This is a genomic window from Kordiimonas lacus (genome assembly GCF_001550055.1).
Lineage (GTDB): Bacteria > Pseudomonadota > Alphaproteobacteria > Sphingomonadales > Kordiimonadaceae > Kordiimonas > Kordiimonas lacus.
In genome coordinates this window covers 57,672-115,342 of the sequence record NZ_LRUA01000004.1, presented here as the reverse complement: position 1 = coordinate 115,342, position 57,671 = coordinate 57,672, and the positions used below count along the sequence as shown (strand labels likewise).

Below are 57,671 nucleotides of genomic sequence, written 5' to 3'. Positions count from 1 at the left end.
CGGCCTATGACGATTTCAGCTTCGGCAGCCGCACAATCCTGACTTGGAACAGCTTTGGGGTTGAAGCCTGGCTGATGGCCCAGAAGGACTAGATTTTCGCCCCAAACTCCTCGGGCAAAGCCTCGCGGATGCGGCGCACGCTATCCAGCAAGCACACTTCGGTTTTCGCGAGAGGCCCCTTGCTGAAGCTTGAGGACGCCATACCGTCCTGCACCCGGTTGATGATCACTGTATCTTCGGCATTCACTTCCCGGTTGATGCGCCAGTTCAGGTACCGCGCGGCCTGCGTCTCGCGCCTCTCATCCGGCAGCACATAGGCCACCTCGCGGATTAGCGTTTCTGTGGCCGAGACCGGAATGAATTGCATGAAATCGATCTGGTCGGGGTACACGTCGAAGGCCACATTGGGCCACAGCCGATAATAGCACCAGTGGCGCTGCAGGTGCTCTGGCAGGTGATCCACTTTGGGCAGCAGCGATTTATAGTGCCGTGTCGACCAACTGTCCTTGCGGGTCTCCATCACATCGCCCCACATCTTGTGGATATCGCCCTGCACTTCCATGCCGTAAGTGTTGCCCACAAGACCCGAAAGGCCGGGGTGCGCGACGGGGATATGCAGTGCATCGGCGTAATTATCCGCAATCTGCTTCCAGTTCACCGCACGGGGCCTGAGTGTCAATCGCCCAAGCGGCTGCATCTCCTCGACCCTGTAGCGGCTCAGCTCGTCCAGGTATGGCGCAAACTGGTCTTCGATGCTGGGCCCACCAGGCACAAGGCGTGCCCAGATAAACCCGAGAAACTCACAGCTTTCCGCCTCCGGCAGGAAATGGTCTGCGCGGTTAAAACTTTCGAAATCCCGCTCATACGGCACGTTCACCAGCGTGCCTTCAAAGTCCCACGTCCAGGCATGGTAAGGGCAGCGGATGCGCCCGGGACATGATCCATCATTGCCTTCCAGGAGGCGCGAGCCCCGATGTCGGCAAACATTATGGAACACGCGGGCCTTGCCGTCCTTGCCGCGCACGGCCACAAGGCGTTCATTGAGGATATCCAGCGTGACATAGTCACCCGCATTCGGCACGTCATTCTGGTGGCACACCAGCTGCCACGCCGGGCGGACCACCGCCTCCATCTCGCGCGCGAAATAGGCTTCGTCATAATAGGCCCAGGACGGCAGGCTTTCAAACGCCGCCGTCATGTCAGGTGCCCCGCACCAGCGGGCGCGTCAGGCAGGTTGGCCCGCCTTCGCCCTTGCGGCTGATTTCGTCACCTGTGTAGGTATCCACCTCGCAACCCGCGGCCTCCAGCCGCGCCTTGGTCTCAGGCAGACGGTCCAGCATCAGGATGTTGCGGGGGCCAAGTGCCAGCACATTGCAGCCCATGGGAATGAATTCTTCCTCAGGCACTTCGACAAAGCCAATGCCGCGCGCCTCCAGCCAGTTGACAAAACTATCCGGCATCAGCGGGCGGTAGATCAGTGCCAGGTCGCGGTCGAGCGGGCTGATCATGGACATCAGGTGAAACACGTCTTCGGGATGGCTCGGGGGCGGTAGCGGCACTGTATGCACTTCTACATCCGGCCCCAGAAGGTCCTGGAGCTGCTTGATGCCTTCCGCGTTGGTGCGCGGGCCCTCACCCACCGCCAACGCGTGATCATCCAGCCAGATGATATCGCCACCTTCAATGGTGCCCGGCGCCTCAATGGTTCCAAGTACCGGATAACCGGCAGCTTCAAAGGCGCTCGCATTCACCGCTGGTTCGCCCCGGCGCCCCTTGCGGCCCATGTGGCATAAAATGAGACCTTTTGGGCTCACGAGCAGCGCGTCGCGGGCATAGATGGAATCTAGGGTCAGCGCGTCATCGCCGCCAAGCATGATCACTTCGGCGCCAGAGGCGCGCAGCTTGTCAGTGAACATCTTGTGTTCATCGATCGCAGGCCCAAGCTTGGGCGCGGAATAGAAGCGCAGGCGCTCCCATTCATCCGCAACCTTTTCGTCACTGACATAGGCATGCTCGGGCGGCCTTACTGCCACAACCTTGAGCGCCCCATATTCGTTCAAACCGGATAGTGTCTTCATTCTGCCCCTTCTCGTCTTTGTCTTGTAACCCAAACATAAATCGGCAGGCCCGCGAGCAGAAGCAGGAAGGCCCAATAAACACTGTCGCGCCCCGATCCGGCGATGATCCATACCGCATAGCCAAACCCGATGGCCGCCACAATGGTGTCCCGCAGATGCACGCCGCGTGACGCATGCGGATCACGGACTGCATACAGCCAAGCCGACGCAGCAGACATGGCCACAGGCAGGATCGCCGTCACGGTGGACAGCAAAATCAGAAATTCAAAAGCCACCACCAGGCCGTTGACGAAATTCAGCGCAAGCGCCACCGAAGACAGGATACCTCCGATAATGAACGACCAAGCCGGCGTGCCGAACTTGGTTTTCATGCCAAAAAGGCTCGGGAACAGGCCGTCAAGAGCCGCAGCCATGGGCATCTGCCCCGCGGCGAACAGGTTGGCGTTCACGCCGCTGCTGGTCGCGACCAATGCAATGATCGCAATGACCGTGGCACCCGCTGGCCCCACAAGCGCAGAGGCAGCATCCGCAAGCGGTGCCGTAGAATTCATCAGCTCATCAGCCGGCAACAGGCCGAAAGCGGCAACAGTGACAGCAAAATACAGGACCGTAACCGCAAGCACACCCATCATGGTGGCGCGCGGGATGGTGCGGGCCGGGTCCTGCACTTCGCCGGCCGGCACCGTCGCAACCTCAAAGCCAATGAAGGCCCACATCGCCAGCGCACTGGCGGCGATAGTCGCATCAAGCCCATCCGCAGGTTCCTTCATGGCGGCGAAGTTTGTGCTTTCGACACTCACCAGCCCTACAAGGGCGAGAAACAGAAGCGGCAGGAATTTGGCCAGCGTTGTAATGAGCTGAAGCGCGCTTGAGCCGCGCACGCTGCGACAATTGACAAACACCAGCACCCAGATCAACGACAGGCCGGCGACAAGCGACAGGGTGGGCGATGTTTTAAGTACCGGAAAAAATTCCGACAGGTACCCGACAAAAGCCACGGTGACAGCCGCAACAGCAATCCAAAGCGAAATCCAGTAGCCCCACGCCATCTGAAAGCCGACGAAATCACCAAACCCCGCCCGACTGTAGGCATAAGGCCCGCCGGTTGCGGTTATCCGTTTGGCCATATAGCAAAGCGAATAGGCAAGCGCGATCGTGCCCAGCCCCGTCACCAGCCAACCTGCAAGCGCGTATGCCCCGAAAGGTGCCAGGACAGTTGGCAGCATGAAAACGCCCGAGCCCACCATCATACCGACAGAAAGCCCCCAAGTGCGCCAGAACCCCATCACACGACGGGTTTGGTAGTCCCCCATAAAATCTTCCTCCCTGATCCCCGAAAAAAGCCTAAAGGAAAGAAGCGTTTGCACCTAGTGCTTTTCTACGTCGTCTGACTGAGGAGCATCAAAGCCTGCCCCCGCACGATTCTGGTTCAAATTGGCACATACCGACATGTCTCAAATTGAAACAGCATTGTCCCAAGGCGGTACAAAACGATCTATCCTGCAGCCCGTGTTCGGCCAAGCCCTTGAAATCCCTGGTACTCATTTCTGGCACATAGATTGCGAATATGGAGGCGAACCTGGTGCTCCGGCTGCCACCAGATACCGGGTTCCTGAGTTTCGGGTCTTCGCAGCTGCCAATTTGTTGAAGACCCAGCCATTGGAGTCGGCCGCGCCTCTTGCCCCACCTCAATCCGCTTTGGTGCGGTCGGCTCCGAACCACTCTCCCCCATTTAATCTGACTTCCGTCATTTTGCTTTTCAGCGATAGCGACACAGGTTACCCATTGGGACACCCTTTGGAGAGCTTATGAGCGCTGAATTCATCCATGACCTGCACGCCCCTTACGGTGAAGCCGAACCCGTTTCGCCATTGATCACCCGTGTCCTGTGCGAAAACCCCAGTCCTTTCACATATACAGGCACTGGCACTTATGTTGTGGGCACGGGCCCAAATGTGGCCGTTATCGACCCCGGCCCAATGATGGAAGCGCACGGCAAAGCCATCCTTGAGTCCACCAAAGGCAAAACCATCAGCCATATATTGGTGACCCACAGCCATATCGACCATTCGCCCCTGAGCGCGTGGCTCAGTGAAAGAACGGGTGCCCCTATATATGCTTTTGGCCCCCACGGGGCGGGCCGGAAAGGCGGCCTGGAAGGCGAAGAGGTGGAAGCGGGTGCGGATCATGCATTCCAGCCCCATCATCAGCTGAAAGACGGCGACCGGGTGACGGGCGACGGTTGGACCCTGCGCGCCATCCACACCCCTGGCCACACAGCCAACCACCTGTGCTTTATGCTGGAAGAGGAACAGGCCCTGTTCTGCGGTGACCATATCATGGGCTGGGCCACTACGGTGATTTCCCCGCCTGACGGCGATATGCGCGCCTACCTTAAAAGCCTGAGGCGCACGATCGATGAAAAGCCCGCACGCCTGCTGCCGACCCACGGCCCGGCAGTTGAGGACCCTGAACCTTTCGTCCGCGGCATCATCACCCACCGCCGCATGCGCGAAGGCCAGATTTTGAAGCATCTTGAAGATGGCCCGCTCAGTATCGATATAATGGTCAGCCGCATGTATAAGGATGTGAACAAGGCGTTGCATCCTGCGGCCGCGAGGTCTGTGCTGGGGCACCTGATCGCCCTTGTCGACGAGGGCCGCGTTGAGGCAGATGGGCCAGCGACGCTCGTAAGCGAATATCGCCTTCCCCCAAAGCCTTGCCAATAGGGCTTTTGGCGGCTATCTATGCCGCACCAATGTGTTTTTAGTGATGCGTGCAGGAGACTGACATGAATATGCAAACAAGCACCGCTGTTGATCCGACCCTCGACCTCGTGGCCGAGATCCAGCGTCTGCGCAAGGAAAAGAATGCGGTTATCCTCGCACACTATTACCAAGCCGGTGAAATTCAGGACATCGCAGATTTCGTGGGCGACAGCCTCGATCTTTCGCGCAAGGCCGCGGAAACTGACGCCGAGATGATCGTCTTCTGCGGTGTGCGTTTCATGGCTGAAGTGGCCAAGATCCTGAGCCCACAGAAAAAGGTGGTTTTGCCGGATATGGCGGCAGGCTGCAGCCTGGAAGACAGCTGCCCGCCAGACGAATTCGAGAAGTTCGTCAAGGCGCACCCGGATCATATGGTCCTGAGCTACATCAACTGCTCAGCCGCTGTGAAAGCCCATACCGATATCATCGTGACCAGTTCGAACGCTGAGCATATCGTCAGCTCGATCCCCCAGGACCAGAAAATTATCTTTGCGCCGGACCGCCACCTGGGCGGTTTCCTGTCGCGCAAGCTGGGCCGTGACATGCTTTTGTGGCAAGGCACCTGCATTGTGCACGAAATGTTCAGCGAAAAAGAGCTGATCAAGCTGAAGGCCAAGCACCCGGACGCGCCCGTGGCCGCGCACCCTGAGTGCCCGGACAATATCGTGCAGCATGCGGATCACGTGGGCTCCACCAGCTCTATCCTCAAGTTCGCGACCGAGCATCCAGCCGACACGATCATCGTGGCGACCGAACCCGGCATCATCCACCAGATGGAAAAGGCCGCGCCGAACAAGACATTTATCGGTGCACCGGGGGCCGACGGCAACTGCAGCTGCAACACCTGCCCGTTCATGGCGCTCAACACCATGGAAAAGCTGTATCTTTGCCTGCGTGACGAAGGCCCTGAGATCGAATTGGATGAACACACCCGGGTTGAGGCCGAAAAGCCACTGCGCAAGATGCTGGACCTCAGCGCAGCCATCAACACCGGCAAAGACCTGTCCGCCATCGGCGCATAAGCCACTACGCCAGGGAGTAAGGCACATGACCGATTTTCCACTTTCACAGGCGGAAATCGATGCCTTCATCGATGTCGCCTTCGCGGAAGACATCGCCACGGGCGATGTAACATGCGAGACGGTAATCCCGGCGGACGCGCGCCTGACCGCCACCATGAATGCCCGTGAGGTTATGGTGCTGGCTGGCTTGCCGCTCACCGCGCCCATCTTCCGGCGCCTTGACCCAGAATGCACCATCGAATTCTTCGCCCAGGACGGCGACAAAATTGATCCCGGCACTGTTATCATGAAGGTGGAAGGCAAGGCGCGCGCGATGCTGTCGGCCGAGCGCACGGCACTGAATATCGTTCAGCACCTGTCAGGCATCGCCACACTGACGCGTCAATATGTCGACCAGATCAAAGGAACGGGCGCCACCCTTCTGGACACCCGAAAAACCATTCCTGGCCTCAGGAAACTTGGTAAATATGCTACCGCCATGGGCGGGGCGAAAAACCACCGTATGGGCCTGTTTGACGCCGTGATGATCAAAGACAATCACATTGCAGTTGCGGGTTCGGTTGAGAAAGCGGTCGCGGGCGCAAAAGCCGCAGGCCGGAATGACATCCAGGTTGAGTGCGACACCCTTGAGCAAGTGCGCGAAGCGGTATCGGCAGGCGCCAACAGCCTGCTGCTGGATAACATGCCGCCAGCCATGCTGCGGCAGGCGCGTGCCATCGTGGATGGTGCCATTCCGTGCGAAGCCTCAGGCGGCGTCAACCTGCACACTATCCGCTCAATCGCGGAAACCGGTGTGGATTATATCTCTGTCGGGCGCCTGACCCAAAGCGCGCCCGCCGTCGATATCGGTCTCGATTTCGCATAGCGTTAAGCCGCGGGTAAGGTTTTCCCTTTAGCGTGTGTCTACACGCTTTGGGGGGCGATATGCGCGCGAGATACATGCTAAAAGCCCGGACACGACACACTGAAACACCACTGGATTCCAGCCGACAGCTGACGCGACGTTATGTTGTGGCACTACTGCTTGTCGCAACTGCGGCTACCACTGGCTTCCTGACCCTCTATTTTTCTATCAAGCGGGAAGAAACTGCGGCCACCGTCATTAATGTAGCCGGCCGGCAACGGATGCTGTCCCAAAGAATTGCGCTGTTCATCAATCAACTGCAAGCACAGCCAAACGATGCCACCTTGCAGCAAAAGACCAGCAAAACAATCGATTTGTTCGAGACCTCTCACCGGGGTCTTATTTTGGGGGACGCGGATCTCGACTTGCCAAGCCTCACGCACGTACCTACACGAGACATCTACTTTGGCGACATTGCACTGGACGAACGCACCCGAACCTTTATCAGCCTGGCCCGGACAGCTTTGTCCCAAGCAATTGCTTCCGGCATCATCGACGCTGATGTGCTCGAGGATATCAATACGGATGCCGCTGGTCCGCTTTTGAATGCACTGGATAGTGCAGTCGCCAGTTTCGCGAGAGAAAGCCGCAGCGCCATCCAGAACCTCGAAACCATTGAAGCCACTGTTTTTATATTTACGCTGCTACTGCTGTTGGCCGAGGCCTTTGTTATCTTTCGGCCCGCCGTGAAACGGGTCCAGTTGGCTATGTACCGTGTGCTTAAGGCAGAAGAAGCCTCACATAAATCCGCACGCGACCGACAGCTGGTGCTTGATGCGGTTAGCCACGAACTGCGAACCCCTCTAGGCGAAATCATGCATGCCGTCGCGTCCATCCCACCTGAAAAGGTCGGCCCGGAAGTCATGGAGCAGCTAAGCAGAATCAATCGCGGCTGTGATGATATTGCTAATTCTGTTACCGCGGTCCTGAACTATGTATCGCTTGAAACCAGCATGAATGCCCCGCGCCCTGAACCCATCAACTTATACGTATTTCTGGATGGCCTGGTTGAGCGGCTGGCGCCACAGGCTCGAGCGAAAAATCTGGTGCTTTATCACCAAAGCGACGATGCAGCCGCACCCAACGATTGGTTTATCAAGGTCGATAAAGGCATCCTGTCGGCCATTGTGACCAAACTCCTGCATAACGCTATTCAATATACCACCGAGGGACGTGTGATTGTCAGATCGCAACTGACAGAGAAAGATGCCGACTGGCTCAGCTTGAAGATCGATGTTGCCGATACAGGCCAAGGCATTCCCCAAGGCGAGCTCGATACCATCTTTGACGCGTTTGAGGCCGCGGCCAGAACCGGCCAGACGGCGCGCGGTCTGGGACTGGGCCTTTCGTATGCGAGAGCGGCAACCAAACAGCTGGGTGGAACACTTACCGCTGTCAGCACACGGGGTCTGGGCAGCACCTTCTCCGTAACGATTCCCGTTGAAAAAGCCAAAAAGCCTGACACGACCCCAGTAAACCTTGATGAAACTGCTCAAGATAAATCGGCAGGGCTGAAATGCTTGGTGGCTGAAGACAATCCAGTGAATCAGATAATCCTGAGCAGGCTACTTGAGCGCGAAGGTCACCACGTGGTGAGCGTCGATAACGGCAAGTCAGCTGTTTCCGAAGCAGCACGTATGCGGTTTGATGTGATCCTTCTGGATATCAACATGCCGGAGATGCGGGGCGATGAGGCATGCCGGGCGATCCTTGAGCAAGCTGGCGACCACACACCACCGCGAATGGTAGCCGTAACGGCTAACACATTGCCCGAACAGATAGCAGGCTATCATGCAGCCGGGTTTCAGGCAGTCGTCGGCAAACCGATCGACAATGAAAAACTGTATGATGCCTTGGTGGGCCTGCGCCCGGTTGGGCAAGAAGTAACCAACATAGACCTTTAGAGCGCCTGCACCCTGCCGTGCGATGCCCGGATCTCTGGCAAGGCGCCGTCGAGTGTACCCCAGGCCTGTTCGCTGACCGCATTGCGCCAAACGCATGAGAGGGCCACACAGAAATTGGCATTTTCGCGCGCCGCCTCAATCAACCTGCCAAGCATTTCGCCACCATGGAAATTGATCAGGTCTTCAAGGGGCCCTGTGCCCAGAAAAGCCAGCGCCTTCATATTGTCTGCTTCAACCAGATTTACCGCTTCCCAGATCACCTTGAAACCGAGCGCGGCATCGTCACGGCATAGTCGCCACAAGGTTTCCACCGCCCGGAACTGCGCCTGTTGGGCATCTGCACCACGGGTGAAATAGCCCATGTAGTCCTGAGCCAGCTGGTGGATGTCTTCTTCCGTCATAATGCCCTGCCTGTTGGGCGCCACTACGCGCGTTCTGCACTCCCTGTCCCAAAATGTGACAAAAGATTACCAAACAGACAAGTCAACGAATTGTTTTTATTAAACTTTTATCATTTTTGATAGTGTGAAAGATACTCTGGCATGCGTTCTTCGAGGCGGGCGATACGCTTGTCGTCCGATGGGTGCGTGGACAGGAAGGTTGGCTGTTGGCCACCGCCTTCCTTCAGGGTTTTCATGCGCTGCCACAAGCGAACAGAAGCACGTGGGTCATAGCCCGCCTTTGCCATATAGATTGCGCCAATGTGATCCGCCTCCAGCTCCATCTTGCGGCTGTGGGGCAACTGGACGAAGCCAGCCGTGGCTAGTGACGCCAGCCCAACAGCCATCTGGGCGGTTTCCTGGTCCTCGGTAGAGGCTCCCACAGCAACACCTGCCCCCACAATCAACAGATTCTGCATCTGTGCCCGGCTCATTTGCTCCGCACCATGACGCAGTACTGCGTGAGCGATCTCATGCCCGATCACGGCTGCGAGTTCTTCGTCTGACGTGAAGCTGTCCACCATTTTCCTGTAGATGGCGATCTTGCCCCCGGGCAGCGCCCAGGCATTCAAAACCGGCTCGTCAATCACAACGAATTCCCAGTCAAGGTCAGGCTTATCGGAGATGGCAGCGATACGGTTGCCAATCCGCTGCACTCGTGCGGCCAACAGGCCACTGGTTTGGACCGAGGCCGACTTCTTGACCTCCTTCATCGCCTCAAGCCCCAGGGCTGCGTCCTGGCTGGGTGGAATGATGATAAATTGGGACCTGCCGGTGACCTGGTTGGTGGTCATACAGGCTGCAACGGTCAAAGCCGCGAGGCCGACAAGTGCGCTCTTCATGATTGGTTTCAGCATCATATCCCCCCGTCCTTGATTCTACTTTGCCATCATACAGAGACACTTGGGCAGGGAAAAGGCATATCAAAAGGCAAAGAAAAACCGGCCGCTCAGATACTGAGGGGCCGGTTATTTTCTTCAGGAGGAAGCTAAGGCTTAGAAGTCGCCTTTAGGCTCCAGAATCTGCTTACCACGGTACATACCCGTTTTCAGGTCGATGTGGTGACGCAGCTTGTACTCGCCAGTGTGCGAGTCTTCCTGGTAGTTAACCGCCTTCAGGGCATCATGCGAACGACGCATACCACGGCGAGACGGGGTAACTTTTCTCTTTGGAACTGCCATTTTTCTAACCTTTTCACTCGCCGGGGCCATCAACTGGCGCTGCCGGGCTGTTCGTTCGGGCCCACGAAATCCGTGAACACCTTGATTCGAGGCGCGCAACATAAGGTGAGCGCCTACAAAATGCAAGGAAAACACGCAACTTTTCGAAAGCGGCCTTGCTTGGGCGCACAAATAGTTGATTCCCCAAAGCTTTTCAAGCGGACTTTTCAATATTATGACCTAGATGAGGATAAGGGAATGAAGGGGACTAATCATGCGCGCACTTCTGGCAGCGATTATTGTGGCTTCAGGGCTGGCCCAGCCAGTGGCGGCTGAAGACTATCTGGTCACACAATACCGCGCAGCGCCGGGCAACTTCGCTGCGCTCCTGGACCTGTTCGCCAAGACCGACCTGACATTCTATAACGGCAGCCAGCCAATCCTGATGCGTCACAGTCAGGGCAATCATTGGGACCTGATGGTGCTGACCAAGTTGAACCCTGCTTGCGAGAAGCAGGTACCCTGCCAAACCATGCAGGAAAGCCTGCACCATGCGGCCGCAGCGCTGGTGGACTTCGAACACCGCTTCACTGCGCGTTCAGGCACCAACTGGGAAATGATCCTGGAGCAGAACAAGGGCGCTGGCCTTTACCACATCGAAATGTTCAACGCTGCCGCAGGCAAGCATGAGGCCTTGCTGCGCCAACGCCAAATCGAAAATGACTATCTTGCCAAAACGGGGCAAGTGACCAATGTCATCTTCACGGTGACCATGGGGTCAGATGTTGACGCCTTCACCATCGGCTTTCATGAAAGCCTGAAGACATTCGCTGAACCCCCAAACCTGCCTCCGGAGGCGTTTGAAAAAGCCGCCATTGACGCAGGGTTCAAGAACCGGGCGGATATCAGCTTCCACCTGAGGGAGCTGATTGTGGGCCACCACGACACGCTGGCGACCAAAGCGAACTAGGAGCACGCAAGACCAATGACACGCATTTTGTTTTATCTGGACGACTACCCTCACGATATCTGGCGCCAGTGCATCCATGCCATTGATCCCACGGTCGAATTTATGGGCAACCCGGATTGGGGCAGCCCCGATGATGGCGATGCCTATGCTTTCGTGTGGGAGCCCGAACCCGGCCTGATCGCCCGCTACCCCAACATCAAAGCTGTCTTTTCCCTGGGGGCTGGGGTTGACCATCTGACGCGGGACCCCGACCTACCGAAGGGCATGCCCATCATCCGCATGGGCGATGAAGGCCTCAAGGAAGGCATGGCCGAATATGTGCTGATGAATGTGCTGATGCATCACCGGCAAACGCCGCAGCTGTTGGCGGCCCAGCGGCAGCGTCACTGGAAGCGGGTCTTTTCGCTTGCGGCAAAAGACGTGCGCGTGGGCATCCTGGGCTACGGTGCACTTGGCCAACGGGCGGCCCAAGCCCTTAAGCCGCTCGGCTATAATATCGCCGCCTGGTCCCGCAGCCCGAAAGACGATGAGCTGGTCACCCACTTCACTGGCATGGACCAGCTCAATGACTTTCTGGCAAGGACGGATATCCTTGTAGGCCTGCTGCCGTCAACCAAGGAAACCGAGGGCCTCCTGGACTTTGACCGCCTGTCACGCCTGCCTGAAGGCGCAAGCGTCATCAACGCGGGGCGCGGTAGCCTGATCGTGCTGGATGACCTGATGGCGCTGCTGGACAGTGGCTATATTTCAGGTGCGTCGCTGGATGTATTCCCTGAAGAGCCCTTGCCGGCCGATCACCCCTTGTGGGGCTATGACACTGTCCTCATCACGCCTCACAGCGCAGCCATCACCCGCCCCGATACGGCAGCGGATTATGTGCTCAGGAACATCAAACGGATAGAGAATGGGGAAGAGCCGGAGAATTTGCTGGATACAAATCTCGGTTACTGACTTTCTTTTGGGGAAATGAATCCCTATATAAGCCGAAACGGCGTGTTTGGGGCCGGGTAATAAAGGATTCGATCACCGTATGGCTTACATTCAAGTTGTTGCCGGACTGGTATTGTTGGTAGTTGCCGGCGACTATCTCGTGCGTGGCTCCGTATCGCTTGCGCGCCGTGCTGGCGTTTCCAAGCTGATTATCGGATTGACGATCGTCGCCTTCGGCACCTCTGCGCCTGAGCTGGTGGTTGGCGTGGATGCGGTACTGAATGACGCGCCAACCCTCGCGCTCGGTAACGTCGTCGGCTCCAATATCGCCAACGTGCTGTTGGTGGTTGGCCTGCCTGCCCTGATCGCGCCAATGGTCTGTTCTGCGCCGCGCCTTGGCCGCAACCTTGTCTTCATGCTTTTCTCCACCGTGATTTTCATGGCCATGGCCTTTGGCGGTGTATTTGATTGGACCCAAGGGCTTATCCTTCTAGCCTTCCTCGCCCTTTTTATCGGTTACTCGATTGCCCGGCGGAAAGCCTGCCCCATTGAAGCCGCCAAAGAGCTTGAGGAAATGGAAGAGCTTCAGCAAAAGCCTGACAGCTACCGCCTGGCGACCACCTTCGTTGTCCTTGGCCTTGTCGGCTTGATTTTTGGCGCAGACTTGCTGGTGGCAGGTGCGGTTGAAGTCGCACGCGACTTCGGCGTATCAGAAGCCGTCATCGGCCTGACACTGGTTGCCTTGGGCACCAGCCTGCCGGAGCTCATCACGGCCCTTGTCGCCGCCGTGCGCGGCCACTGCGATGTTGCTGTGGGGAACGTGATCGGCTCCAACATCTTCAACCTCTTGTCCATCATTGGTGTCGCCTCATTGGTGGGCCCCATTCCGGTCCCCGACAGCTTCCTGCAGGTAGACCTTTGGGTGATGCTTGGCGCATCGCTGTTGCTGGTGCCATTTACCCGCGCCCGGTCCCATGTGGGCAAAAAGGCCGGCGCCGTGATGGTGCTGCTATATGTTTCCTACGTGGTTTATCTTGCGCAATCGGCTGAGAGTGCCAGCGCAATGGGCATGACCCTCTGATGCGCGCGCCAAGGACAGCCCTTGTTACCGGTGCCAGCCGCCGCATTGGGCGTGCCATAGCCATGGACTTGGCCGCTTATGGTTTTGATGTGGCCGTGCACTACCACGGATCAGAGGAGGAAGCCGAAGACGTTGTCGCCAATATCGAGGCCTATGACGGAACAGCTGTCGCCGTGAAGGCTGACCTATCGGATGCGTCCGAAACAGCGGGGCTGGTGGCTGCGGCTGAAGAGGCACTTGGGAAACCACTGACGCTCCTGGTCAATAACGCGTCCCTTTTTGAGAAAGACGAGGCCCAAACCTTCAGCGCTGAAGCATGGGATGCCCATCAGGCCGTTAACTTGCGCGCACCCGCCATGCTGGCGCAGGCCTTCGCAGAGCGGCTTCCTGAAGGAGCCAAGGGCACGATTATCAACATGATTGACCAGCGCGTGTTGAAGCTGAACCCTCAGTATTTTTCATACACGGCATCCAAATCTGGCCTCTGGAGCCTGACACGAACCATGGCGCAGGCCTTTGCGCCAAACATCCGGGTCAACGCCATAGGCCCTGGCCCGACACTCAAGAATACCCGCCAAACCGCTGAAATCTTTGAAAAAGAAGCGACAAGCACCCCTCTGGGGCGTGGTCCGGACCTGGAAGAAATTTGCGCCGCCGTGCGTTTTCTGCTTGAGAGTCCGTCGATTACAGGGCAAATGCTGGCTTTGGACGGCGGCCAGCACCTGGCTTGGCGTACGCCGGATATCCTGGAGGACTGAGTAATGTCGCACGATGACGCGCTGGTACGATCCAACATACTGCACCTGCCCTTTGCGGATGCAGCCCGCTCTGTTCGTCATGTCTTTGTCCGCGACTATGTCACCCAGGCCGAGATCGGCGTCTGGGAACATGAAAAGGATACCCGCCAGGCTGTCCGCATCAATGTAGACCTTTCGGTTGCCGAAACAGCCGAGCATCACGACGACCAACTGGCCAATGTTGTTTGCTATAACGACATCGTGAACAAGATCCAGGCCATCATCAAAACCGGCCATATCAACCTTGTTGAAACTCTGGCTGAGAAAATTGCCGAAATGGCACTTGGCGACGACCAGGTCATCGCTGCCCGAGTGAAGGTTGAAAAGCTTGAAGCGGTCGAAGGTGCGGCGAGCGTCGGCGTTGAAATCGAACGCCACAAACATCCTTAACCAATTAGTAACAATTGGACTTTTTCGCCTCATGCGTGCCCATCGCACGGGTGAGTTTTGCACATCGAATCAACAGCTGCCATAATGGCTGCCACCAAACAACAAGACAAAATTGTTATGGTGAAAATTAAGTGGTTGACTGGTCCACATTCATTATAAATCAATGACTTAGCGTTTTTGCCCAAAAATTAGGCAAAAAGGAGAAACCCTAGTGTTACAGCGATGTTGCACTTGCATCTACGGTTTTTCCCACAAACTTATCCACAGGTTCGGTGGAAATCTTTTAGACGAATCAAAATGACAAAATCATGTCATTGATTCTCCTGTCTCATTCCGGCACAAGTCCATAAGGTGAACATTAGGGAATATAGTTTTCGTGGTTGAAACAACGCTGCAAATTGGCATCGACACCATCAAGGAACACCTGAAGACGGCACCCACCGCTCCGGGCGTTTACCGCATGCTGAATTCGCATGGTGATGTCCTTTATGTCGGCAAAGCGAAAAACATCAAAAAGCGTGTTACCAGCTACACGCAGGAAAACCGCCTGACGGTTCGCCTGATGCGCATGGTTTCTGCCACCACGGCTATGGTTTTCGTCACTACGCGCACGGAGGCCGAAGCGCTCCTGCTTGAGGCATCGCTGATCAAGCGTTTCAAGCCCCCGTTCAACGTGCTCCTGAAGGATGACAAATCCTTCCCCTATATTCTACTGCGTCAGGACCATGAATGGCCGCAGATCACCAAGCACCGCGGCGCCCGCAAGCACAAAGGCCTCTATTTCGGGCCCTTCGCCAGCGTCTCGGCAGTGAACCGTACCCTGAACACGCTACAGAAGGTGTTCCAGCTTCGCTCCTGCTCTGACGTCACACTTGAAAGCCGCACGCGTGTTTGCCTGCTGTATCAGATCAAGCGCTGCTCTGGCCCCTGTGTCGGCAAGGTTGGCCGCGAGGAATATGACGATATGGTCGGGGAAACCCGGGCTTTCCTCGAAGGCCGCACGTCCGGCATCCAGAAGAAATTTGCTAACGCCATGCAGGAAGCCAGCGACGCGCTGGACTTTGAAGTAGCCGCGGTGTTCCGTGACCGGCTGAACGCCCTCACCCACATCCAGAGCCACCAGGCCATGGTGAACGCGATGGTGGATGAAGCCGACGTGATCGCGGCAGAGGAAGTCGCCGGAACCGTGGGCATTCAAGTATTCTTTTTCCGTGCGGGGCAGAACTGGGGCCACCGGGCCTATTTCCCCAAGCATGACAAAAGCGAAACTGTTGAAGATGTGCTGGCTGCTTTCCTTGCCCAGTTTTACGACAACAAGCCTGCACCCCGCCTGATCCTGCTGTCACATGAGGTTCCGGACCAGGAACTGCTCTCAGACGCCCTGACAGCGCGCATGGAGCGCAAGGTTGCCATTTCGGTACCCGCCAGAGGCAAGAAAGCAGAGGTTATTGGTGAGGCCCGCCGTAACGCCCGCGAGGCACTTGAACGCCGCCTGGCTGAAACCGCCAGCCAGACCAAGCTGCTACAGGGTGTGGCGGACCTGTTTGGACTGGACGCCCCGCCTGAGCGGATCGAAGTTTACGACAACAGCCATATACAGGGAACCAACGCCCTCGGCGGTATGATTGTTGCCGGGCCTGACGGCTTCATGAAAAACAGCTACCGCAAATTCAACATCAAGTCCGACGAGACAGCCCCTGGCGATGATTTTGCCATGATGCGCGAGGTCATGCGCCGGCGTTTCAGCCGCCTTCTCAAGGAAGATGCAGACAAAGGCCGTGGCCATTGGCCTGACGTGCTGCTGATTGACGGCGGCAAAGGGCAACTTTCAAGCGTGATGGAAGTACTGGAAGACCTCGGCGTGTCGGAGGATGTGTGTGTGGTCGCCATCTCGAAAGGGCCTGACCGAAACGCGGGACGGGAGCAGTTCCACATGCCCGGCCGTGACACCTTCATGCTGCCGGAAAATGATGCTGTGCTCTATTACCTGCAGCGGCTGCGTGATGAAGCCCACCGGTTCGCCATCGGCAGCCACCGGGCGCGCCGGTCAGGTGACATCAAAAAATCCCCGCTGGATGGTGTGCCGGGCATTGGCCCCAAACGAAAGAAAGCCTTGTTGCACCATTTCGGCTCAGCCAAGGCCGTGGCGGGCGCAGATGTACGTGACCTTGAGGGCGTAGACGGTATTTCCCGCGCCATGGCCCAACAGATTTACGACCATTTCAGGGATTGATTAAACTACACGCGCAATCATTGACGCCACCGCGGTTTGCGCTATTGTGGCGGCATCACCGCAAGCACAGGACAGCCCATGTGGACTTTGCCTAACATTCTTACAATGTCGCGGATTTTCGTGATACCGGTTCTCGTGGCATCCTTCTTTATGGACCAGCCGCTGGGCAGCCATGTGGCTTTTGCCACCTTTACCCTTGCGGGCATAACGGATTTCTTTGACGGCTATCTGGCACGCGCAACCGGCAGCGTCTCCAAGATCGGTGTCTTTCTGGACCCAATCGCTGACAAGCTGATGGTTGCAGCTGTAATTGTGATGGTGGTCTTTGCCGGCTGGGTATCAGGCCTTCATGTTATTGCCGCCGTCATCATCATGTGCCGCGAACTTCTGGTTTCCGGCCTGCGGGAATTCCTGGCGGGTGCCCAGGTCAGCGTACCGGTGACCATGCTGGCCAAATGGAAAACCACTGTTCAGATGTTTGCGCTCGGCGCGCTCGTGTGGTCCGAAGGGGCGCCAGAATTTGGCCTTCCTGCCCATGAACTCGGCATTGGCCTCCTGTGGATGGCCGCTATCCTAACCCTATATACCGGCTACGACTATCTGCGAGCTGGTCTTAAGCATATGGTGTGACCATGCAGCTTGTTTATTTCTCATGGATCCGCGAACGGGTCGGCAAATCGGAAGAGAGCATGCAACTGCCGGGTGATGTGAAAACGGTGGATGACCTGATCGATCACCTATGCAGCATCAATGAGGTCTACCAGGCCGCGCTTGGCAATAAGTCTGTCGTTCGGGTGGCGGTCAACCAGACCCACGTAAACCTGGACCATCCGGTCACGGATGCTGATGAAGTGGCTTTTTTCCCGCCTGTAACCGGGGGCTGACCATGGCCCGCATTTCGGTTCAAAGAGAAGACTTCCAGATCGCTGACGAAATCGCGGCCCTGAGGGGTGACCGTACCGACATGGGCGCCATCGTCACTTTCACAGGCACCGTTCGCGATATAACGGGTGAGCTGAAGGCCATGACGCTGGAGCATTACCCTGGCATGACCGAAGCCGAACTCGGCCGTGTAGCCGATGAAGCGGAAAAACGCTGGCCGCTTGTGGGCTGCCGTGTCATCCACCGCTATGGTCGGCTGGAACCTGGCGACAATATTGTCTTGGTCATCACCATGAGTGCCCACCGGCACGCTGCCTTTGAGGCCGCTGATTTCCTGATGGATTTCCTGAAATCCCGGGCGCCTTTCTGGAAGATGGAAGAAACCGACAATGGCGGCCAATGGGTCGACGCGAAGGAAAGTGACAGCGACGCCTTAAAGCGCTGGGATTAGAAATTCGAAACAGGTGGAGGCTGGAATGAAATTTATAATAACTGCTCTCGTGTTATTGCTTGCCTACCCCAGTCCCTCTGCCAAGGCGGAAGGCCAAACCCTTACCTTCACCGACGGCATGACGTCACCGCCCGCCACCCTCGAAGAGGCGGCCTGGCTCGCAGGCTTGTGGCGCGGCGAAGCGTTCGGTGGCCAGGTGGAAGAAAATTGGTCCCCACCGCTTGGCGACAGTATGGCCGGCGCCTTCAAGCTGGTGTCGGACGGCAAAGTGGATTTCTATGAACTTGAAGTCATCCGGGAAGTCGGCAATACGCTGATATTGCAACTCAAGCATTTCCACGGCGACCTCAGGGGCTGGGAAGAGAAAGATGAGACAGTCGACTTCCCGCTGGTGAAAGTGACTGAGACTGCGCTGTATTTCGATGGCTTCACCATTGAGCGCGTGAGCAGCGACGCCATGAACATGTATGTCAGGATCAAGGACGGCGACGTCGAGAGGGATGTGCTGTTTGCCTATCGGCGCGTGAAGTAAGCTTCCCGACGCTCCCCCCAATTCGCGAGTTCAGGCGTCAAAGAAAAAGGCCGGGATATCCCGGCCTTTCCTGTTCTGGCTGATACCAGTCTTTATTGGTTGTTCTGACGCCGCAGGAAGCTTGGGATTTCAAGCTGGTCTGTGGCCACTTTCGGTGCAGGCCGCTCGTCCGGGTCAACGCCGCCAACAGCAGGAGCAGCTTCTTCCGCCGCCGGTGCAGCCTCTGCCGTCTGACGACCTGCATCATTTGATGGTACTTCCGGTGCTACCGGTTCGTCAGTAGACCGCAGGCCAGACGTCATCAACTGGAATAGGCTGCGCTTCTGGGGCGCGGCTTCTTCAGCCGTGGTGGGCCTGGCTGCTTCTGGCGCTGGCTCAGGCTTCGCTTCTTGCGCATTTGTATAAGCCGCTTCCTGGTATGCGCTCGGTTGGCGCATTTGCTGTGGGCTGGCCTTCGGCGTCATGGGCGCGTCAGCAATGAAGGTGTCCTCACCTTGTGCCGCAACCGCCTTGGCTTCGATGTCTTCTTCCATTTCTTCATATGGTTCAGACATGGAATGCACCAGGTCATCTTCATCATCAACTGCCGGGTCCTCGGCAGCTTCCATCGATTGCTTCAACGACGACATAGCCGTGATGATATTGTCTTCATCTTCGGTCGCTTCCACTTCAACCGGCTCTGCTTCAGTCTCAGCGGCTTCCTGTGCCACTGCTTCTTCCTGGCCAGCCTCAGCTGCGGCCTCGGGCACCACTGGTGCTGCAGAAACCGGCTCTTCCGTCCGGCGCGGCACGGGAACCGAATATTCGCCTTCGCCGCCTTCGATGCCGGTGGCTACCACAGACACGCGCAGCTTGCCTTCAAGGTCATGATTGAATGCGGAACCGAATACGATCAGCGCTTCAGGATCCACAAGGTCGCGCACCATATTCACGGCTTCATCAACTTCATACAGCGTCATGTCCATGCCGCCCGTAACGTTGATGATGACGCCCTTGGCACCCTGCAGGCTTGCCTCTTCAAGGAGCGGGTTCGAGATAGCCGCTGCGGCAGCTTCCTGCGCCCGGTTCTCGCCTTCGGCTTCACCCGTCCCCATCATGGCTTTGCCCATCTCGGACATAACGGTGCGGACGTCAGCAAAGTCGAGGTTGATCAAGCCAGGCATAACCATCAGGTCGGTAATCCCGCGCACACCAGAGTGCAGCACGTCATCTGCCATCTTGAAGGCGTCAGCAAAGGTCGTGCGCTCGTTCGCTACCCGGAACAGGTTCTGGTTCGGGATGATAATGAGCGTATCAACATGCTGCGCCAGTTCACTGATGCCGGCGTCCGCAATTTTCATGCGGCGACCACCTTCGAACTGGAACGGCTTGGTAACAACGCCCACAGTCAGGATACCGCGTTCACGCGCCCGCTTGGCAATCACTGGCGCTGCACCTGTACCCGTGCCGCCGCCCATACCGGCAGTGATAAAGGCCATGTGACAGCCATTCAACATCTCGTCGATGGTGTCGTGCGCTTCTTCTGCTGCGGCTTGGCCGATTTTCGGCTGTGCGCCAGCGCCAAGGCCCTGGGTGATCTGCACACCCAACTGAATACGGTTGTCGGCTTCGGCGTTTGCAAGCGCCTGTGCATCTGTGTTGGCAACGACAAAGTCAACGCCCTGCAGCTGCGCCCTGATCATGTTGTTGACGGCATTACAGCCCGCGCCGCCAACGCCAACAACCGCGATTTTCGGTGTCAGCTCTGTAAGTTCTGTGTGTTCAAAATCGATAGACATTGCCCAATACCTCCGTTTGATATCTTTGTATCCTGCGACGGCTGTGTTGGCCAGCCTGCAAGCGTTTCTGCCCGTTAAAAATTGTCCCGAACCCAGCGCGAAAAGCGGCCAAACGCCCCCCGCGTGGGTACTGATGATTTCTCTTGTTTCTTTTTCATGGTTTCCAAAACCGGTCGCCGCGCACCGTAAAGCAGCAAACCAACTGCCCCCGCGAATGTTGGGGCCTGCGCCGCTGCCGGCAGCCCGTCAATCAGTTCAGGCCGTCCGACCCGAACCTGGCGCCCCAATACCCGGCTGGCCAGGTCCCGGATGCCTTCCGTTTGTGCCACACCGCCTGTCAGCACCACTCGGCGCCCGGCCACTCCAGAAAAGCCGGACGCATCCAGACGTTTGCCGATGGTGGAAAACAAAAGCTCCAGTTCTTTCTGGATAACGCCCGTCAGTGCGCTTCTGGGCTGGCGGGCAATGGCGTCATCGCCGCCTTCGCCCACTTGAGGCACCTCAATTTCGAGCCGCTCGTCTGCAGGATCAACTGCGGCCGCGCCATTGAAAGTCTTCAGGCGCTCGGCATGCTCGAACGGTGTCAGCAGTGATCGCGCCACTTGCTCGGTGATCTGGGCGCCGCCGATGGGCAGCACTTCAGCATGCACAAGCGCACCCTGGGCGAAAATGGAAATGCTGGTAGTGCCCGCGCCAATATCAATGGCTGCGGCCCCCATTTTGGCTTCGTCCGCCACAAGGGTAGCCAGGCCTGAGGCAAATGGGGTCAACACCACGCCTGCCACATTCAAGTGCGCCCGGCGTACACATGCCTGCAGGTTCTGCAGTGGGCCGTTCGAAGCCGTGATCACATGCAGTGCCACACTCAGCTTCTTGCCGTACATACCCGTAGGCGCCTTGACGCCAAAATTACCGTCCACGGCGAAAGCTGCTGGGAATGCATGCAGGATTTCGTCTTCATCGACATCAACCTGTTCACGCGCCTTGGCAACCGCACGGTCAATGTCAGACTGGCTGACAGCATGACCATCAACATCCACCTGGACTTCGATCACATTGCTTGTGGGCTCACCGCCCGAAAAGGACAGGAATACATCGCTGATGGTGGCACCGGCCATCTTTTCGGCCTGGTCAACCGACGCGCGGATGGCTTTTTCCGTCGCGTCCATATCAACCACAGCGCCCGCAGACACGCCGCCCAGGCAGGCCCGGTTGCCAACACCGCGAACCCGCATGTTTCCATCAGCATCCACTTCAGCAATAAGGCAGGAAATCTTCGCGGACCCGACATCGAGCGCTGCGATCATTCCTTCCTGTGTGCCGTTCACTGCTTTCATGTTTTTTATACTCTCAACATCACTATGTTGCCCAACCGGTGCCGCTCATACGGCGGCGGCCTTCCGGTGATACCCTCAGCACCATGCGGTCAGACAGGCGCATATCAATGACATCGACTTCACGTCCAAGCAAGTGATACTCAGCCTCCAGTGACGCAAATTTCTGCCATGCCTCAGAAGCACTGTATTTGGCTGTCATCTCTGGGAGTTTTACCCGGATACCATTGTCAAAAATCATGTCCCAGCGGCGGTCACCAACGCGTACCGCTGTGCGAACCCGGGACGAGAGTGCCCCTGCAGTATCAAGGAGGGTCTGCAGCTCAGCAATATAGTCTGCCGCACCGCTGCCTACGATCATCATCAGGTCAGAATATTCCACCAGGCCACGTTGGGTGATGATGGTACCTGTTTCATCAATCAGGCTAACCTTGCCACCCTTTTGCCAAAGCGCGTATGGCTGGCGTTCTGTCAACATCACCTTGAGGCCTTCAGGCAGGACCCGCGTAACTTTAGCTTCCTTGACCCAGGGCAGCAGCTCCAGTTGTTGGCGCATGGTCTCGAGGTTCATGGTCAGAAGCGGCACGCCGTCATCCACATCAAGGGCGGCCAAAACATCAGCGCGCTTGCTGCGTTCGATCCCCGAAATCTGCAAGTCACTGAGGACAAAGCCCGCATCGCGTGAGCGCTCTACCACCCAGGTTTCAACCATAGGGGCCAGCCAGGTGCCATAGGCCACTGCGGACGCAAGGAAGCCGAGCGTTAACAACAGTTTTCTACGCTGGACAAGGACGGTCATCATGCGGTTCGTTGCTCCCCTTCTTTACGGCCTATGCGCCGGATTTCCCATTCCAGCTGGACGCCGGTTTCTTCCAGCACCTTGGCGCGTACAGCTTCGCCCAATTCTTCAATCTCGGCCGCTGTTGCCGTGCCGTGGTTCAGCAGGAAATTACAATGCTTTTCCGACACCTGGGCATCGCCAATGCGCATGCCCCGGCAGCCTGCCTGGTCGATCAGCTCCCACGCTTTCATGCCTTCCGGGTTCTTGAAGGTACTGCCACCCGTGCGCGTACCAATCGGCTGGCTTTCCTGGCGTTCTGCCGAGATTTCCTCCATTCGCACCAAAATGCTCGCAGGATCCCCTGTGCGCGCTTGGAAGGATGCGCGGGTAAAAATCAGGTCTTTGGTCTCCGGGTTTGACGACCGGTATCCGAAATGGAATTGGTCAGCGCGCAACTCGTGTTGGTGGCCGTAGCGGTCCACGCCGTGGGCGTGGATCAGCACGTCTTGGATCTCAAAACCGTACGCACCTGCGTTCATCGGCAGCGCACCGCCTACAGTACCCGGTACACCGACCATGAATTCAAGGTCTGTCAGGCCAGCTTTCTGGGCCGCACGTGCAACATGCACATCCATGGCACCCGCGCCGGCTCTCACCACGTCAGCGCGAACGTCAATCTGCGCGAAGGCACGGCCAAGCCGTATAACAATCCCCTCAACACCACCGTCACGCACCAGAAGGTTAGAGCCAACACCGATAACGGTGATCGGCACGAACCCCGGAACATGACGAAGGAAAGACACTAGGTCAGCTTCATCAGCGGGCTCGAACAAGACATCCGCTGGACCACCGGTTCGGAACCAGCTCAGGCGGGACAATGGCGCATTTTCAACCAGCCTGCCCTTCACATGAGGCAGGTTATCGATGAACGGCATATGTTTTTCCTGAGCAATCATCTTACGTCTCCAGCGCTTTTAGTGCGGTTGGCAAATCGTTGGCCCACTTGCTGATGGAGCCAGCCCCAAGGCACACGACAACGTCACCCGCCGAAACGTGGCGCTTGACGGCGGCGGCAAGGTCGCCTTCTCCATCAATGAAATCCACCTGGCGATGGCCGTGCACGCGCAGGCCTTCCACCAAACTGTCACGGTCAGCCCCTTCGATGGGCTGTTCACCCGCTTCATAAACCGGGGTCACGATCACCGTGTCGGCGTCGTTGAAGCAGGTACAGAATTCTTCGAACAGGCTTTTTAGGCGGGTATAGCGGTGCGGCTGCACCACAGCCACAACACGGTTATCGAAGCTTTCGCGTGCAGCCTTCAGAACGGCTGCGATCTCAACCGGGTGGTGGCCATAATCATCGATGATGGTCACACCGCCCACTTCGCCTGTTTTGGTGAAACGCCGCTTGACGCCACCAAATGTTTTGAAGGCAAGGCGAAGCGTCTCTTCGTCCACCTGCATCTCAAGCCCCACGGCAATAGCCGCCAGCGCGTTCTGGATATTGTGGTTGCCCGGCATCGGCAGGCTGAAGCCCGTTATGGTATGCACGTCGCCCGTTGCCCGGTCGCGTACCGCCACATCAAACGCCGCCACGCCCTTTGAAGCAGAAATATTCACTGCCCTCACGTCTGCCTGTGCCGACATGCCGTAGGTTACAAACCTGCGGCCCTGAAGGTGGCTGATCAGCCCCTGCACTTCCGGGTGGTCGACACACAGAATGGCCGCGCCATAGAAAGGAACACGGTCAAGGAACTGCTTGAACGCTTCCTTTTCAGCCTCGAACGTGCCGTAGAAATCCAGGTGTTCAGCGTCCATGTTGGTGACAACCGCGATTGTAGCCGGCAGCTTGACAAACGTTCCGTCACTTTCGTCCGCCTCAACGACCATCCAGTCACCTTCGCCCAGTACCGCGTTGGTGCCGTAGCTGTTGATGATGCCACCGTTGATCACCGTTGGGTCAACCTTCGCAGCTTCCAAAACGGCTGCCACCATCGAAGTTGTGGTGGTCTTGCCGTGCGTGCCCGCAACAGACACACACCACTTGAGGCGCATCAGTTCCGCCAGCATTTCGGCCCGACGCACAACAGGTATCGTCCGCTCGCGCGCGGCCATGACTTCCGGGTTGTCGGCCTTGATGGCGGTTGAAACAACGAGAACCTGGGCGTTTTCAACATTTTCGGCACACTGGCCAATCTTGACGGTGATACCCATTTTCTGGAGGCGCTGGACGTTGGCGTTTTCGCTGATGTCTGACCCCTGCACGCTATAGCCCAGGTTATGCATCACTTCTGCGATGCCAGACATGCCGATCCCGCCAATGCCTACGAAATGAACCATGCCAATGTCGAACGGAATGCCCTTCATTTTGGCGCCTCACTTTCTTCACTGATACTGACAACAATGGAAGCCAGGCGTTCGGCAGCATCCAGGCGGGCAACCATGCGCATACCTTCGGACGCATTCCTCAGGTCACTCATGTCTGTCAACAGATGCTCAAGCTTTTTCGCCAGCGCTTCCGGCGTGAAATCATCTTCCTGCATCACCCAGCCACCGCCTGCTTCTGCAATCGCAGCTGCGTTTGCGCTTTGATGATCGTCTGCGGCGATTTTAAGCGGCACCATGATGGCCGGGCGGCCCATGGCCGCCAGTTCGGAAATCGTGGACGCGCCAGACCGGCAAATCACCAACTGTGTCCTGAGCAGAAGCGAACCGACATCCTCGAAATAATCCTGCACACGGGCACGTACCCCAATATCCTCATAGGCAGCAATCACACGGCCCACATCTTCCGGGCGGGCCTGCTGTGTCATCTCAATCCGCTGACGAATATCTTCCGGTAGCAGCGCGAGAGCCGCAGGCACAACGTCAGACAGGATGCGTGCACCCTGGCTTCCGCCGATCACGAGAAGTCGTACATCACCAAACCCAAGCGGCACGGCATAGGCAATGTTTGAAAGCTTGGCGATCAGTTGCCGCACTGGATTACCTGTGACTTCCGTATAGGCCCCTACTGGCACCTTGGCCGTATCCTGAACTGAAAGCGCCAGCACACGGGCATCTTCAGCAACAAAACGATTCACTCGCCCCAGCACTGCATTCTGTTCATGCAGCACAAACGGGATTTTCAGGCTGCGTGCCGCCAAAACGGCAGGCAGGCTTGGATAGCCGCCAAATCCCACCACCACAGTTGGCTGTGTCTTTTTAAAGCGGCGGCGCATCTGCAGCGTGCTTTTGAGGATACTCAGCACCGACCTGATCTTGCCAAAGATGCCGCCGCCCATATGGCTCGCGGTCTTGAGCACATGGCGGTCTACGTCCACGAGTGCATTTGAAATACTGTTACCGCGGGTGTCTGTCACCAGCGACACCTGATAGCCATCGCGCACCAGAACGTCAGCAACGGCCTCAGCGGGCATCATGTGCCCGCCGGTGCCACCAGCTGCGAGAACGATATTTGGAGCGCGCATCAACATTACTCGGCAGCCCTCCACCCCATGGGGTCAGACCCCGGCCGGATAAACCGGTTGCGTTTCGTGAGCGCCAGCATCATGCCCATGCCGATGGCAAGCGCGAGCATCGACGACCCACCATAGGAAATGAATGGCAGTGTCATGCCCTTTGAAGGCAACAGGGCCAAATTCACACCCACATTGATCAGCGTCTGCAGGCCAAACTGCATGATCAGTCCCGCCGCCGCCAACAGGCGAAACGGGTTTTCCTCTTCGAGGAGATGTGCAAGGCCGCGCACCACAATACCGGCAAACAACACCAACAAGAGCACACAGGCAATCGCGCCGAACTCTTCGCCGACCACAGCAAAGATATAATCCGTGTGGGCATCAGGCAGGTGCAGCTTCACTGCGCCCTCGCCCGGCCCCTTGCCCAGCATGCCGCCAGCCTCGAAGGCCTCCATGGCTTTGTCGGTCTGGTATGTGTCACCGCTTGCAGGGTTGATGAAACGATCGATCCGGCTGGCCACGTGTGGCAACAGCGCATAGCCAACGCCAAGGCCCAGCACACCAACGCACCCGGTCAAAACCATCCACATCATGGGCAGGCCCGCGAGTGCCATCTGGGCGAACCAGACCGTGCTGATCAGAATTGTCTGACCAAAATCAGGTTGCAGGATCAAGAGGCTGACAACCAACAGATACAAACCAAGAGCAACCTGCTTAGCTGGAATCTTCTCGTCCGAAAAATGTGAGGACAGTACCCATGCCGTGGAAACGATGAAAAACGGCTTCATGAATTCACTGGGCTGCAGCGTGTAGCTGCCAATCTGCAGCCACCGGGTCGCACCCTTGATTTCAGGTCCGATCACAAGCGTTGCAAGCATCAGCACCAGCATCACCGGCAGGCCAATTACCGCCATGCGGCGCACCATGGTAGCTGACATCAGGGACACCACAAAAACGGTCCCGAGCCCCAGAGTCATGAACACAGCCTGGCGTTTGACAAAATGCATGGCATCCAGGCCAAGGCGTTCTGCCACTGCCGGGCTTGCCGTCAGCGTAAGCCAGATACCGACACCGGCAAGCGCCAGCACAAGGGCCAGCATCCAGCGGTCAACGGTCCACCACCAGCGGGACAGGACGGAATTATCGGTGCGAGAGAAAGCGATCATTTGGCATCTCCCTGCATTAGCGCATGCACCGCAAGGCGGAAAGCCTCGCCCCGGGCTTCAAAATCCGTGAACTGGTCAAAGGCCGTGCAAGCGGGAGACAGCAGCACAACGTCACCCGGCTCAGCGTCTGCTGCGGCCTTCTGGACAGCGTCAGCCATATCGCGGCAATCCACATATGGGATAGTTTCGCCGAGGTCATGCACCAGCGCGTCAGCAGCTTCGCCCAAAAGATAAGCTGTTTTCACACTGCCTACAAAAGGAAGTAGCCCCGCAAAGGACTTGTCTTTCGGCCGGCCGCCCACAATCCAGCGAATGCTGCGATAGGACGCCAAAGCGCGACTGGCAGCGTCCACATTGGTAGCCTTGGAATCGTTCACATACCGCACGCCATCAACTTCCCCGATCAGCTCCTGCCTGTGGGCAAGGCCAGGGAAGCTTTTGAAAGCTTCAAAGATGTCACGGGCTGCCAGACCAAGCGCGCGACCTGCTGCATATGCCGCCGCCGCATTCTGCCAATTGTGGGCGCCCTTCATGGTGGGCAAGCTTGTCAGGTCGCCAACAATCTTTTGGTCACCACCTGTATCATCCACCAGCTTGCCGTCAGCTACATAGACACCACCCGGCATCTCATTTGTGCTAGCAATGCGCACGATAGGCGCTGCGAGCGCTGCTGCCATATCTGTGGTGGCAGCATCATCCTGCCCGACAATTGCAGCGGCGCCTTTGGCTTGCATATCAAATAGGCGTTTCTTAGCAGCCGTATAGCCGGCCATATCACCGTGGCGATCCAGATGATCGGGTGTCAGGTTCAGAAGGATTGCCACGTCAGCCTGGAAGTTCTGCGTCAGGCCCAACTGAAAGGACGACATTTCGAGGACATACACGCCGCCTTCTTCAAGTGGGTCAAGCGAAAGAACACCACGACCGATGTTGCCGCCGATGGCGACCGGCAGACCGCAGCTGGCCACCATATGGCCAATCAGCGCCGTCGTCGTGGACTTGCCGTTGGTGCCAGTGATGGCCACGGTGCGGTGAGCCGGCAGGCTTTCCCGCGCGGCCTGGAAAATATCGAAATCGCTGATCAACGGCACGCCTGCAGCCTTTGCCTTCTCCACAAGCGCGTGAGGCTTGGGATGCGTCAGCGGCACACCAGGCGCCAGCATCAGCGCGGACATGCCAGTGAAGTCCGCCCGGTACAGGTCTTTTGCGAAGCTGCCAACCTGATCGCGACGTTCCACCGTATCGTCCCATGCAAGCACGTGGGCGCCAGAGGCCGCAAGGGCGTCAACAGCTGCAATACCGGTTCGGGCCAGGCCGAACACGCCAACTATCTTGTCCTTATATGTTGGTGCCGTAATCAAGTCGCCCTTACCTCAGTTTCAGCGTGGCCAGGCCCGCGAGCGCCAGCACGATGGCAATAATCCAGAAGCGGATCACAATGGTTGGTTCCGCCCAACCTTTTTCTTCATAGTGGTGATGCAGAGGCGCCATGCGGAAAACCCGCTTGCCTGTCAGTTTAAAACTGATCACCTGGACAATCACCGAAATGGTCTCCAGCCAGAACAGGCCGCCGATGATGCCCAGCACGATTTCATGCTTGATCACCACTGCAATGCTGCCCAGCATGCCGCCAAGCGCCAGCGAGCCTGTGTCACCCATGAACACCATGGCGGGCGGCGCGTTGAACCACAGGAAGCCGAGGCCCGCGCCAATCATGGCAGCGCACAGAACGGTCAGCTCCCCTGCCCCGCCTACATAAGTGATGCCGAGATAGTCGGCATAAACCGTGCTGCCAACCATATAGGCGATAAAACCAAGGGCGGCGCAGGCAATGATCACCGGTACGATCGCCAGACCATCAAGGCCATCAGTCAGGTTCACGGCATTCCCGGCCCAGACCATCACCAGCATGGCAAACGGCACATAGAAAATGCCCAGGTTCACCAGGAAGTTTTTGGCAAATGGCAGCGCAAGTTCCGTCCCGTCGGATGAAGAGAGCCACCAGGCCACACCGCCCGCGATTGCGAATTCAAGCAGAAGGCGGACCTTGCCGGATACCCCACCCGTGGTGCGTTTTGTTACCTTGAGGTAGTCATCGACGAAGCCGATCGCCCCAAAACCGAGGGTTACGATCATAACGGCCCAAACATATTTGTTGGAAAGATCAGCCCACAGGAAGGTGGAAATCCCGAGCGCCAACAGGATCATGAAGCCGCCCATGGTGGGCGTACCCGCTTTGGCGACAATATGGCTCTGCGGGCCGTCTTCGCGGATGGGTTGCCCCTTTTTCTGCTTGGTCTTCAACCAGCGAATGATCATCGGGCCAAAGATGAAACAGATGATCAGCGAGGTCACAACGGCCCCGCCGCTCCGGAACGTGAGGTAGCGGAACAGGTTGAAAATACCGCCCTGGTCGGCGTATTGGGCAAGCAGGTTATAAAGCATTGGCTACTCCCGCCACTCGCGTGGCGTCTTCCCGGATTTCCTGATTATTCTGCTCCAGCAGCAATTCGACGAACTTTGCAAGGCCTGCGCTGTTGGCGCCCTTTACCATAACAGCGTCACCATCCCGCAAGTCGTTCAGCAGTTGGTTGGCGCCGTCAGCAACGGAATTGCACGCAACTACGTCAACACCGGCCCTCTTGGCAACATTTGTGATCTCTGGTCCGAAAGAATAAATCTTGGACACACCGAACTTTTCGATATCTTTGGCCAGTGTCTGATAGACCGCCTTGGCTTCATCGCCCAGCTCGCGCATATCAGCAAGCACAGCAATTCGACGCCCGAACTGGCTGAGCGGCACCAGGGACAGGCGGCGCAAGGCGGCCTTCATGCTCAGTGCGTTGGCATTATAGCTGTCGTCCAGCAAGGTTGCCTGCGCGTAAGGCAGTTTCAGGGTGTGCGTGCGACCGCGCCCAGGTTCTGCCTCCAGAGCGGCCAGCGCCATCGCTGCATGGCCCAAGTCACCCCCGGCTGCCTTGACAGCCGCAAGCACCAGAAGGCTGTTCTGCACCCATTCGCGTCCTGCCTGGCCGATTTTATAGGTGATCGGTGTACCGGCGATCTCTGCGGTCAGGCAGGTACAATTGTGGTGTTCAGTCATTCGAAGCGGACGGACATCCGCATCCCCAGTCACCGAAACAGTAACAACCTCATGGCCTGTTTTTTTGGCGAGCTCGACAAGCGTATGAGCATAGGGGTGGTCGATATTGATAACAGCAACGCCGCCATCCGCCAGACCTTCAAAAATTTCGGCCTTGGCCCCGGCAATCGCTTCAACGTTCGAGAAGGCCTCTGTGTGTGCGGCGCCAACACCGGTGACAACCGCCACATGCGGGCGCACCAAAGTTGTATTGTGGCGGATTTGGCCCGGCCCGCTCATACCCAGCTCGAAAATGCCGAAGCGGCTGGTGCGGGTCATGCGGGCAAGCGACAAGGGCACACCCACATGGTTGTTGTAGCTTTTGATGCTGGCGTGCGTGCTGTCCACCCGTTCAAGCGATTTCCTGAGCGCATGTACCACACTGGTTTTCCCGGCACTGCCGGTCACCGCGATAATCTTTGCTGGAGCCCTGCGGCGAGCTTCAGCTGCCATCAGGCGCAGCGATTCCAGCGTATCGGCCACATGAACAAGGCGTGTGTCGCCCAAGTCAAAACCATCCACGCTTTCGCTCACCAGCGCTGCAACGGCACCGCGGGCAAATGCGTCAGCCAGATAGCTGTGACCGTCCTCAAACTCGCCCTTCAGTGCCACAAACAGGTCACCAGGCATCACCTCACGGCTATCTGTCTGCACGCCGTCAGCGTACCATGGTCGCGCATTCAGGCCGCCACACATGGCTCCCAGTTCCGCCGATGTCCATAATGGCTCTTTAATAAACACTCTCTCAGCCCCCGCTTCCTGCACCCTGAGCGGTCAGGATTTCCCTGACCGTCGTGATATCGGAGAAAGGCACCACGATCTCCCCAACCGTTTGGCCTTCCTCATGTCCCTTGCCGGCAACAATCAGCATATCGCCCGCATCAAGCGAGAGGATTGCTGTTTCAATTGCCTTTGCCCGGTCGCCGATCTCAATGCCTGATGTGCAGGCAACCTTGATCTCGGACCGGATGGCGGCCGCGTCTTCGCTGCGCGGATTGTCGTCGGTGATATACACCTCGTCCGCAAGCTCAGTGGCGATGGCCCCCATTTGTGGCCGTTTTCCGGCATCGCGGTCCCCACCGCAACCGAATACGACCTTCAATTTATTTGGTTTATGTGACCGCGCGGCCTTCAGGACCGTGCGCAGGCCGTCTGGTGTATGGGCATAATCTACAAACACAGCGCCGCCTGTGGCACTTTCGCCGATCAGTTCCATCCGGCCCGGTACACCTTCAAGGCCCTCAAGCGCCTTCATGACCAGGTCGGCGTCGCCGCCGCATACAATCACGAGGCCTGCAGCCACCAACGCGTTCTGGGCCTGGAAAGCCCCCACAAGTGGCAAGTGAACCCTGTATTCCTTGCCGCCGAACAAGGCGTCGATGGTTTGCCCTGTTGCTGTCACGTCCTGCCTGAGAAGGCGCAATACCGCTTTTTCGTGGAAGCCAACCGTCAGGATACGCAGGCCGCGCGCCCAGGCGATGTCTTCCAGTATAAGCCCCCAGGGATCATCCACATTGATCACGGCGCCCGCCCCAGGCGCCAGAAGTTCACCAAACAGGCGCGCCTTGGCATAAAAATAGCCCTGCTCCGTACGGTGATAATCCATATGGTCGCGCGTCAGGTTGGTGAAAGCCGCCGCCTGCAAGCGCACACCGTCCAGCCGGCACTGGTCCAGACCGTGGCTTGAAGCTTCAATCGCCGCATGATCCACGCCCTTGTTTGCAAGCTCAGTCAGCACCTCGTGGAGAGCCATCGGGTCCGGTGTTGTCAGGCCACCTGGGCGTTTCACGGAAGTTGAGCGCACCCCGAGCGTACCAATGCTGGCCGCCTCGAACCCAATCGCCTGCCAGATCTGGCGCGTGAAATCAGCGACTGATGTTTTGCCGTTGGTACCAGTAACCGCCACCTGCGTTGCGGGCTGCGCCCCATAGAATCGCGCCGCCAACTCAGCATAGCGGCGGCGGGGGTTAGCGTCGTCTATAATGGGGACGCCTCCCCCCTCTACCGATGCTCCCTCGGTCGTCAGTATGGCGGATGCACCCGCCTTTATTGCGTCGTTGATGAACTTGCGCCCATCAACTTTTGAGCCCGGCAATGCAACGAACAGGTCTCCCGGTTGCACACGGCGACTGTCCACGGTCATACCGGTGATGGTTACATCCCCGGCCACGCGGCGTCCGCCCAACAGTTGTGCAAGCGTTACTGTCATTGCCCCTTCCCTAGTCCTCTTCGATCATAAGGGCGACCTGTTGGTACAGGCCTTCATCTTCCCGTTTCGGCGCCACCCCAAGCAGAGGGGCGGAGCGCAAAATTACATTTTTCACCACAGGTGCCGCGACCCAGCCGCCCGAGCGATAGCCAAAAGTTTCCTTCGTGCCGCGCGGCTCATCCAAGAGCGCGAACACCACATATTGCGGATCGTCCATTGGGAAAACGCCGACAAAGGAAGAAATCAGCGCTTTTCTGTCATACCCGCCAGCAACGGCCTTCTCTGCCGTCCCCGTTTTGCCACCAACACGGTATCCAACAGCCTCCGAACGGCCGCCGGTCCCCTTGGTGACGGCGAGGCGCAGCAACTGCCGGATCTTCCGGCTTGTGTTCTGGGAGATCACTTGCTGCCCCTGCCGCCAATTGTCATCGTTGTGGGTGAGTGTGGCAGGAATAAGCCGCCCGCCGTTCACCATTGCGGCAATACCGTTGACCAACTGAACCGGGCTGACGGCAATGCCGTGACCATAGGAAATTGTCATGGTCGAGGACTTGCGCCAGGTTGCCGGATAGATAGGGCTGCCTACCTCCGCAAGCTCAAGATTTGTTGTGTCCAGGAAGCCCAGATCACGCAGGAATTTCTGCTGACGCTCCGCCCCGATGTCCAGCGCCATTTGCGCCGTCCCGATGTTGCTGGAATAAGCGAAGATCTCAGGCAGCGACATATAGCGCGCCTTTGGATGGTCGTCGCGAATTGTAAAGCGTGCGATCCGCAGTGGCTTGGTCGCATCATAGCCGTCTTCAAGGGTTGCGATACCCTGATCCAGCGCTGCCGCGAAAGTAAAGGTTTTGAAGGTGGAGCCAAGCTCATATACGCCCTGTGTTGCGCGATTGAAGCGCTGCTGGCTGGCCACGCCCCGGATATCGTTGGGGTCATAATCTGGCAGGGAAGCCAGCGCAATTACCTCGCCTGAGTTCACATCCATCACAATGCCGGCGGCACCGATGGCGCGGTGTGCGCTCATCGCCGCTTCCAACTCATCCGTCAGCGCATATTGCACGCGGATATCGAGCGCCAGCTTGATCGGCTCATCAGTCCGCCCAGCGTCATTCAGCCGGTCATTGAAGAAATATTCAACGCCGCCAAGGCCGTTTCCGTCCACATCCACATAGCCGAGTGCGTGGGCCGCCAAGCGACCGTGCGGGTAAACTCGTTCTTCCTCGCGCTGGAACTGGAAGGCCGGAACACCAAGGGCGTTCACTTCCCACTTTTCGCGCGGGCTGAGCTTCCGTTTCAACCAAACGAACTTACGATCCGACGACAGCTTTTCCTCGACCTCTGACAGGCTGAGGTCCGGTAGCACCGCAACAAGGCGCGCCGCCACATCTGCCGGATTCTTGATCTCGGATGGGTTGGCGTACAGTGAAGAGGTTTCAAGGTTTGTCGCGAGTACTTCACCGTTGCGGTCCAGAATGTCGGCACGAGCCACCTTCACAGGCGGAATCACAATCTGGCGCTCCGCCACCTGCTTGGTTTCAGGTGTCGACAACCCAAGCTCGACGGTGCGGATCACCATCACAGCGAAGGCCGCAAAAAACAGCAGAACCGCAACCATCAACCGGTTGCGGGCAACATCAAGCGCGCTCTTGCGCTCCCCTTCCAGGGACAGACGCTGATATGCCGTCGTCGCACTCACAAACTTTGTCCTTTCTTGTCTTCGTCAGCTTTGTCGTTTTTCGGTTTCTCTTCAGGCTTCGCCCGGGTTGGCAGCAGCACGCCCGGATCCTCGCCCGCCTCAACGCCCTTGGGACGGAACGGAATACGGGTGATGTCCGTCACCACCTGTTCTGCATTCGGCGGCATCAAGGCCAGGAAGCGGATGGATTTTTCCTGCAGCGACCGCGGCGTGGTCAGGAACGCCCACTCAGCCTCCAGAACCCGGATCGCCTCCCGGTCCTCGTGGATTTTTTGGGCCAGTGCCTCGACCGCTTCGGCTTTTTCCTGCACAGCCAGTTTCAACTGTAGGACAGCCGCGCCAGACGCCAACGCCGTTACAGCCGCACAAATGGTGATCATCCGACGCATCAGCCCCTCCCCTTCGTGACCGGCGCCCGCGCGGGGGCTTCGGTACGGATAGCGTGGCGAAGCCGGGAAGAGCGCGCGCGTGGATTAACTTCCAGCTCTGCGCCTCCCGGTTTCACCGCTCCCTTGTTCTTTTGCTCGAATGTGGGCGCAGGCCCTGCGGATACCGGCCCTGGCATATGGCGGCTACCACCGCTCGCGCGACCACTGCGTTCAGCCATGAAATTCTTGACCATGCGGTCTTCAAGCGAATGGAAGGACACAACAACCAGGCGGCCACCCGGCTTGAGCACCTGTTCCGCGCCTTCAAGGCCACGCTCCAGCTCGCCAAGTTCGTCGTTCACATGAATGCGGAGGGCCTGGAAGGTGCGCGTAGCCGGATGAACCGACTTCTGCCCTTTGCGCTGGGGCGGACGGCCAATGACCCGCTCGATCATGTCGGCCAATTGCTTGGTGCGAGTAAAGGGGGTCGTGGCGCGATCTTTGGCGATCGCCGCCGCAATACGGCGCGACTTCCGCTCTTCCCCAAATTCATAAATGATGTTGGCCAAGCGCTCTTCTTCATAGGTGTTGACCACATCGGCCGCGCTTTCGCCTGACATGCCCATGCGCATATCCAACGGGCCATCTCCCATGAAGGAAAAGCCGCGCTCGGCTTCGTCAAGCTGGAAGGAGGACACGCCGATATCCAGCATCACGCCATCAACGCTTTCCACGCCCGCATCTGTAAGCAGCGACCGCATGTCACCGAAGCAGCCTTCAAGGATATCGAACCGGTCACCGAACTCAGCCCGGAAGGCTTCGGCGCGCTTGATCGCATCCGGGTCACGGTCAATCGCGATGACCTTGCAGTTGGCCGCAGCCAATACGGCACGCGTATAGCCGCCGGCCCCGAAGGTGCCGTCCACATATACGTCACCGTCCCGGGGCGCCAGCGCCTCAACAACTTCGCTCAATAGAACAGGGATATGTCCGGTGTGATGATTGGCGTTATTGGAGGCGGCAATCATGCCTGCCCCCCGCCGCCGAAGGGCGGCAAGTTGGGCGCGGTCTCGGAGGCAAGCGCCAACTGTTCTTTTTGGTGCGCTTCATAGGCTGCCGTGTCCCAGATCTGGAACTTGCGCCCCAAACCAACAAAGGTGGCGCTACCGTCGATCCCCGCGAACTCGCGAAGTTCAGCCGGCAACATGACACGGCCCTCGGGGTCGAACTGAAGCTGGCTGGCACCGGCGAGGATGGCGGTGGCGACAGACATTTGGTCGGGGTTGAAGGGCCCAAAGTCGCCGTAGAGCCGGTCAGACAGCTGTTCAAGGAAGGCCATGTCCGCGCCTTCGATGCACGGAAGATTGAGCGGACGATACACGACAACACCAGGGAAATGGCCGCCAGAAACAGCCGAACGGAAAGGCGCAGGAACGGACACACGTCCCTTCTTGTCGACCTTGTTTTTGAATGTGGACAGGAAAAATGCCATTGCCCATCAGCCCCCGTTCTTCTCCCCCCGCCGCACGCCGCCAAACGATAGACAGGCATTCGGATCGTCATCCGAACCTATTTGGGATATCATGGGTAAACATAGTTGGTCAATGGGATTACATGGGAGCAAGTGAAGTTTCTTGGGTACCCGAAACGACCGATTCGACCCAATAAATCAAATCAAAACAATTCGTTAATGACGTTTGTTTATCTTTTGTTCCGGATGCAAAACAATTTGGGAAATTGGCACGCCGTAGCTGCAGACTGGCCAAGTGTCCACTCAGCCAGCACACAGACCCACCCGAGTACGGCGGAAAACTGGTTTTTTTCAGAAGGCCCTCGCCTGGCCCATACCGGCCCATGAAGAACCGGCTTGGCCACACCCTGGCGAGAGGTCGCGTTCAAGGCCGCCAGAAAGGCGCCAGAAGATAATGGGGGCTGACGCCACACATTAGCGGTTGGCCGGTCATGTGGCGCGCCACCATTGATCGCCCTTGCCTGTCGGTTCACCTCAAAGAAATTGCGGCGAAGGCCCTGCTGCATAGGGTGCGCGAGCATCAAGACCGCGCCGGAAGGCGTCAGTCAACATCATCGATCAAGGGACAGTTATGCTAGCCAAAAACTTATGGGCGGTAACCGCTACGTGGATTGCTTTATCCAGCATGCCGGCTTTTGCTGGAGACAGAGAAGAGGCACTGATTGAGAAAGCAATCGCGGCCTATGGCGGCGAGGCACTCCTGAACCTGCAAACCCTGCGAGTTAATGACACCTACAAGAGTTTCCGCCGGGGCCAAAGCAGGAGCCCATCAGAGACCGATCAGGTCACCTATGTAACAAGCACCACTATCGACTATGGGAAGCGCCGCAAAAGTGCGCAATCGATTGGTGGTGTTTATGTACAAGGCCTCTATGTCCAGCACTCATTCTATGATGGCGCCACAGGCTATCAACTGCATCATTCCGCCAAGACAGCCGCAGAAAGACCACGCCTGGGATTTTCTCGCGCTGACCGAGGCCTTTCCTGGCGGCTGGACATTGCGCTGGTAAAACTTCTGTCGGAAGCCCGCGCAGATTCCAGTTACAAAGGCACAGGCGTTCACCGCGGAAAGCCCCAACAGCTCATCAGCTTTCATCCGGAAGGGTATCCGGAGTTCACACTTCATATTGATGAGGATACCGGTCTTGTCAGCAAGATGACCCGACCTGATGCCGAAAACGGTGGCCAATATGTCTATGTTTTCAGCGACTATCAAAAACAGGATGGCTTTACCTTTGCGGCAGACACCTATGTGATGCGACGCGGCAAGCCCGACAGCCTGACAGCAACCCGCACCCTTGATTTCAATATAGATATTGATGCAGCCTACGCGGTGCCTGCAACATATGGCACCCCTCCAAAGACGCTGGATTTTGCAGAAATGTCCGTCCAAAAACTGGCCGACAATGTCTATCATGTGGGCCAGGGCGGCGCCTTCTCGATCTTCATTGACGCCGGGGACTATCTGATCGCATCCGGGGGATATCACGGCCTGAAAGATCGCCTTGATGCGGTGCAGGCGTCCCTTGGGACCACCAAACCACTCCGATATCAGATCGTAACCCACCATCATGACGACCATATCGGGGGCCTCCGGGAGGTGGCTGACCTTGGCGTCACCTTCATTGTCGCGGAGGACCATGTGGAAGCGGTTCGTGCAGCCGCACACACTGAGTTGCCCGACGAACGCTTCCTGATTGCGGGCGAAAATAACCGGTATGCAAACGGGTTGGTGCAGGTCGTCGATATCGCAAGCTGGCACGCTGACCATAATCTGGTCACCTATATTCCAGGTGCAAAGATCGTTTTCAGCGCTGATCATTTCTTCACATTCAAAGAAACCGGCGCGCCCGATCCCGCTGAAATGTATGCCCAGTTCAGAACTGCACTAGAAGGCTATGGCTTGGACACCCAACATTTTGCCGCAGCCCATAGCGGGCGGATACTCAGCCGAGAAGACCTCATCCACGCCTCGACCGGGCCATTCAAAGAACTTGCCTGCCCAGAAGGTTGGGATTTTTGCCAGAATTAGAATACACACAAAAAAGGGGAGCCAACCGGCTCCCCCCTTTCTACCCTTTATTCCTGAACCCCGCAGTGCCAGCAGGTCTCCGCCCCACCGATCGGGCTACCAGGCGGAATGGCCGGTGCTTCGGGCTGCCCCACGGCTGGCGTGCGCGCCCGTGCCAGGGCGTCATCGATCCGTGCCACGAGACCATCGCTGAAGGCCGCATCAGTACGGCGCGCCCGTTCCACCTGCTTGCGGAGCGTCATCAGCGCCGCACGGCTGGCCTGCCGCACACTTACCGCCACATCAGGGCCGAGGGTCAGGGCAATCAGCCGTTCAGCATATTGGCCAATGACCAACTGCCTGAGCGCTTCATAACGCGCACTCTTACGCGGCTTGCCCAGAATATCCATCGTCAGGTCCGCCATCACTTGCTCAAGTGCCGGATACTCGGCTGTCAGCCCCTGCTGATGGAGGCGCGCGAGCCGTGGCGGTGCCAGAAGCGCATCAAAGCTGAGGTTCGCAGCAACAGACGCCGCACCCATCAGGTCAAACATCGGACGGGTAGATGGCGCGAAAGTTTCGCGGTCGAACTGTGGGTCCCCTTTGCCGTAGCCTAGTGGTGACAGCGCCAGCAGTACCGGCTCCGCAACATCAAGCGCCTCTGGCATTATGGTGCCAAGAAGGGCATCAATCGCCTGTTGCTGACGCTCCCATGCCACGCGAACCGGCCGGGCGCGGCCATCCCCTTTCGCACGGTAGGCGAACTCTGCCCCACCAATCTGCTTGGCCGCTGCCTGCAATTGGTACCGATGATAGAGGTAGAGCGGCACAAATTTGGTCTGGAGCGCCGACGCATCCTCACTGGCGCGCAGATTGCCGTCACCGAAGCGGTCCAGCGCGATCCGGCGTACCGCCATGGTGTTCGCAAGGCTTTCAAGCGCGTCTTCGCCTGTGTCCCACAAGGCACCCCGAATGTTGCCTGTGGCAACGGAGCGCGAATCCGCGTCCGACACATAGATCAGGCCTGCCTCGTCAGCCGCCGCCACTAATTCGGCCTGCGCCGCACGGTCATCCTGTGCGCCATAGTCGCCGTAGAGGAAATTCACTGTCCATTTGTCCCAAGCGCCAACACCAACACCGTAGGCGTTTGAGAAATCAAGCGTGCCATCGGCATTCGCCTGCACATCTGGGGCAGGATAGTCCATCACACTGGCGCGGCCACCATAGGTACTGGCCGCCATATTATGGTCAAAGCCAAGGGCGTGGCCGACCTCATGCGCCGCCAGCTGGCGAATACGCGCAAGGGCAATCTGAACCGGATCATCCGCGTCCCCCGTGCCGGTTTTCGCTGCACCCGCAAGCGCTTCGAAAATCTTGATATCCTGCCGCACACGCAGGGAGCCCAGCAGCACAACACCGCGCAGAATTTCGCCTGTCCGCGGATCGGAAAGTGCAGCGCCGTATGACCAGCCACGCGTGGCCCGGTGCACCCAGTTCACCACATTGTAGCGCGCGTCCAGCGGGTGAACGCCTTCCGGCAAAATCTCCACCCGGTACCCGCCCGGGAAACCGGCAGCCGCGAACGCGTCCGCCCACCAGCTAGCGCCTTCCTCGAGCGCACTGCGGATCGGCTCTGGCGCGCCGTTATCGATATAAAAGACAATCGGGTTGATCACCTTACCGCTGGCGTCCTTTTCCAGCCGGAAGCGCCGCGCCAGTATCGTCACCACATCCTCGTCCAGGCCTGCGGACATATCAATATAATCAAGGCCCAGCACGCCGGCCCGGGCATCATAACGGCGCGTTTTGAAACCATCATCCGGCAGCGCACGCAGCGTGGTGTGCGCGATCAGGGTTACCGCCTCAGGCACAGGCGTGGTGGCCCGCACTTCAGGTCCGGGCTTGGAGCCCACGAAGGTGACATAGGCGTCAAATTCGCCGTTGATGGGGAACATGAAGGCCGCGCCAGTGTCGATGTAGGACCTGTCTTTATTGATCGAGAAACTGCCCTGCCCTGTGCTGTCGAGCGTTGCGGCCACACCCGTTGCGTCGCGCATCAGCAGGCCGCCAATATCCACCAGCACCTTGCCAGTTTCAGCGTCTGTAGCGATGATATCGCCCGACCAGATGATAGACTTGGCAAAACTTGTTTCCACCGCGCGCTTCTCAGCTGCGCTGTCTGCAGTCGCGCGAAAACGACTGTTCTCGATGATGGCCATCACCTTGGCACCCGCCCGACGGAACTGGATGATGTCATTGCCGTTCGGTACGCTGCGGTCCAGCCCCAAGGGATTCGACCCCAGCCCGCCCGTAAGATAGGTGGCGTAAATATACCGCCCCATCATGCCGTCATCATCTGGCGCATCCAGCGCCAACAGCGCCTGGGCTTTGGCATGATCCACATACAAGTCCACGAGGCCAGGCTTATGCTCAAGCCCTTTGACTTCTTCGGCAAAGTCGGCTGCAGCCGACGGCAGCGAACAAGTCACCATCCAAACAAGTCCAACCATCAGCTTCAAATATCGGCGCATATACATCCCCCTGCGGATTGGTATTTTTATCAGCAAGTGACTGTAGCGCCCGAAACCGAAATTGGAAGGCCAATCCGCCAGATTGTATACAATTGTGTCAAACCAAAGCAAAAAGGGGCAGCCAGAGGCCACCCCTTCCTGAATTCCTGATAGCTTCGCCCTCTTAAAGCTGAGACGGCACGAACCGCTCCATCACCGCCTGGCGCATCAGTGCTGGCGGCAACAGGCCCTGCGCCAGAATGAAATCGTGGAATGCCTTGGCATCGAACTTGTCAGCCAGCGCGAGTTCGACTTCCGTCCGCAGCGCCTGCAGCTTCGAATAGCCATAGAAATAGGCCGGCGCCTGCCCCGGGATGCGGTAGGTATAGCGCTCGATCTCGTTCTGCGCCCAGCTTTCAGACAACATCACATCTTCTGTGAGGATCCGCTTGGCCTCAACGGCATCGATCAGCCCAAGGTTCAGCATGGGGTCAAGGAAAGCCCGTGCCGCCCTTAGCAGGCGGTGCTGCAGGGACACGAGCTGAGCATCCAGCGGCATATAGGGTTTCGAGATGGCCTCGGCATACAGCGCCCAGCCTTCAACGTTGGTGCTGTTGAACGCGTATAACTGGCGCGCAAGCGAGACGCCATTATCCACCATCGAGGCGAACTGAAGTTCGTGGCCCGGGCGCGCCTCGTGGGCCGAAAGGGTCCAGGCGTTGGCACGGAAGGTTTCATCTGTCTTGATCCACTCGCCATTCTCGTCCTTCTTCAGCTGCGGCAGGCGGAAGGTTGGATATTCCTTTTCACCTGCACCCACAAAGCGTGGCGGCTGCAGGTTCGGCGCAGGCTGCTGCGCCGTTTCCGCCGCCGTCATGATGCGCACCTGCGTGTCGCGCTCAGGGATGGTCACCAGACCTTCCCGGATGGCAATTTCTTCCAGCTTCTGGATGGTGTCCTCATAGTAGGCCTTCAACTGGTCGCCCGGAATGGTGTCTTCCTTAAGCTGGTTGATCACGTCGCGGTAATCATGGCTGTCATAACCCTTCTCTGCCGCAACCAGAACCGCCAGGGCCTTCATTTCGTTCTTAATGTTGGCGTAGCCGAGGGTGGCCAGCTCGATCAGCTCCTCCGGACTTGCGTCCACACCCCATGTGGCCTTCAGCGCGTCTTCATAAAGCGGACGCGGCAGCCGCGCCGTTTGGCGGGCGCGCGGTTTGATCTCTGTTTCAATGAAGGTGCGGTAGTCAGCCAACTGGCCTTTAAGCGTCGCAGCAGCGTCCTGCCAGCCATCAAGGCCCGCGCCTTCAAACAGGCTGTCGATGCCTGCGACAAAGGTCGGCATGCGCTCAAGGTCCTGCTCAACTTCCTTGATGTAAGGGCCCTTCAGTGCCTCATTGCCCATACGCTCACGCGTGCGGGCCATAGCCAGTTCAACAATCGGCGTATACCCCTCCTCAAGCCCAGCGTAGCGCTTCAACCGTGTTACAGCCTGTGCGTGGCGCGAGGCATCACTGCCTGGCCCCAGAAGGGCCTGAAAGCCACCAAAGATCATCTGCGGCACATTATAATACGGCAGCTGCGCGCTATTTTGCAGCTCAAGCGTCCGTGCACCGTCCTCCAGCGCCTTCACCATGATGGCCATATCCTGGAGAAGCGCAGGATCGGTCTCGTTCGCCATCTGGGCTTTCAGGGTTGCGATGATTTCCACCGAGTCCGCACGGTAGCGGTCCACCACATTTTCCTTGAGGTCAAAGACGTTGGCTTCCACACCCGTCACGCCCACCTGGGCGGCAAACTCGGGCTGATATTTGCCCATAAGGTTCAGCAGTTGCTGAGAGTATTCGTTGCTTTTCTCGACCCACGTTTCGGCAAACGCGCCGGTTGAGAGGGAGAGAGACAGAGCCAGCATGCTGGCCCCTGTGAGAGCCCTTCGGGCAACAGACTTGAATTTCATTTTGGTATCCTCGCGTTATTGGTGTTGGCTATTATTCTTAGTCCACGCCCGACAGAACATCTTACATAGAAAGTTCATGCGCGTGGCCCCGCAGCAACGAAAGTGCAAGCCAGCGACAAATCACAATCCTTTGCGACAAACCGTGCACAGGGCGCGATAAATTATCGTAAAACAGTAATTTTATGCAACACTATAACAAAGGAAAAATGGGGGCGGCAAACACAGTCCCAGCTATCTGTTTGCTGCAAAATGGCCGTCTGGTGTGATGCGGGCGTGACCAACAGCAACAAGGGTTTCCAGAAGTTCCGCAACCTTGTCCACCCGGCCCTTCGCGCCCTTGAAGGCGGCGTAAACAGTGGCCACATCCTTGGGTGTACCACCGTCTTCCAGCACTTCGCGCACGGCCTGGGCCTGTTCCGGCAAGCTTGAAGGCCACGGCCGCTTGCCAACCGCCGCCACCGTTTCCGCCACGCCAACATCCAGCTTGCCCTGAGTTGCCGCTCGCGTGCCTTCCGGGTTCTGGAAGTCTGGTCGCAGCCAGCGCACAACGCCGTTCGCTTCTTCGCGCGCGCGTTCCTTATTCAGCGCCACAAGGCGTTCGAGGATTTCATCGTCCGTCAGGGTGTGTGGCCAGCCGTAAGCGTCCGCCACCGCCGCATCAAGCTTGTCATGCAAATCCTTCAGGATAGATACCAGCCCACGGTCATGGATGGATTTTTCCTTGTCATTCAGCGCCTCTCCGGCCCGCAGTTTTTCAAGTACATTATACATTTCCGTCAGCGTAAGCTTCGGATGCTCCTCCTGCCGCGCCTTCCGGTGCGTGTCCAGTTCGTCGGCCAAGTCGCGGATTACTTTCTTATGCGCATCGTCCGTTTCCGGGAATGGGAAGGGGTCAAAGCATTTGGATTTGTTGTATCGGGGGTCATTCCCCACCCCCAGGCGTCCACCGGCAGCCAAGGCCCAAACGACATGAATTTGGCTTGAAAGTATGCCCAGATGATACCCATCATCCAGAGCCATGCACACCAGCATATTGTCAGGCGCAACTGAAGCATCAAGGAACTTGAACACCCTGTGCTTGGCGGTTTCCACCGTCGCTATATAGCGCGGCAGGCCCTCTTTCGCGGCCCGCAACTCTTGCCTATTGCGACCAAACAGCCACCAGTTTTCGCGAATTGCCTTATCTCGATTTGCATCCCGCTCCGGTTTTACATGTTCATAAAGATGCTGGTAGATTTCTGGGTGCTCGCGACGCAATTCCTCATCAGTAAAACCAAAAGCGTCAATAATCTTTTTATTTCGAGATGCACCTGTCATGTCTTTACCGTTTATAAAGTCAAATATCAGGCATTGAGAATGGCTAGGAAATCGCTTTTTATCTGCTGCGGAAAGTAAAAAGCCTGCACCATGCAGCTTGTAACCTGCGGTCGACACAAGACTGTTGGCACGCAAACCCACAACCGCTGAAACATTAGCGCCTTGCTTCAAATTAGCCCAGATTTTGCCCACCTTAGGAGCAACTGGGGTTTCGACACCTTCCCCTTCGGCTCCCGGCTCTTTTATCATATGTATGAGACGCCCCTCACGATTACCTGCACAAGCCACAGTAAAAGCCACACGCACGGCAGCCGCAAATTTCCCATCCACCCAAGGGTGATTGGGAATTGCGTATATCAGGGACAAAGGTTTCTTGGCTGCAAGGAATTCTTCCACTGTCCGACGGGAAAATGTTTGGGTGATACTGTTGGTGGTAATGAACCCAAGACGACGAGCTGTTCCCTTTTGAACCGACAATCCAGCTTTATGCCACCAATACATTACATAGTCGGCCGATTTGTTGACCTTGTAGGATTTCCAAAGTGCGGTCGCGTAACCATCCCCAAATTCCGCCCGCATATCCTTGCCCGCAATATAGGGTGGGTTGCCGATGATAAATTCGGCCTCAGGCCAAACCGCCGCGCGGGGTTTGACATAGGTATAGACAGGCATTTGGGCCGTTTCGTCTGGTACCTCCTTGCCCGTTGACGGATGCGTTTTTGTGGTTTGCCTATCCCATACAGTGATGGGCACGCCGTGATCATCCCGCACCAGCTGCCTGTCGTCCCAATCCAGCACCGCGTCGCGGTTTTCGATATTGTGGAAGTCTTTCAGCACCGGTTCGGCGGGCGTGGCCGTACCGTGGGTGCGGTAGTGCCACTGCAGGTATCCAATCCATAGAACGGTTTCCGCGATGCGCGCGGCGCGGGGGTTCAGCTCGATCCCCAGGAACTGGTGTGGGTCTACCGTTTCGCCAGCCAGCTCAAGCCCGCGCTGGCCACCCAGACGTTCAAGCCGGTCAATCACTTCACCCTCAAGCTGCTTCATATGTTCAAGGGCCACATACAGGAAATTGCCGCTGCCGCATGCGGGGTCCAGCACGCGCGTGGTGCAAAGCTTGTGGTGAAAGCGCCTTACCTCGTCCCGCGCGGCATCGCGGTCGCCCCGCTCAAGGTGCGTCTCAATCGCTGTCTGCACATCCTGCCAGTCCTGCTTCAGGGGTTCCATCACCGTTGGGACAACAAGGCGCTCCACATAGGCCCGCGGCGTATAGTGCGCCCCCAGCTTGTGTCGCTCGCGCGGGTCGAGCGCGCGTTCAAGCAGGGTACCAAAAATCGCGGGTTCCACCGATTTCCAGTCCGCCCGCGCCGCAAGGATCAACAGCTCCAGCTGTGGTTCCTCAAGCGGCAGGGCCGTCCGTTCCTTGAACAAATACCCGTTGAAACGCTTAACAGTTTCTCGAAGCTCGGGGCTGAAACCACCCCGGTCCATGCTTCCCCATAACGCTTCCAGCATTCTGGGTAGCAGGCCTCGCGTGTCACCACGCATGCTTTCAAGAAGCTCAGTAAAGCTTCGTTCCGGCAACAGTTTGATGTCTTCTGCGAACATGGTGAACAGGCAGCGCATCAGGAAGCCTGCTACCGCATCCGCAGAATGCCCTTTTCCTTCCAGTGATTTCGCCAGTTTCGCCAGATGGTCTGCGATTTCCCGAGTGACCTTGGCCGACTTGCGCGATGGATCCAGTTGGCGTGGGTCCAGCCAGATCTGCCGCAAAATTTCGCGCTTTTCTTCCTTGCGAAGGTCGTCGATTGTGATGCGGTAGGACCGGCTGTCGGGGTAGCGAGAATAGTTTTTCCCTGCCTGGGCAAAATCTGAATACAGATGAATTTCATGGCCAACGTCAACAACCATCAGGAAGGGAGGCCAGCCATCCTCAGCGGGCAACGCCTTGGCATAACTTTCAGCCTGGGTACGGGCCTTCAGCATGGCCCGGTCCCACCCGTCCGTCCCGCGAACGGCGGTCCCAATTCGCTTCGAGCGAACGGTGCGGGAGCCTAACTGTTTTTGGCGCTCCAGCTCTTCCTTCTCACGCCGCAGCGTGCCCTGTTTGGACTCAAGGACGAAGCAATCCTTCTTGTAAAGGTCAATCCGTCCGCGCGATATTGTGTCATCTTCATGATGGAAGGTGATCGTGCGCTCAAACCTATAGGTACCCTCAGCATCCTCCGCCTGGGAAAAGGGTCGCGGCACAGCAAGAAGGTCGCACAGCTCCAGCAAGAACTGCTGGCTTTCAGCAAGCTCCCCACCCTCAGAACCTTTCCATTTCCCGATAAAGGCCTCAATGGCAGCGTCTGTAGGGTGCGTGTCGGTCATATGCGCTCTTTGGGTCAAAAATACGGATCAAAAATGGTGTTCAGAAAACAACTTATCCGACACGCCGTCAATCCAAAGCATTGCGAAAATGGAAATAGTGGCAGATGGCGTGTAAGCCGGGTTCTGTACCAGTAAACTGGTGATGACCATTCCTCTAGGCGACATGTTGCCATGCCGCTCAAGCAACCGACCCGGACGGTGGCGCAGAAACCCGCCTGCCACTTAAGGCAACCATCCCTATTGGTCTTGCTCCCGGTGGGGTTTACCCTGCCAGTCCTGTTACCAGGACCGCGGTGCGCTCTTACCGCACCCTTTCATCCTTACCTGCCCATTCGGGCATAGGCGGTTTGCTTTCTGTGGCACTTTCCCTGAGGTCGCCCTCGCCGGCCATTAACCGGCACCGTGTTTCTGTGGAGCCCGGACTTTCCTCCCCTACCCTGAGGTAGCGGCGGCCATCCAGCCATCTGCCGGGCGGCACTGAACCACTCGCACCCTCCGGGGTCAAGAAAATAAGCATGCACGCGGGCTTGAAGACGCCATAATTTTAGGGCAAAGTCCGCCTCAAATCATGATTGAGGATATAAACATGAAAAAACTGATCCCGGCTGTAGCCCTGTTTGCCTTGGCGGCCTGCTCCAGCGATGGCGATGAAATCGTGTTCGACACAGTGCTTGGCCCACGGACAGAAGCACAGGTAGAATCACTGCCTTCCACACTGAAAGGCGACAGCGACAATGCCCGCTACTCGAGCGAGAATCTGAAGGGCGCCGGCATGGAGTCAACGGACGGGACTGAATAGCCCGGCATCCTCCTGTCTCCAGGTCGGAAATGACAAAAGCCACTCGAACGAGTGGCTTTTTTATTGGGTCGACTGAAATTGCCGATGCTATTTCTTGCGGTAAAGCTGCAGGAAACAGTCCACCACATCGTCAACATGAGCCTTCAGCACGTCGTCGCTGACACTATCGAACAAGCCAATCGACATTTCAAAATGCAGCTTGCCCTTCAGCAGGGAGACCAGCCGCCCGGCAGCCTTTTCAAGATCATCGATATCCAGCTCGCCTCGGTCGACCCAGACCTTCAGGAAGGCTGAAAGCTTGACGATCATTTCTGCAGGACCCGCTTCCCAGAAGATTTTTGCAAGCGCAGGCCCACGCCCCGCGGCCGCCACCAGCACCCTGTGCATCGCCATGGCATCCTGGCTCATAAGCAAGCGGGCAAACTTGGTTGCCACAACCGTCAGATCACCCTCCAGCGTGTGGGTCTCAAGCCCCTGCAGGGCCTGGTCCGGGAAATATTTCTCAATGGTGATGTGGATCGAGTCCGCAAAAAGCTGCTCTTTCGACGAGAAATGGCTGTAAACAGTTTGCTTGGAAACACCGGCCCTTTTGGCCACTTCATCCATGCTGGTACCGTCAAAACCGTTTTCCAGAAACAGCTGACTTGCCGCATCAATGATCGCGCTGTTCTTCTCCACGTCACGCGGACGACCGCGTGCGGGCTTGTTCTCGTCTTCAGCGTCCTGGTGTGCAACTGCAGTATTCGACACGTTTTTCAGCCTTTATTTCTGTTCCGAATTCACGATCCAAGGGGGCCTTCCATAGCCTGTCCCTCACCAACATGCAAATTTCTGACAAGTCAGCTATGCATATTTTTTAGACTCACAAGTCTACAAATATCAAACACAATGCCTTATATGCAAGCCAACAAACGCAGCGGCAACAAGTTTACGTTACGGAACCATTGTTTCGATAATTTACTAGACTATACAGTCCAGTTTATATATACAAGCAGAAAAGTCAGGCCAAGCTGGCCCGCAGAAGAAAACGCCCGAGTGGCGACAGCAGGACACAACATGACAGTACAGCGTGGGAAAATTTTCAAGGCAGTCGGAATCCTGGCTGCTGTGGGTGTATTCAGCAGCATTCTCGCTGCCCGCATCACAGCGCAGAGCGTTCCGGAAAGCGGCAAAAGCCGGTCCCTGCCCGTCCGCACCACTGAAGTCACGCTGGAGCATGGCTATCACGCCAAACGGACATTCACCGGCCGCGCCGTCCCTGGCCGCATCAGCCAGATGGCGTTTGAGCTTGGCGGCAGTGTCAGCGCCATTCATGTTGACCTGGGCACAGCCGTAAAAAAAGGCGACACGCTCGCCGCGCTGGATACCGCCCGACTTGAAGCCCAGCGTGCGCAGTTGCTGGCGGAGCGCGAAGAAGTGAAAGCCCGCCTTGACCTTGCAGAAAGGACATTGGAGCGTGCCCAGGAAACCTATAGCCAGGGCCATTCTTCGGCCCAGCGACTGGATGAAGCCGAAGCAAACGCCATTTCCCTGCGCGCCAATGAAAAACGCCTGGAAGCGGCGATCAGCGCACTCGATGTGGACCTGGCGAAATCCCACATGACAGCTCCTTTCAGCGGCATTATCACTGCCCGCTTCCTGGACGAAGGCACCGTTGTGGGGGCTGGCACCGCTATTCTAGAGATATCAGAGAACAACCGAATGGAAGCCCATATCGGCATGCCGCCGCAGTATGCTGAAGCAGCCAAAACGGGGGCACCAATTGAACTGCGTGATGGTCGCCGCAATGTCATCAGTGGTGCCGCACTCCGCTCGGTCGTACCCGCCATTGAAGGCCAGACCCGTACCATGATGGTCACCTTCGACTTGCCGTCCGGCACGGCCGCCCGCGGCGAGCTTGTAACGGCTGTGGTCAGGGATTGGCAGGAAGCTGAAGGCTCATGGTTGCCGCTTCGCGCCCTATCGTCTGACGTGCGTGGGCTTTGGCGCGTCTACAAGATTGTGGACGGACCTGATGGCCCGCAGGTGCGGTTTGAAAATGTCCAAATTCTCTATACAGACGACAATCGGGTCTTTGTCACCGGCACCATTTCAGATGGTGACCGCGTTATTGCCGACGGGATCGAGCGCCTGGCCCCAGGCCAACGGGTGACCATCCTGCCTTCCAATCCTGCGCCGCGCGGTTAAGGGAGGCGACAGATGAAAGGTTCCCTCTATAACCACCCGCGCGTGGTCTGGCTGATCCTCCTCTTGATCGTGATCGCCGGCTTCAACAGCTTTTATACCATGCCGCGCCTCGAAGACCCGCACATGCAGAGCCGGGTAATCCAGGTGACGACCTTCTATCCCGGCGCGGACGCCGAGCGGGTTGAGGCCGAAATTTCGGAAAAACTGGAGCGCAAGATGCGCGAAATTCCGGAAGTGAAAGAGGTCTGGAGCGTATCAAACCCAGGGGTTTCGCTGATCACGGTAGAGCTGGAAGACCGCGTCGATGACGCCAAACCCATCACCGCCCGCCTTCGCGACAAGGTCTCTGAGGTCACCGATCTGCCTGCAGGCGCCCTGGCACCCGATTTTTCCGATACCCGCATCTATGCCCACTCCGCCATCATGGCGCTGACATGGCATGCTGATGCACCAATCAATTATGCCATTCTTGGCCGCCATGCGCGCGAGATTGAAAGCCAGATCAGGAACCTGACCGGTACCGATTTCGTGGATGTTCTGGGCCTGCCGCAGGAAGAAATCCGCGTCAGCATCGATGATGCGGAACTCGCGGCTTACGGCCTGACCATGGAAGATGTCGCTGCCCGCATTCGCGGGTCCGATGCGCGGGGCGCTGCGGGCGTGGTGTCCGACGCCAAAAACCGCATGGTGGTGCAGGTCTCCGGCGCGCTCGACAGCCTTGACCGCATCCGCCGCATTCCGCTCGGGCTTGATGCATCGGGCGCGAGCCTCAGGCTCGGAGACGTGGCGATGGTAGAACGCGCATTCGAGAATCCGCCCAGCCGCCTGACCTATCTGGACGGCCACTATGGCGTGGTGATTGCAGCGCGCATGTTCGAAGACTACCGCATCGATGCCTGGTCCGAACAGCTGGGTACCCTTCTGGGCACATTTGAGGAAACCCTGCCCTCCAGTGTGCATCTGGAACGCATTTTCGACCAGCGGGTTTACGCTGACGAGCGCCTGCACGGTCTGATGGGTAATCTGGCGGAAGGCGCACTGGTGGTGCTACTCGTACTTCTGGTCTCCCTTGGTTGGCGCGCCTCGCTGGTATCCGCGTCTATCCTGCCTCTGACCCTGCTGGCATCCCTCGCCATCACGGACGCCATGGGCCTGAGGATCGAACAGGTCCTGGTTACTGGCCTAATCGTGGCGCTTGGGATCATGGTGGACAACGCCATCGTGATCACGGACGAGATCCAGCACCTGCGCCTCATGGGCGAGCGCCGATCAGTTGCGGTGGCCAAAACGGTACGCAAGCTTTGGCTACCTCTGATGGGGTCCACACTCACAACCATCATCGCCTTCATGCCGCTCGTGCTGATGCCGGGCAATGCGGGCGATTTCCTGATCGGTGTGCCTGCCGCAGTGATTGCGTCCTTGATCGCCTCCTATGTGATTGCCTTCACCATCATCTCGGCTGTCGCCGGGCGCGTGGTCGAAGGGCGGGCGCCAAATGCCGGGCCAATCAAGCGTGTCTGGTGGCGTGACGGCATTGAAGGGAAAGCCCTTTCCGTTCCCTTCCGCAAAAGCCTGGAATGGTCGGTAAAACGCCCTGTTCGCTCAATGGTCGTCGCAACAGCGATCCCCATGCTTGGCTTCCTCCTGGCAGGTCAACTGACAGAGCAGTTTTTCCCGACAAGCGACCGGAACCAGTTCCGGGTCGAGATTCAGATGCCGGCGCAGACATCCATTGAAGAGACCCGCCGTGTGGTTGAGCAGCTTGACCGGGACCTGCGCACCAACCCTGAAATCCAGACGACCCACTGGTTTATCGGCACGCGGGCCGCGAAATTCTATTACAGCATGATGGCCCGGAACGATGGCCTGGTGAATGCCGCGGAAGCCGTGGTCACGGTTGAGGATTTCGACCAGATCCCAGGCCTTATCCCACGCCTTCAGGATGAACTGACGCTGTTGTTGCCGGAAGCCACGGTGCTGGTGCGCGAACTAGGCACCGGCCCACCGATTGCCGCCCCGCTTGAGGTCCGTATCCAGGGGCCGGATTTGGCCGTTCTCGAAAGCCTGGGCGAAGACATGCGCGCCATAATCAGCCGCCTGCCGAACGTGACCTTCACCAAAACCACGCTGAAGGCCGGTCGCCCCATGATCAACGTGAAGGCACGGGAGGACGATGTATCGGTTACCGGCCTGACGCTCAGCCAGGTGGAGGCCCAATTGCAGGCGCTCACCGGCGGCATCGTGGCAACCCATGTCATCGAGGAAACCCAGCAGGTACCGGTACGCCTGATCGCAGACCGTGCCAATTGGTCCAATATCAGCTCCATCGCCAACATGAGCCTGATCGGTCGGCCCGTCCAGGGCACAACATCCCGGGGGCTCACAGACCTGCCCGTTTCTGCCGTTGCAGACGTGGAGCTGACTACCAAGGTTGGTACGATCGAGCACCATGATGGCGTCCGCATGAACAAAGTTCAGGCCTACCTGGATTTTGGCGTGCTGCCTGATACAGCGTTCAAAGCGCTAAAGAAGACGCTTGAGAAGGAGCACCTTGAGATCCCACCGGGATACAAAATCGAATTCGGTGGCGAGTCGGAAAAACGCGATGAGGCCATGACCAAACTATTCGGCACTGTGGGCTTGTTGATGGTGCTGATGTTGCTGGCCATTGTGCTGACCTTCAACAGTTTCCGCATGGCATTCGTAACTTTTGCCGCGGCGGTTCAGGCTGCCGGACTTGGCTTGTTTTCGCTTTGGTTCTTCAACTTCCCGCTCAGCTTCGTGGTGATCTTCGGCCTGATGGGCCTTGTGGGCCTCGCGATCAACGCTACAATCGTGATCCAGTCTGAGCTGAGAGGCAGGGAAGCGGCCCGCGCCGGCGACGCTGACGCAGTGGTTGAAGGTGTGATGAGCACCGGGCGACATATTGTTTCCACCACCATCACGACAGTGGGCGGCTTCACGCCGCTTATTCTGGCCGGCGGCGCCTTCTGGCCACCCTTTGCTGTGGCCATTGCAGGCGGTGCATTCCTGTCCATGATCGTGAGCTTCTATTTCGCCCCCGCGGCCTTCCTGTGGATCACGCGCTACAAGCCAGTGACAGCCCCAGGTGGAGAACCACATGTGCCAGCGAGCGCGTCGACCGAGATCTGACGTTAAACAAGACGCACCAAACGGAAAAGGCCGGCCCAAATGGACCGGCCTTTTTCTATGCTCAGGCAAGATTGCCCCGAAACCTATTCCAGAAGCGGCGCCATCAACGCGAGGGCCAGCGCCTGGTTATCATCATCTTCCATGGCTTCAACCACATGGCGGGCCAGATACATATCAGAATTGCCAAGCGCCCCTTCAAGAAGTGTCAATCGCACCAAGTCTCGCTCATACGCGCCCTGAAGCTCTCCCACTTCATTGAGTAGCTCGCGCATCTCTGCAGCGAAAATGCTCTGGTTAGAGCCAGCCCTTAGAGACGCCAGATATTGCGCTTTTTCGTCCACCGCGATGAAGAATTCAAGCCGAGACAGGGCAGTTTCCAAGTCGCCGCGTGCAGCCTCAATCACACCAACCTTCTTGGCAAAATCGACCAAGCCCATGGTGTTCCTGACACGCCCGCCATGCAAGAGAGCCAATTCATAGCTTTCCTGAACGAATGCTTCATTCATGCCCGCTTCGAACATGCTGCGGGCGCGCTGGGCCGCGATGGTGGCACGGGATGAAATACCGACAACTGAGCTGAACAGCTCATCCGCTTCTGCAAGATAAGCGTTTCGGTCGCCTGGGCGCCCCATGCGGTCAGCGAGGATAGCCAGTTGCACCATGCCCTGATACCTTTGATCTGGAACCTCAATTGCACGCACTTTGGTTTCCAGACCGGCAATATCAACAGTGGCCAGGGCCTCACGCGGTGCCCGCGGCAACAGCGACAGCTCACGCCAAAAAGCTTTTACCTGGTTGGACATCTGCCCCAGAGCAACTCGAGCATCTGCCAGCTTTCCCGCTGAAATGGCTTCTTCCGAAATTTTTGCCAGCACAGCGTCACGAATACCGTCATTTTGTAATTCTTCAGCAAGCGCAAGCGCGCCTGCTCCGTCCCCGGCACGTGCCAGGAGCGGTGCGATGACTGTAATTTTTTCCTGGGTTACCAATGTCAGGCGAACCGACCTTGCTTCATCCAGCGCCAGCATCAGGGTTTGGATCGCCTGATCCTTTTGCCCGGTTTCGATCATGGCGCGAGCCACACCGATCAACACCTTTGCGCGCTCGATCCCGAACTCTTCACCGATCACTGTCTGGAGCGCTGATGTGAAGGCACAGTCCCGCGTTGGCGCCTCAAGGCATGCCATGGTGTGCTCGTTCGGTCGGTGCTCAGTAGAAACAGAGTCATTCTGTGCCAGAGCTGGCATCGCAATTGCTGTCAGGAAGGTGGAAAAGAGCAGTTTCTTCATAAACGTTCCCCATTTATGCGTATCTGACTGACAATGTCGGCAAGCCTGGCGGCTGTTCCCTTGTCAAAGCACCCAGATACTGTTTCGGGTCGCCAATGTGCCTGAAAGGCACGGATGATAGATTCAGTGGCAGCGTCAAAACTTCCGGTGTGATTCAAAGGATATCCGACGATACCTAATTGTTTGTTAAGGTTACCAACTATATCGCCGGTGTCCCCACGCCGTGCGATAGCTTCGGTGTCGCTTCCATCGGCATCTGACCATAAACCAAACCCATTTTTGGCCAGCAGTTTCCAGGGAAACAGCTCGCCTGGGTCGGTTTTTCTGTCAGGCGCGATATCGCTATGCCCGATGAAATGCGCCACGGGGATAGTATGCCTCTTTTTTAAGTCTGTTAGAAGGTCCAGCAGCGAAGAAATTTGCCGACCCGGAAATTCGCGGTAGCCAAACTCGTGTCCCGGGTTAACAAGCTCGATGCCAATGGAATAATGATTCAGGTTCTCGCGTCCTTGCCAGGATGACACGCCAGCATGCCACGCGCGCTTGTCGTCAGGCACCAGGCGGAAAATACGGCCATCTTCTTCAATCAGATAATGGGCGGACACTTCGGCCTTTGGGTCACACAAGCGCTCCAGCGCCTCGGTCCCCGTCCGCATCCCGGTATAATGTATCACTACCATATCCGGGGATTGCCCACCGGGGCGTTCGTTCCAGTTTGGAGAAGGATGTTCGATGACCTTCATCATCTGTTCAGCCCTTCGCTTCCTCTGTTGCAGGCTTGATCTCCGCCACCGCCAGCGACTTGGCGCGCGCACTATTGCGGAGCGTAACAACCATCACACCCAATAGCGTCAGCGCTGCGCCCACGGCCATACGCCAGGTGAACTCCTCGCCCAGGATCAGGATGCCGCCGCCTACAGCAAAAACCGGCATCATCAGGAAGTATGGCGACACCACCGAAACTTCATATTTACGAAGCAGATAGTTCGCCCCACCATGGCCAATAACAGATGCCCCTATACCCGTGTAAACAACGGCAATCCAGGCCTTTGTGCCAGTGTTGGCAAGGGCCTCGAACTGCCCGGTTTCAAAGATTGACGACAGGACGGCAGACCCCAGAATGCCAGCCACACCCACCCAGGCCTGGGTGGTTACGGCGCGCACCTCCTTGAGCCGCCGCATCAATACAGCCGACACAGAATACATGAAGGCGGCAAACACGATGATCAGAAGCGCGTCCCAATAGGCGAATACATTTGGGTCAAACCCCAGCACCAGAACTCCCGCGAAGCTGAGCGCAATACCAACCACCCGCTTCCAGCCAACGGTTTCATGCAAAACGATGATTGCCAGGATGGTAGAAAAGGGCACATTCAGCTGCGAAGCAATCGCCACCGCGCCAACACCGCCTGCGAGCTGCATTCCCATGAACACCGCACCAAAGTGGATGACCCCCAGGCTGACGGCAGCTATGGCCAGGTCTTTCATACGGCCCGGCACAATCTTCAGGAATGGCAGCAGAACGACCACGACCACAATGAAACGGGTGGCATTAGCCACCAGGGGTGGCAGGTCCTCAACGGCCCATTTCACAGCGATGAAGTTCAGTCCCCAAACCAGGGTCACCAGAATGACCAACAGGATATCCCGGGTCCTCATGCGCGTTGCTCCGTGCGCGTCCCGGCACTGTTTCGCATGGCCTTGATCTTGTCGTAAGCCACGTTGATTTCCGCAGCCCGACGGGTTGCGACCGCAATGAAATCGTTCGGCACACCCGCCGCAATAAGGCGGTCAGGGTGGTTATCCCGCACCAGCTTGCGGTAGTGGGACTTCAGCGCCGCATCGTCAATGCCGGGGTCAACCCCCAACACGCTGTATGGACAATCCGGGTCCGCCCCGACATGCCGGTGCACCAGCGCCTCAATTTCCGCCTGCCGGTAGCCGAAGATCTTTGCTACAGCGCGGATATAATTGAGTTCATTGGGGTGTACTTCACCATCGGATTTCGCAATGAAAAACAGCGCCTCCAGAAGGTCGGCCAACACAGGGCGATTATCATGCATCAGACTGGCGATCTGCTTGGCGTAGGCATCGAACCCGGTGGTGGACCGGCGCGCCATATCGAACACCCGGCCAACATTTGCCATTTCTTCGGGGGGCACACGGAACACCTGCTTGAAGGCGTCCACTTCCTCGCGGGTCACGCGCCCATCGGCCTTGGCCATTTTGGCAGCCAGCGCAATCACGCCAATGGTGAAGGTGATCTGTTTTGTGGCGTCAGGATCGGCCGTTCGGTTCGCGACGCCGGCGTCCACCGCGGCGCCTGCCGCAACGCCTAAAAGGGCCCCTATGGGCCCGCCCAAGGCCAGCCCAGCTGCAGCACCAATAATTTTACCCCAAATCGACATATCCGTTTGGTAGCATAGCGCATGTCGCTATCCTACAGAAAACTAAGCCATTTTTTGCATGGCAGATATTCCCGGAATGATTGGTTGGATGTTGGGGAAAAAGGCAGTATATCTATGCGCCCAATGTAACAAGCCTGTCACAAATCGGCGTAAGGCAAGGCGGAAAAACAAGGAACTGTTTGGTATGGTTGATGTAGTAATTTCGGGAACGGGTCTGTATGTGCCGCCGCACAAAATCACCAATGAGGAACTCGTCAAGACGTTCAACGAATATGTTGACGATTTCAACGCCCGCAACAAGGCCGATATCGACGCCGGCCTGATCCCAGCCAAGCAGCACTCCAGTGCCGAATTCATAGAGAAGGCTTCCGGCATCAAAGCCCGCCACCTGGTGGATGTAGAGGGCGTGATGGACCTCGACCGCATGATGTCCAAAATGCCGAAAGGCGGCCACGGCGACGACGAGCGCCCATGCTTCCAGGCCCACATGGCGATTGAAGCAGCCAAGGAGGCGATAAAAAACGCCGGCCTGGAACCTGAAGACATTGACCAGATCATCTGTTCGGCCGCAGTAGTGCAGCGCTTCTTCCCGGCCATTGGGATCGAAGTACAGAAGCACCTGGGCACAAAGGGCAGTGCCCTTGATATGGTGATGGGCTGCTCCAGCGCCACTTACGGCCTGATCGCAGGCGTGAATGCCATCAAATCCGGCACAGCGAAACGCGTGCTGATGGTGAACCCGGAAATCTTCTCCACCATGGTGAACTTCCGCGACCGCGACAGCCACTTTATCTTTGGCGATATCGCCTCAGCCGTTGTGCTTGAAGACGCGTCGGTTGCCAAGGGCGATGACCTCTGGAAAGTGACCGGCACCAAGGCCGAGACCCAGTTCTCCTCGAACATCCGTACACATTATGGCCCAATGACCCGCCTTGACGACGACAGCCTGCTACGCAAGGACATGTTCTTCATGCAGGAAGGCCGCAAGGTGTTCAAGGAACTGCTGCCACTGGTGACCGAGTTTATCTCCAGCCAGCTTGAGGATGCCGGCCTGAAAGTTGAAGACCTCAGCCGTATGTGGCTGCACCAGGCAAACATCAACATGAATATGTATGCCGCCAAGAAGCTGCTTGGCCGCGAACCGGAGGAGCACGAAGCCCCGACGGTACTGGATCAATATGGCAACACCGCAGGCGCGGGCTCCATCGTGGCCTTCCATGAAAACCACCGCGACATGAAAGTCGGCGACAAGGGCATCATCTGCTCCTTCGGCGCGGGCTATTCAATCGGCAGCCTGCTGGTTGAAAAGCTCTAGCCACCACATGGCTCTAGAATAAAGAAACGGCCCGCGATCAATGATCCGGGCCGCTTTTTGTTTGCCATCACCCTTGCGTTATCCAGGCTTCACGCTCCCGCTGCCTGACACCTCGATCTGGTTCCTGCCCTCTTTCTGGGCTTCGCGCAGGGCCTTGTAGGCCGCGTCCAGTATGCTGTCCGGCAGCAGGTCGTCGCCGCGTGCCGTGGTTACGCCGAAGCTGACTGTCAGGCTGATATCCTTCTTGCCATATTGGAATGGGTAGCCGGTTACGGCGTCCCGAACTCGGTGGGCAACCAGCTCTGCGCCCTCTTCCGACGTGCCAGGCAGCAAGAGCACAAATT

At 57.5% G+C, this 57,671-nt stretch carries 50 protein-coding genes and 1 other RNA gene (2 of these 51 cut by a window edge); 20 read left to right on the top strand and 31 right to left on the bottom strand.

The window, feature by feature from the left end; all coding sequences use genetic code 11:
• On the top strand, positions 1 to 92 hold the 3' portion of the coding sequence (locus tag KORLAC_RS07160) for an MBL fold metallo-hydrolase (RefSeq protein ID WP_068304919.1). 847 nt of this gene lie to the left of the window's left edge; the window shows 92 of its 939 coding nt (coding positions 848-939); its start codon lies beyond the left edge, outside the window; its stop codon occupies positions 90 to 92.
• On the opposite strand, the gene KORLAC_RS07155 is transcribed toward KORLAC_RS07160, so the two are convergent.
• The 3 genes from KORLAC_RS07155 to KORLAC_RS07145 are packed head-to-tail and all read right to left on the bottom strand — an operon-like array spanning position 89 to position 3,391.
• Complete coding sequence (locus tag KORLAC_RS07155) at positions 89 to 1,198, bottom strand: aromatic ring-hydroxylating oxygenase subunit alpha (protein ID WP_068304918.1); 1,110 nt, start codon at positions 1,196 to 1,198, stop codon at positions 89 to 91. The genes KORLAC_RS07160 and KORLAC_RS07155 overlap by 4 nt on opposite strands.
• 1 nt (position 1,199) lies before the next feature.
• A complete protein-coding gene (locus KORLAC_RS07150) occupies positions 1,200 to 2,078 on the bottom strand; it encodes a dimethylarginine dimethylaminohydrolase family protein (protein ID WP_068304916.1) in 879 nt (292 codons plus the stop codon).
• Complete coding sequence (locus tag KORLAC_RS07145; RefSeq protein WP_068304911.1) at positions 2,075 to 3,391, bottom strand: APC family permease; 1,317 nt, start codon at positions 3,389 to 3,391, stop codon at positions 2,075 to 2,077. Before KORLAC_RS07145 ends, KORLAC_RS07150 begins: the two co-directional genes overlap by 4 nt.
• Before the next feature lie 495 nt (positions 3,392 to 3,886).
• Here KORLAC_RS07145 and KORLAC_RS07140 point away from each other — a divergent pair, with 495 nt between their 5' ends.
• The 4 genes from KORLAC_RS07140 (at position 3,887) to KORLAC_RS07125 (ending at position 8,676) form a co-directional block, all read left to right on the top strand.
• Entirely contained in the window at positions 3,887 to 4,807 is a 921-nt protein-coding gene (locus KORLAC_RS07140) for an MBL fold metallo-hydrolase (protein ID WP_068304910.1), read from the top strand.
• 68 nt (positions 4,808 to 4,875) lie between these two features.
• On the top strand, positions 4,876 to 5,868 hold the full coding sequence (gene nadA, locus KORLAC_RS07135; RefSeq protein ID WP_068305262.1) for a quinolinate synthase NadA: 993 nt from the start codon (positions 4,876 to 4,878) through the stop codon (positions 5,866 to 5,868).
• A 25-nt stretch (positions 5,869 to 5,893) separates the two neighbouring features.
• A complete protein-coding gene (gene nadC, locus KORLAC_RS07130; protein ID WP_068304908.1) occupies positions 5,894 to 6,733 on the top strand; it encodes a carboxylating nicotinate-nucleotide diphosphorylase in 840 nt (279 codons plus the stop codon).
• Positions 6,734 to 6,792: 59 nt separating this feature from the next.
• A complete protein-coding gene (locus tag KORLAC_RS07125) occupies positions 6,793 to 8,676 on the top strand; it encodes a response regulator (RefSeq protein ID WP_082714561.1) in 1,884 nt (627 codons plus the stop codon).
• Here the strand turns inward: KORLAC_RS07125 and KORLAC_RS07120 are convergent.
• From KORLAC_RS07120 to rpmF, 3 genes are all read right to left on the bottom strand, one after another.
• Entirely contained in the window at positions 8,673 to 9,077 is a 405-nt protein-coding gene (locus KORLAC_RS07120) for a DUF6869 domain-containing protein (RefSeq protein ID WP_068304903.1), read from the bottom strand. The two genes, KORLAC_RS07125 and KORLAC_RS07120, sit on opposite strands and share 4 nt — an antisense overlap.
• Before the next feature lie 110 nt (positions 9,078 to 9,187).
• Positions 9,188 to 9,976, bottom strand: a complete 789-nt coding sequence (locus KORLAC_RS07115; protein ID WP_068304899.1) for a M48 family metallopeptidase — start codon at positions 9,974 to 9,976, stop codon at positions 9,188 to 9,190.
• 135 nt (positions 9,977 to 10,111) lie between these two features.
• Complete coding sequence (gene rpmF, locus KORLAC_RS07110; protein WP_068152552.1) at positions 10,112 to 10,297, bottom strand: 50S ribosomal protein L32; 186 nt, start codon at positions 10,295 to 10,297, stop codon at positions 10,112 to 10,114.
• A 253-nt stretch (positions 10,298 to 10,550) separates the two neighbouring features.
• On the opposite strand from rpmF, the gene KORLAC_RS07105 reads away from it, so the two are divergent.
• From KORLAC_RS07105 to KORLAC_RS07060, 10 genes are all read left to right on the top strand, one after another.
• On the top strand, positions 10,551 to 11,246 hold the full coding sequence (locus tag KORLAC_RS07105; RefSeq protein ID WP_068304897.1) for a hypothetical protein: 696 nt from the start codon (positions 10,551 to 10,553) through the stop codon (positions 11,244 to 11,246).
• Positions 11,247 to 11,261: 15 nt separating this feature from the next.
• A complete protein-coding gene (locus KORLAC_RS07100) occupies positions 11,262 to 12,197 on the top strand; it encodes a 2-hydroxyacid dehydrogenase (RefSeq protein ID WP_068304895.1) in 936 nt (311 codons plus the stop codon).
• Positions 12,198 to 12,276: 79 nt separating this feature from the next.
• A complete protein-coding gene (locus tag KORLAC_RS07095; protein WP_068304893.1) occupies positions 12,277 to 13,257 on the top strand; it encodes a calcium/sodium antiporter in 981 nt (326 codons plus the stop codon).
• Complete coding sequence (locus tag KORLAC_RS07090) at positions 13,257 to 14,015, top strand: SDR family oxidoreductase (RefSeq protein ID WP_068304891.1); 759 nt, start codon at positions 13,257 to 13,259, stop codon at positions 14,013 to 14,015. The genes KORLAC_RS07095 and KORLAC_RS07090 overlap by 1 nt, the downstream gene beginning before the upstream one ends.
• Before the next feature lie 3 nt (positions 14,016 to 14,018).
• Positions 14,019 to 14,444 (top strand): dihydroneopterin aldolase, encoded by a 426-nt coding sequence (locus KORLAC_RS07085; protein ID WP_068304888.1) that lies wholly within the window; start codon positions 14,019 to 14,021, stop codon positions 14,442 to 14,444.
• Positions 14,445 to 14,820: 376 nt separating this feature from the next.
• On the top strand, positions 14,821 to 16,677 hold the full coding sequence (gene uvrC, locus KORLAC_RS07080; protein WP_068304883.1) for an excinuclease ABC subunit UvrC: 1,857 nt from the start codon (positions 14,821 to 14,823) through the stop codon (positions 16,675 to 16,677).
• 78 nt (positions 16,678 to 16,755) lie between these two features.
• Complete coding sequence (pgsA, locus tag KORLAC_RS07075; RefSeq protein ID WP_068304881.1) at positions 16,756 to 17,307, top strand: CDP-diacylglycerol--glycerol-3-phosphate 3-phosphatidyltransferase; 552 nt, start codon at positions 16,756 to 16,758, stop codon at positions 17,305 to 17,307.
• Positions 17,308 to 17,309: 2 nt separating this feature from the next.
• Complete coding sequence (gene moaD / locus KORLAC_RS07070; protein WP_068304879.1) at positions 17,310 to 17,561, top strand: molybdopterin converting factor subunit 1; 252 nt, start codon at positions 17,310 to 17,312, stop codon at positions 17,559 to 17,561.
• A gap of 2 nt (positions 17,562 to 17,563) precedes the next feature.
• A complete protein-coding gene (locus KORLAC_RS07065; RefSeq protein WP_068304876.1) occupies positions 17,564 to 18,010 on the top strand; it encodes a molybdenum cofactor biosynthesis protein MoaE in 447 nt (148 codons plus the stop codon).
• A gap of 25 nt (positions 18,011 to 18,035) precedes the next feature.
• Positions 18,036 to 18,542 carry a DUF6265 family protein gene (locus KORLAC_RS07060; protein ID WP_074519495.1) on the top strand — a complete coding sequence of 169 codons (507 nt, stop codon included), beginning with the start codon at positions 18,036 to 18,038 and terminating at the stop codon, positions 18,540 to 18,542.
• Positions 18,543 to 18,634: 92 nt separating this feature from the next.
• Here KORLAC_RS07060 and ftsZ read toward each other — a convergent pair whose 3' ends face one another.
• The 15 genes from ftsZ to KORLAC_RS06985 form a co-directional block, all read right to left on the bottom strand.
• Positions 18,635 to 20,320 (bottom strand): cell division protein FtsZ, encoded by a 1,686-nt coding sequence (ftsZ, locus tag KORLAC_RS07055; RefSeq protein WP_068304873.1) that lies wholly within the window; start codon positions 20,318 to 20,320, stop codon positions 18,635 to 18,637.
• 74 nt (positions 20,321 to 20,394) lie between these two features.
• Positions 20,395 to 21,657 (bottom strand): cell division protein FtsA, encoded by a 1,263-nt coding sequence (gene ftsA / locus KORLAC_RS07050; protein WP_074519496.1) that lies wholly within the window; start codon positions 21,655 to 21,657, stop codon positions 20,395 to 20,397.
• Positions 21,658 to 21,679: 22 nt separating this feature from the next.
• Positions 21,680 to 22,456 carry a cell division protein FtsQ/DivIB gene (locus tag KORLAC_RS07045; RefSeq protein WP_068304867.1) on the bottom strand — a complete coding sequence of 259 codons (777 nt, stop codon included), beginning with the start codon at positions 22,454 to 22,456 and terminating at the stop codon, positions 21,680 to 21,682.
• Positions 22,453 to 23,391, bottom strand: a complete 939-nt coding sequence (gene murB, locus KORLAC_RS07040; RefSeq protein WP_068304865.1) for a UDP-N-acetylmuramate dehydrogenase — start codon at positions 23,389 to 23,391, stop codon at positions 22,453 to 22,455. Before murB ends, KORLAC_RS07045 begins: the two co-directional genes overlap by 4 nt.
• A 1-nt stretch (position 23,392) precedes the next feature.
• The gene (gene murC, locus KORLAC_RS07035; protein ID WP_068304864.1) at positions 23,393 to 24,802 is read right to left on the bottom strand and encodes a UDP-N-acetylmuramate--L-alanine ligase; all 1,410 of its coding nucleotides are present in this window, start codon (positions 24,800 to 24,802) and stop codon (positions 23,393 to 23,395) included.
• The gene (murG, locus tag KORLAC_RS07030; protein ID WP_068304862.1) at positions 24,799 to 25,911 is read right to left on the bottom strand and encodes an undecaprenyldiphospho-muramoylpentapeptide beta-N-acetylglucosaminyltransferase; all 1,113 of its coding nucleotides are present in this window, start codon (positions 25,909 to 25,911) and stop codon (positions 24,799 to 24,801) included. The genes murC and murG overlap by 4 nt, the downstream gene beginning before the upstream one ends.
• A complete protein-coding gene (ftsW, locus tag KORLAC_RS07025) occupies positions 25,911 to 27,062 on the bottom strand; it encodes a putative lipid II flippase FtsW (protein WP_068304858.1) in 1,152 nt (383 codons plus the stop codon). The genes murG and ftsW overlap by 1 nt, the downstream gene beginning before the upstream one ends.
• Positions 27,059 to 28,423 (bottom strand): UDP-N-acetylmuramoyl-L-alanine--D-glutamate ligase, encoded by a 1,365-nt coding sequence (gene murD / locus KORLAC_RS07020; protein WP_068304857.1) that lies wholly within the window; start codon positions 28,421 to 28,423, stop codon positions 27,059 to 27,061. The genes ftsW and murD overlap by 4 nt, the downstream gene beginning before the upstream one ends.
• 7 nt (positions 28,424 to 28,430) lie before the next feature.
• Positions 28,431 to 29,507, bottom strand: coding sequence for a phospho-N-acetylmuramoyl-pentapeptide-transferase (mraY, locus tag KORLAC_RS07015; RefSeq protein ID WP_068304855.1), 1,077 nt, complete (start codon positions 29,505 to 29,507; stop codon positions 28,431 to 28,433).
• Positions 29,497 to 30,945 (bottom strand): UDP-N-acetylmuramoyl-tripeptide--D-alanyl-D-alanine ligase, encoded by a 1,449-nt coding sequence (locus KORLAC_RS07010; RefSeq protein ID WP_139167657.1) that lies wholly within the window; start codon positions 30,943 to 30,945, stop codon positions 29,497 to 29,499. The genes mraY and KORLAC_RS07010 overlap by 11 nt, the downstream gene beginning before the upstream one ends.
• A 4-nt stretch (positions 30,946 to 30,949) precedes the next feature.
• Positions 30,950 to 32,413, bottom strand: coding sequence for a UDP-N-acetylmuramoyl-L-alanyl-D-glutamate--2,6-diaminopimelate ligase (locus tag KORLAC_RS07005; RefSeq protein WP_068304848.1), 1,464 nt, complete (start codon positions 32,411 to 32,413; stop codon positions 30,950 to 30,952).
• 10 nt (positions 32,414 to 32,423) lie between these two features.
• Positions 32,424 to 34,109: a peptidoglycan D,D-transpeptidase FtsI family protein gene (locus KORLAC_RS07000; RefSeq protein ID WP_068304842.1), complete on the bottom strand. Its 1,686-nt coding sequence runs from the start codon at positions 34,107 to 34,109 to the stop codon at positions 32,424 to 32,426.
• Complete coding sequence (gene ftsL, locus KORLAC_RS06995; protein ID WP_068304840.1) at positions 34,106 to 34,498, bottom strand: cell division protein FtsL; 393 nt, start codon at positions 34,496 to 34,498, stop codon at positions 34,106 to 34,108. The genes KORLAC_RS07000 and ftsL overlap by 4 nt, the downstream gene beginning before the upstream one ends.
• Positions 34,498 to 35,505 (bottom strand): 16S rRNA (cytosine(1402)-N(4))-methyltransferase RsmH, encoded by a 1,008-nt coding sequence (rsmH, locus tag KORLAC_RS06990; RefSeq protein WP_068304838.1) that lies wholly within the window; start codon positions 35,503 to 35,505, stop codon positions 34,498 to 34,500. Before rsmH ends, ftsL begins: the two co-directional genes overlap by 1 nt.
• Positions 35,502 to 35,969: a division/cell wall cluster transcriptional repressor MraZ gene (locus tag KORLAC_RS06985; RefSeq protein WP_068304836.1), complete on the bottom strand. Its 468-nt coding sequence runs from the start codon at positions 35,967 to 35,969 to the stop codon at positions 35,502 to 35,504. The genes rsmH and KORLAC_RS06985 overlap by 4 nt, the downstream gene beginning before the upstream one ends.
• 664 nt (positions 35,970 to 36,633) lie before the next feature.
• Between KORLAC_RS06985 and KORLAC_RS06980 the strand changes: the two genes are divergently transcribed.
• Positions 36,634 to 38,040, top strand: coding sequence for an MBL fold metallo-hydrolase (locus KORLAC_RS06980; RefSeq protein WP_139167658.1), 1,407 nt, complete (start codon positions 36,634 to 36,636; stop codon positions 38,038 to 38,040).
• A gap of 47 nt (positions 38,041 to 38,087) precedes the next feature.
• Here the strand turns inward: KORLAC_RS06980 and KORLAC_RS06975 are convergent, their stop codons facing one another.
• From KORLAC_RS06975 to rnpB, 4 genes are all read right to left on the bottom strand, one after another.
• Entirely contained in the window at positions 38,088 to 40,550 is a 2,463-nt protein-coding gene (locus KORLAC_RS06975; protein WP_068304830.1) for a zinc-dependent metalloprotease, read from the bottom strand.
• Between the two features lie 163 nt (positions 40,551 to 40,713).
• The gene (locus KORLAC_RS06970; RefSeq protein ID WP_068304828.1) at positions 40,714 to 42,486 is read right to left on the bottom strand and encodes a DUF885 domain-containing protein; all 1,773 of its coding nucleotides are present in this window, start codon (positions 42,484 to 42,486) and stop codon (positions 40,714 to 40,716) included.
• Positions 42,487 to 42,717: 231 nt separating this feature from the next.
• Positions 42,718 to 46,176: a class I SAM-dependent DNA methyltransferase gene (locus tag KORLAC_RS06965; protein WP_068304826.1), complete on the bottom strand. Its 3,459-nt coding sequence runs from the start codon at positions 46,174 to 46,176 to the stop codon at positions 42,718 to 42,720.
• A gap of 96 nt (positions 46,177 to 46,272) precedes the next feature.
• An RNA gene (gene rnpB / locus KORLAC_RS06960) (RNase P RNA component class A) lies at positions 46,273 to 46,644 on the bottom strand.
• Between the two features lie 118 nt (positions 46,645 to 46,762).
• On the opposite strand from rnpB, the gene KORLAC_RS06955 reads away from it, so the two are divergent.
• Positions 46,763 to 46,975, top strand: a complete 213-nt coding sequence (locus KORLAC_RS06955) for a hypothetical protein (protein ID WP_068304824.1) — start codon at positions 46,763 to 46,765, stop codon at positions 46,973 to 46,975.
• A gap of 87 nt (positions 46,976 to 47,062) precedes the next feature.
• On the opposite strand, the gene KORLAC_RS19060 is transcribed toward KORLAC_RS06955, so the two are convergent.
• Positions 47,063 to 47,725, bottom strand: a complete 663-nt coding sequence (locus KORLAC_RS19060; protein WP_068304821.1) for a TetR/AcrR family transcriptional regulator — start codon at positions 47,723 to 47,725, stop codon at positions 47,063 to 47,065.
• A 306-nt stretch (positions 47,726 to 48,031) separates the two neighbouring features.
• On the opposite strand from KORLAC_RS19060, the gene KORLAC_RS06945 reads away from it, so the two are divergent.
• Positions 48,032 to 49,162 carry an efflux RND transporter periplasmic adaptor subunit gene (locus KORLAC_RS06945; protein WP_068304820.1) on the top strand — a complete coding sequence of 377 codons (1,131 nt, stop codon included), beginning with the start codon at positions 48,032 to 48,034 and terminating at the stop codon, positions 49,160 to 49,162.
• Between the two features lie 12 nt (positions 49,163 to 49,174).
• Positions 49,175 to 52,315 carry an efflux RND transporter permease subunit gene (locus KORLAC_RS06940; RefSeq protein WP_068304817.1) on the top strand — a complete coding sequence of 1,047 codons (3,141 nt, stop codon included), beginning with the start codon at positions 49,175 to 49,177 and terminating at the stop codon, positions 52,313 to 52,315.
• Positions 52,316 to 52,398: 83 nt separating this feature from the next.
• On the opposite strand, the gene KORLAC_RS06935 is transcribed toward KORLAC_RS06940, so the two are convergent.
• The 4 genes from KORLAC_RS06935 to KORLAC_RS06920 are packed head-to-tail and all read right to left on the bottom strand — an operon-like array spanning position 52,399 to position 56,012.
• Positions 52,399 to 53,604 carry a hypothetical protein gene (locus KORLAC_RS06935; protein ID WP_068304813.1) on the bottom strand — a complete coding sequence of 402 codons (1,206 nt, stop codon included), beginning with the start codon at positions 53,602 to 53,604 and terminating at the stop codon, positions 52,399 to 52,401.
• Entirely contained in the window at positions 53,601 to 54,350 is a 750-nt protein-coding gene (locus KORLAC_RS06930; RefSeq protein WP_068304810.1) for an N-acetylmuramoyl-L-alanine amidase, read from the bottom strand. The genes KORLAC_RS06935 and KORLAC_RS06930 overlap by 4 nt, the downstream gene beginning before the upstream one ends.
• A gap of 4 nt (positions 54,351 to 54,354) precedes the next feature.
• On the bottom strand, positions 54,355 to 55,263 hold the full coding sequence (locus KORLAC_RS06925; protein WP_068304808.1) for a DMT family transporter: 909 nt from the start codon (positions 55,261 to 55,263) through the stop codon (positions 54,355 to 54,357).
• The gene (locus KORLAC_RS06920) at positions 55,260 to 56,012 is read right to left on the bottom strand and encodes a molecular chaperone DjiA (protein ID WP_068304807.1); all 753 of its coding nucleotides are present in this window, start codon (positions 56,010 to 56,012) and stop codon (positions 55,260 to 55,262) included. The genes KORLAC_RS06925 and KORLAC_RS06920 overlap by 4 nt, the downstream gene beginning before the upstream one ends.
• A 184-nt stretch (positions 56,013 to 56,196) precedes the next feature.
• Here KORLAC_RS06920 and KORLAC_RS06915 point away from each other — a divergent pair, with 184 nt between their 5' ends.
• Complete coding sequence (locus KORLAC_RS06915; RefSeq protein ID WP_068304804.1) at positions 56,197 to 57,327, top strand: beta-ketoacyl-ACP synthase III; 1,131 nt, start codon at positions 56,197 to 56,199, stop codon at positions 57,325 to 57,327.
• Positions 57,328 to 57,405: 78 nt separating this feature from the next.
• On the opposite strand, the gene KORLAC_RS06910 is transcribed toward KORLAC_RS06915, so the two are convergent.
• Positions 57,406 to 57,671: the end of a GGDEF domain-containing protein gene (locus KORLAC_RS06910; protein ID WP_139167661.1), read on the bottom strand. The gene runs 946 nt beyond the window's last position; 266 of the gene's 1,212 nt are visible here — the last part of the coding sequence; its start codon lies off the right edge, out of view; its stop codon occupies positions 57,406 to 57,408.

Excerpts from the sequence above, each read along its gene's own strand:
- KORLAC_RS07105 (WP_068304897.1), top strand. The coding sequence starts at position 10,551 with ATGCGCGCACTTCTGGCAGCGATTATTGTGGCTTCAGGGCTGGCCCAG.
- rsmH (WP_068304838.1), bottom strand. The coding sequence starts at position 35,505 with ATGATTGCCGCCTCCAATAACGCCAATCATCACACCGGACATATCCCT.
- KORLAC_RS06915 (WP_068304804.1), top strand. The coding sequence starts at position 56,197 with ATGGTTGATGTAGTAATTTCGGGAACGGGTCTGTATGTGCCGCCGCAC.
- KORLAC_RS06970 (WP_068304828.1), bottom strand. The coding sequence starts at position 42,486 with ATGAAATTCAAGTCTGTTGCCCGAAGGGCTCTCACAGGGGCCAGCATG.
- murG (WP_068304862.1), bottom strand. The coding sequence starts at position 25,911 with ATGTTGATGCGCGCTCCAAATATCGTTCTCGCAGCTGGTGGCACCGGC.
- ftsZ (WP_068304873.1), bottom strand. The coding sequence starts at position 20,320 with ATGTCTATCGATTTTGAACACACAGAACTTACAGAGCTGACACCGAAA.
- KORLAC_RS07065 (WP_068304876.1), top strand. The coding sequence starts at position 17,564 with ATGGCCCGCATTTCGGTTCAAAGAGAAGACTTCCAGATCGCTGACGAA.
- KORLAC_RS06985 (WP_068304836.1), bottom strand. The coding sequence starts at position 35,969 with ATGGCATTTTTCCTGTCCACATTCAAAAACAAGGTCGACAAGAAGGGA.
- KORLAC_RS06965 (WP_068304826.1), bottom strand. The coding sequence starts at position 46,176 with ATGACCGACACGCACCCTACAGACGCTGCCATTGAGGCCTTTATCGGG.
- KORLAC_RS07140 (WP_068304910.1), top strand. The coding sequence starts at position 3,887 with ATGAGCGCTGAATTCATCCATGACCTGCACGCCCCTTACGGTGAAGCC.
- pgsA (WP_068304881.1), top strand. The coding sequence starts at position 16,756 with ATGTGGACTTTGCCTAACATTCTTACAATGTCGCGGATTTTCGTGATA.
- ftsL (WP_068304840.1), bottom strand. The coding sequence starts at position 34,498 with ATGCGTCGGATGATCACCATTTGTGCGGCTGTAACGGCGTTGGCGTCT.
- nadA (WP_068305262.1), top strand. The coding sequence starts at position 4,876 with ATGCAAACAAGCACCGCTGTTGATCCGACCCTCGACCTCGTGGCCGAG.
- nadC (WP_068304908.1), top strand. The coding sequence starts at position 5,894 with ATGACCGATTTTCCACTTTCACAGGCGGAAATCGATGCCTTCATCGAT.
- KORLAC_RS07100 (WP_068304895.1), top strand. The coding sequence starts at position 11,262 with ATGACACGCATTTTGTTTTATCTGGACGACTACCCTCACGATATCTGG.
- KORLAC_RS07150 (WP_068304916.1), bottom strand. The coding sequence starts at position 2,078 with ATGAAGACACTATCCGGTTTGAACGAATATGGGGCGCTCAAGGTTGTG.
- KORLAC_RS06940 (WP_068304817.1), top strand. The coding sequence starts at position 49,175 with ATGAAAGGTTCCCTCTATAACCACCCGCGCGTGGTCTGGCTGATCCTC.
- KORLAC_RS07045 (WP_068304867.1), bottom strand. The coding sequence starts at position 22,456 with ATGATGACCGTCCTTGTCCAGCGTAGAAAACTGTTGTTAACGCTCGGC.
- KORLAC_RS07125 (WP_082714561.1), top strand. The coding sequence starts at position 6,793 with ATGCGCGCGAGATACATGCTAAAAGCCCGGACACGACACACTGAAACA.
- KORLAC_RS06955 (WP_068304824.1), top strand. The coding sequence starts at position 46,763 with ATGAAAAAACTGATCCCGGCTGTAGCCCTGTTTGCCTTGGCGGCCTGC.
- KORLAC_RS06980 (WP_139167658.1), top strand. The coding sequence starts at position 36,634 with ATGCCGGCTTTTGCTGGAGACAGAGAAGAGGCACTGATTGAGAAAGCA.
- mraY (WP_068304855.1), bottom strand. The coding sequence starts at position 29,507 with ATGCTTTATAACCTGCTTGCCCAATACGCCGACCAGGGCGGTATTTTC.
- KORLAC_RS06935 (WP_068304813.1), bottom strand. The coding sequence starts at position 53,604 with ATGAAGAAACTGCTCTTTTCCACCTTCCTGACAGCAATTGCGATGCCA.
- KORLAC_RS07005 (WP_068304848.1), bottom strand. The coding sequence starts at position 32,413 with ATGACAGTAACGCTTGCACAACTGTTGGGCGGACGCCGCGTGGCCGGG.
- ftsA (WP_074519496.1), bottom strand. The coding sequence starts at position 21,657 with ATGAAAGCAGTGAACGGCACACAGGAAGGAATGATCGCAGCGCTCGAT.
- KORLAC_RS06945 (WP_068304820.1), top strand. The coding sequence starts at position 48,032 with ATGACAGTACAGCGTGGGAAAATTTTCAAGGCAGTCGGAATCCTGGCT.
- murC (WP_068304864.1), bottom strand. The coding sequence starts at position 24,802 with ATGAAGGGCATTCCGTTCGACATTGGCATGGTTCATTTCGTAGGCATT.
- KORLAC_RS06975 (WP_068304830.1), bottom strand. The coding sequence starts at position 40,550 with ATGCGCCGATATTTGAAGCTGATGGTTGGACTTGTTTGGATGGTGACT.
- KORLAC_RS06920 (WP_068304807.1), bottom strand. The coding sequence starts at position 56,012 with ATGTCGATTTGGGGTAAAATTATTGGTGCTGCAGCTGGGCTGGCCTTG.
- murB (WP_068304865.1), bottom strand. The coding sequence starts at position 23,391 with ATGATTGCTCAGGAAAAACATATGCCGTTCATCGATAACCTGCCTCAT.
- ftsW (WP_068304858.1), bottom strand. The coding sequence starts at position 27,062 with ATGATCGCTTTCTCTCGCACCGATAATTCCGTCCTGTCCCGCTGGTGG.
- KORLAC_RS06930 (WP_068304810.1), bottom strand. The coding sequence starts at position 54,350 with ATGATGAAGGTCATCGAACATCCTTCTCCAAACTGGAACGAACGCCCC.
- KORLAC_RS07090 (WP_068304891.1), top strand. The coding sequence starts at position 13,257 with ATGCGCGCGCCAAGGACAGCCCTTGTTACCGGTGCCAGCCGCCGCATT.
- KORLAC_RS07145 (WP_068304911.1), bottom strand. The coding sequence starts at position 3,391 with ATGGGGGACTACCAAACCCGTCGTGTGATGGGGTTCTGGCGCACTTGG.
- KORLAC_RS07060 (WP_074519495.1), top strand. The coding sequence starts at position 18,036 with ATGAAATTTATAATAACTGCTCTCGTGTTATTGCTTGCCTACCCCAGT.
- KORLAC_RS07095 (WP_068304893.1), top strand. The coding sequence starts at position 12,277 with ATGGCTTACATTCAAGTTGTTGCCGGACTGGTATTGTTGGTAGTTGCC.
- moaD (WP_068304879.1), top strand. The coding sequence starts at position 17,310 with ATGCAGCTTGTTTATTTCTCATGGATCCGCGAACGGGTCGGCAAATCG.
- KORLAC_RS07155 (WP_068304918.1), bottom strand. The coding sequence starts at position 1,198 with ATGACGGCGGCGTTTGAAAGCCTGCCGTCCTGGGCCTATTATGACGAA.
- KORLAC_RS07120 (WP_068304903.1), bottom strand. The coding sequence starts at position 9,077 with ATGACGGAAGAAGACATCCACCAGCTGGCTCAGGACTACATGGGCTAT.
- rpmF (WP_068152552.1), bottom strand. The coding sequence starts at position 10,297 with ATGGCAGTTCCAAAGAGAAAAGTTACCCCGTCTCGCCGTGGTATGCGT.
- KORLAC_RS06925 (WP_068304808.1), bottom strand. The coding sequence starts at position 55,263 with ATGAGGACCCGGGATATCCTGTTGGTCATTCTGGTGACCCTGGTTTGG.
- KORLAC_RS07085 (WP_068304888.1), top strand. The coding sequence starts at position 14,019 with ATGTCGCACGATGACGCGCTGGTACGATCCAACATACTGCACCTGCCC.
- KORLAC_RS07115 (WP_068304899.1), bottom strand. The coding sequence starts at position 9,976 with ATGATGCTGAAACCAATCATGAAGAGCGCACTTGTCGGCCTCGCGGCT.